Here is a 57,671-nt window from a genome sequence, read left to right on the forward strand (position 1 = left end):
ATGGTACTGCAGGGGGGACCCTGTGGGAGAGTAGGACGCCGCCGAACTCCTTTTACGGGAAAGCCCCGTGCCCTTGTGGCACGGGGCTTTTCTGCGTTCACCCCCGAGTGCGGCTGGCCGGCTCGGACGAGGAGGCCGGGTCACGCATCGTGGCGAGAGGAGCGGCTCGTGGCGAGAGGGGCGGCGGGAACGGTGATAGTCCGTCAGAATCTTGTGTGGCAAGTGGTTCTGAGCACCCCTGAGATCAGGGTATGCTTTACCTCGTTGCCACAGCGCAGCAGGCCCCAATAGCTCAGTCGGTAGAGCGTCTCCATGGTAAGGAGAAGGTCTGCGGTTCGATTCCGCATTGGGGCTCAGGCAAGACGAAAGGCCCCCGCCACTCGGCGGGGGCCTTTCGCATGTCCTGATGCTTCCGCGTTCGCTGCCCGTCGGCGTGTTCGTCCGTGCTCGCGTTGCAGGGGTCGAGGCCGTAGCGGTTCTTACGCACCCCACCAGGGCGATGGCCCAGGCCTCGGCGAATTGTTTGCCCTTGATTCCGGAGATGCCGAGGTGGCGGATGAGGCCGGCGTCGCGGAACTCGGACAGGGTGCCGAAGTGTTGCGGGTGAGCACCTGGTTGATCGGTTCGCCGGCGAACCGCAGCGATGAGAAGTGGAACGCGGCGGTGTCGATGTGGTTCAAGCCGAGCTCGATCGCGCGCCGGAGCGCGCTGATGGACTGTTCGTCTCTGAAGTCATGGGCCGGAGTGTTTCGGAGCCTTCGGCCCGATGAAGTGCGTCAGGTGGTGGGCGGTTCAGGGACGCGCATGGCGAGGATGGCCATGTCGTCGGAGGCCGGCTCGGCTGCGAAGCGTTCGACCGCCCGCAGGATGCGTGCTGCCACCGCGCCGGCCGTGAGACCGGTACAGGTGGCCAGGACGTCCGCCAGACCGTCGTCGCCGAGCATGCGGGTGCCTTCACGGCGTTCCGTGACGCCGTCGGTCACGCACAGCAGGACATCGCCCGGAGCGAGGGTCACCGTCTGCTCGTACAGTTCGAGGTCCTCGATGACGCCCAGCAGGGGCTGAGGTTCGGCCGCTGACTCCACCGAGCCGTCCTGGCGCAGGCGCAACGGCAGCGGGTGCCCGGCGCAGACCACCTTCAGGAGTGCGCTGCCGTCCTCCTGGGGCCACAGCTCCCCGTACAGGAGGGTCAGGAAGCGGCTGCGGGCGCCTTCGTCCAGGATGGCGGCGTTGAGGCGCTCCAGAACGGCCGGACCGCCGAAGCCTTCGCGGGCGAGGAGGCGCAGGGCGTGGCGGGCGAGACCCGTGACGGCCGCGGCTTCCGGGCCCGTACCGCAGACGTCACCGATGGCGAAGCCGTAGGCGCCGTCGCGGATGGGAAAGACGTCGTAGAAGTCGCCGCCGACCTCGTTGCCCTCGCCCGCCGCGCGGTAGATGACCTCGATTTCGACATTGGGGACCTCGGGCAGCCCCGGCGGCAGCAGGCTGCGCTGCAGGGACTGACTGATCGCCATACGCTCCGAGTAGAGGCGGGCGTTGTCGAGGGCGAGGGCGGCGCGACGGGAGAGGTCCTCGGCCAGTTCCAGGATCTCCTGACGGAAGTGGTCGTCGGAGGGCTTCCCGAGCGTGAGCATGCCGATGACGCGGTTTCGGGCGACGAGTGGCAGGACCACCGTCTCCCCGCCCACCGCGGCCGCGGTGGCGAGCGTCGTACGGATGCCGGAGCCGAGCCTGCCGGATTCGTCGAGGCCGAGCGTACGCATCGAGGTGCGCAGGGCTGCTTCGTGGGCGGCCTCCGACGGGGCCGCCCAGACACGGGCACCTGGGGTCGGCACGGGGTCCGGAGGAGCGATTTTGGAGAGCAGGGCCTTGAGGCCGTCGATGAGCTCCTCGTCCTCATGCAGCACATAGGAGAGATATGGCTCCGAGGACTGGTCCGCGATCGTGTAGACGGCGCACCATGTGGCCAGGGTGGGGACCGTCATCTGGGCCATCAGTGCCAGGGTCTGGTCCCGGTCGAGGGTGCCCGCGAGCAGGTCGGAGGCCTCGACGAGGAAGGAGAGGGAACCGCGGCGCAGGCGTTCCAGCTCGCCCAGGCGGGCTGATTCGACGGCCAGCGCGATGCGGTCCGCGGCGAACTGGAGGCGTAGAGCCTCCTCGTTGGAGTAGCGGCCTGCTGTTTCCGCGGCGACACCCAGCGAGCCCGTGAGGCGACCCTCGACCTTCAGCGGGACAGTGACGACGGAGCGCATTCCCGTGCCGCCGAGCAGGGGGACGGCGCCGGGCACGTTGTCGAGGTCTTCGTGGACGGCGGGCATCCGAGCGGAGCCGTAACGTCCGGTACCGGCCTCCACCGGAACCCGGGCGAAACGCTGGCGGGCGGAGGGCAGACCGGTGGTGGCCCGTACCTCCAGTTCCGTTTCGTCGTCCGTCGCCAGCAGCAGGAAGGCCGAATCGGCGTCGAGCATGTCGCGCGCCCGCTCGACCGTGCGCTGGAGCAGGCCGTCGAGGTCGTCGGGGGCGGGGGAGCCGATGAAGATCTCGAACGGGTCCGTCTTGTGGCTCTCGGCATTCGCGTCGGAGACCGGTGTGCGTACCGGGGACTGGAGCACAGCACGTTCGTAGTCGCGGACGAGCAGACAGACCGTGGACGGTTCGCCGTGGGTGTCGCGGACCCGGAGATGCGAGGCGTAGACGGGGATGGTGCGGCCGTCGGCACCCCGCATTCCGTAACTGCCCTCCCAGCGCGAGAGTTGCAGTGCGTCCACGATGCCGGTGTTGGTGCCGGGCGTCTGCGGCCAGGCGGTGAGGTCGGTGAGTTGCTTACCGGTGACCTGGTCCGCGGCGTATCCGAAGAGGAACGCGGCGTCCTCGTTCCAGGCGGCGATGGAACCGGTGCTGTCGATCTGGACGACGGCCACCCGCACGCGCTCATCGGCGACCGGGAGCAGGCCGACCGGGAGCAGGGGGCCGGCGGAGCGGATGCCCACAGGGCGCTCGGGAAGATCGAGCTGGAACCAGACATGTTTATGGGTGGGCGAATACTCGACGCCCCACCGGGAAGCGAGCGCCGCGCAGAGCAGCAGTCCGCGGCCGTTCTCACGGTCCGGGCTGCCGAAGTCCAGACCTGTGCTCTGGAGGGGGATCTCGCGTTCCGGGTAGTGGTCGGAGACCTCGATCCGGACGCCGTCCTCCGTGCGTAGGCACAGCACGTCCGCGGCGGTGCCTGCGTGCACCACCGCGTTGGTCACGAGCTCGCTGGTGAGGACGACTGCGTCGTCGACGACATCCGTGTATCCCCACCCCTGGAGAGTGTCACGGACAAAGGCGCGGGCGGTCGCGACGGAGCGCCCGGCCGGGTCGAAGGTGGCAGCCGCGCGCGCGGTGATCACAGCACTCCCCATATGGTGTCTCGTCGCTTCCCCGAGTCCTGTGCCCGTTTCTCGCCGCTTCGATTCGCCTGCCAGGCTAGACGCTCGGTCTCGGTGCTGGGTACACGAGGGCCGACTTCGGGCAGGAACGACCACGAACAGGCACGTGACCGGACAAGTGTGGGCTTCCCCGCGGGGTGATGTGGAACAACCGTTGGAGGCTGCACCCCGATTGGTTCGGGCCTGGTAAGTTTCAACGATTTGACGTCCGCATGGTCACCCGTCGACGGTGGGCTGTGGCGGTGAGCCAATGAGGAACTGGGCAAGCTCCCAGATAAGGCCCGAGCGATACGGTCAACCCCTGCGGGAGGGATCACGGTGGAGTCTGGCGTGGCGGCGCGGGGAACAGGCACGCGCACAAAAGGCGGACAGCCCGTGAAAAAGCAGCGCAATGGAACCATCGACGTCGACGCGGTAGCGCTCAACAGACTGTTGGCAGGTCTCGTGGCGATGCGCGACGGGAACTTCCGCAGGCGCCTGACCGTCTCGGGCGACGGCGTGATGGCGGAGATCGCGGCAGTCTTCAATGAAGTCGCCGACCGGAATCTCCATCTCACCGGCGAGCTGGCCCGGGTGCGAAGGGTGGTCGGACGTGAGGGGAAGCTCACCGAGCGGCTGGAGACGGGCGCCTGTGAAGGCTCCTGGGCCGCGGCGATCGACGCCTCCAACGAGCTGGTCGACGATCTGGCGCGCCCGGTCTCGGAGGTCGGGCGGGTGCTGTCGGCGGTGGCCGACGGTGATCTCGAACAGCGGATGGAGCTCCGGTCGCACACGGCCGACGAGACCGTGCGACCGCTGCGCGGCGAGTTCCTGAAGGTGGCCCGTACGGTCAACAACCTGGTCGACCAGCTGTCGGCATTCACCGAGCAGGTGACGCGGGTCGCGGTCGAGGTGGGTACCGAGGGCAAGCTGGGCGGACAGGCCCAGGTGCGAGGAATGTCCGGTTCCTGGAAGGACCTCACGGACTCCGTCAACACCATGGCGTACCGGCTGACCGCGCAGGTGCGGGACATTGCCCTGGTGACGACGGCGGTCGCCAAGGGCGATCTGTCGCGGAAGGTCACCGTCCATGTGGCCGGCGAGATGCTTCAGCTCAAGAACACCGTCAACACGATGGTCGACCAGCTGTCGTCGTTCTCCTCCGAGGTGACCCGGGTCGCCCGCGAGGTGGGCACGGAGGGCGAGCTGGGCGGGCAGGCGACCGTGCCCGGTGTGGCCGGGGTGTGGAAGGACCTCACCGACTCCGTCAACACGATGGCCGGGAACCTGACCTCCCAGGTGCGCGGGATTGCCGAGGTGACGACCGCGGTCGCCAATGGTGACCTGTCCCAGAAGGTCACTGTGAGCGCCCGCGGCGAGGTCGCGCAACTCGCCGAGACCATCAACCAGATGACCGAGACATTGCGGACCTTCGCCGACGAAGTGACCCGTGTGGCCAGCGAGGTCGGTGGCGAGGGGCTGCTCGGCGGGCAGGCGCAGGTGCCGGGTGCGGCGGGTACCTGGAAGGACCTCACCGACTCGGTGAACACGGTCTTCCGGAACCTGACGACCCAGGTGCGCGACATCGCGCAGGTGACCACGGCGGTGGCCAGCGGCGACATGACGCAGAAAGTCACCGTCGATGTGGCCGGCGAGATGCTGGAGCTGAAGAACACCGTCAACACGATGGTGGACCAGCTCCAGTCCTTCGGTTCGGAAGTGACCCGGGTGGCCCGGGAGGTGGGCGTCGAGGGCCGGCTGGGCGGTCAGGCCGAGGTGCCGGGTGCGGCGGGTACGTGGAAGGACCTCACGGACTCGGTGAACACGGCGTTCCGGAACCTGACGGGTCAGGTGCGCGACATCGCGCAGGTGACGACCGCGGTCGCCAACGGTGACCTGTCGCAGAAGGTCACCGTCGATGTCGCGGGTGAGATGCTGGAGCTGAAGAACACCGTCAACACGATGGTGGCGCAGCTGTCGTCCTTCGCTGACCAGGTCACACGGATGGCGCGTGACGTGGGCACGGAGGGTCGCCTCGGTGGCCAGGCGCGGGTCGACGGCGTTTCCGGTACGTGGAAGGAGCTCACCGACTCCGTCAACTTCATGGCGGGGAATCTGACCTCCCAGGTGCGGCAGATCGCGCAGGTGACCACGGCGGTCGCCCGGGGCGATCTGTCGCAGAAGATCGACGTGGACGCCCGCGGCGAGATCCTCGAACTGAAGAACACCATCAACACGATGGTGGACCAGCTCTCCGCCTTCGCCGAGCAGGTGACCCGGGTGGCCCGCGAGGTGGGCACCGACGGGCGGCTCGGCGGCCAGGCGCAGGTCCCCGGCGTGGCCGGGGTGTGGCGCGATCTGACCGACTCGGTGAACGGCATGGCGGGAAACCTCACTGCTCAGGTCCGTAACATCGCGCAGGTCGCCACCGCGGTGGCGCGCGGTGACCTGTCGCAGAAGATCGATGTGGACGCGCGCGGCGAGATCCTGGAGCTGAAGAACACCCTCAACACGATGGTGGACCAGCTCTCGAACTTCGCCGAGCAGGTGACGCGGGTCGCCCGTGAAGTGGGTACGGAAGGCATCCTCGGCGGCCAGGCCGAGGTGCAGGGGGTGTCCGGTACGTGGAAGGACCTCACCCAGTCCGTCAACGGCATGGCCAACAACCTGACCCTGCAGGTCCGTAACATCGCCGAGGTCACCACAGCGGTCGCCAAGGGCGATCTCTCCAAGAAGATCACGGTCGACGCCAAGGGCGAGATCCTCGAACTGGTCACGACCGTCAACACCATGGTCGACCAGCTGCTCAACTTCGCCGACGAGGTGACGCGGGTCGCCCGCGAGGTGGGTACCGAGGGCATCCTGGGCGGTCAGGCCCGGGTGCGCGGCGCGACCGGTATCTGGAAAAACCTCAGCGACAACGTCAACCTGATGGCCAACAACCTGACCAGTCAGGTGCGGAACATCTCCCGGGTCTCGTCCGCGGTCGCCAACGGCGATCTGACGAAAAAGGTCACCGTCGAGGCGCGCGGCGAGGTCGCCGAGCTCGCCGACACCGTCAATACGATGGTGACGACACTGTCCTCGTTCGCCGACGAGGTGACGCGAGTCGCCCGCGAGGTGGGCACGGAAGGTGAGCTGGGCGGCCAGGCACGCGTTCCGGGGGTCTCCGGTACGTGGAAGGACCTCACCGAATCGGTGAACTCGATGGCGTCCAATCTGACCGGGCAGGTGCGTCAGATCGCCACGGTCACCACGGCCATCGCCAAGGGCGACCTCACCAAGAAGATCGACATCGACGCCCGTGGTGAGATCCAGGAGCTGAAGAACACCATCAACACGATGGTCGACCAGCTGTCCTCGTTCGCCGAGCAGGTGACCCGGGTCGCTCGCGAGGTGGGCACGGAGGGGCAGTTGGGCGGCCAGGCCCGGGTCCGGGACGTCGACGGCACCTGGCGCGACCTCACCGAGTCCGTCAACGAGATGGCCGGGAACCTCACCCGTCAGGTGCGGGCCATCGCGGCCGTGGCCACCGCGGTGACCCGCGGCGATCTCAACCTCAAGATCGATGTGGACGCGGCCGGCGAGATCCAGGCCCTGCAGGACAACATCAATACGATGATCGCCAACCTGCGGGACACCACGGCCACCAACAAGGAGCAGGACTGGCTGAAGGGCAATCTCGCCCGGATCTCCGGTCTGATGCAGGGGCGGCGCGATCTCGACGACGTAGCCTCGCTGATCATGAGTGAGCTGACCCCGGTCGTCTCCGCGCAGCACGGTGCGTTCTTCCTGGCCATGCCGACCGGTGACACCGACACGGTGGGATCGGACAGTGACAAGGACAGCTCGTACGAACTCTGTATGAGGGGCAGCTACGGATACTCGGCGGGATCGATGCCGACATCCTTCCGGCCCGGTGAGACGCTCATCGGCACGGCCGCGGAGGAGAAGCGGACCATCCAGGTGGACAATGTTCCACCGGGTTATCTGAAGATTTCCTCCGGGCTCGGTGAGGCACCGCCCGCGCATGTGATCGTGCTGCCGGTGCTCTTCGAGGGGAAGGTTCTCGGTGTGATCGAGCTGGCCTCCTTCCAGCCGTTCACCCATATCCAGCGGGACTTCCTCAATCAGCTCGCCGAAATGATCGCGACGAGCGTCAATACCATCAGCGTCAATACCAAGACCGAGAAGCTCCTTGAGCAGTCGCAAGAACTGACAGAGCAATTGCGGGACCGTTCACAGGAGCTGGAGAACCGGCAGAAGGCACTTCAGGCCTCCAACGCCGAACTGGAGGAGAAGGCCGAGCTGCTGGCCCAGCAGAACCGCGACATCGAGGTCAAGAACACCGAGATCGAGGATGCCCGGCAGGTCCTGGAGGAGCGCGCCGAGCAGCTCGCGGTCTCGATGCGTTACAAGTCGGAGTTCCTGGCGAACATGTCGCACGAGTTGCGTACCCCGCTCAACTCGCTGCTCATTCTGGCCAAGTTGCTCGCGGACAACGCCGAGGGCAATCTCTCGCCGAAGCAGGTGGAGTTCGCCGAGACGATCCATGGAGCCGGTTCCGATCTGCTTCAGCTGATCAATGACATCCTCGATCTGACGAAGGTCGAGGCGGGCAAGATGGACGTCAGCCCGACGCGGATCGCACTTGTCCAGCTGGTCGATTATGTGGAGGCGACATTCCGGCCGCTCACCGCGGAGAAGGGGCTCGATTTCTCCGTACGGGTCTCGCCGGAGCTGCCCGCGACACTGCACACGGACGAGCAGCGGCTGCTCCAGGTGCTGCGTAATCTCCTTTCCAACGCGGTGAAGTTCACCGACAGCGGGGCGGTCGAGCTGGTGATCCGGCACGCCAACGAGGATGTGCCGAACGCCATCCGTGAGCAGCTCCTGGAGGCCGGCTCGCTGCGTGACGCCGATGCCGATCTGATCGCCTTCTCGGTCACCGACACCGGTATCGGGATCGCGTCCAGCAAGATGCTGGTGATCTTCGAGGCGTTCAAGCAAGCGGACGGTACGACCAGTCGCAAGTACGGCGGTACGGGGCTCGGCCTGTCCATCAGCCGGGAGATCGCCCGGCTGCTGGGTGGTGAGATCCACGCGGCGAGCGAGCCGGGCCGCGGCTCGACGTTCACGCTCTATCTGCCACTGCACCCGAGCGAGTTGCCGCCTCAGGGCTATCCGCAGATCGGTCCTGGGCCCATCGAGGCACACGGTGCCGCAGTCGAGGAAGGTCTGCTTCCGCAGGCCGGTCCGGGCGCCGACTCGACGGCCACCGTGCACGATTCGGCGGGTGCCGCCGGGCTGATGCGGCGTCGCCGCAAGACCCTGGGGAGCGCGGAGCGGCGTCCCGCGCCGGCGTCCCGCGCCGCTGCCCCGGCTGCTCCGCAGGAGCCGTGGACGCTTGCCGGGCAGGAGGAACCGGAGGTCCGCAGGACGTTCCGGTTCCATGGCGAGAAGGTGCTGATCGTCGACGACGACATCCGTAACGTCTTCGCGCTCACCAGCGTGCTGGAGCAGCACGGTCTTTCGGTCCTGTACGCGGAGAACGGACGTGTGGGCATCGAAGTCCTGGAACAGCACGACGATGTGACGGTCGTACTGATGGACATCATGATGCCGGAGATGGACGGCTATGCCACGACAGCGGCGATCCGCAGGATGCCGCAGTTCGCCGGGCTGCCGATCGTCGCGCTGACCGCGAAGGCCATGAAGGGTGACCGGGAGAAGGCGATCGAATCCGGCGCCTCCGACTATGTCACCAAGCCTGTCGATCCCGATCATCTTCTTTCTGTTATGGAGCAGTGGATGCGCGGAGAGTGATCATTAATGGAGAGAATCGCGATGAGTTGATGAGTGGCTGTGCTCGCAGGGTGTGAGAGGGCGTTGTACGGGGAACCTTCTGGTCCCCCACCCCGTTTCTGTTGTGTGCACAGTGACATCTCGGTGACAGGGTGTGGTGACGGGCGGGGTGCGGCTACCATGACCGGCACAAGGACGGACGGCGTAAGGGAGTCGTCCCCTGGGGCGGCGCCCGGTGCAATTCCGGGGCGAGGAGGACGGGCCATGGTGCAGAAGGCCAAGATCCTCCTGGTCGATGACCGGCCGGAGAATCTGCTGGCGCTGGAGGCCATCCTCTCTGCGCTCGATCAGACACTGGTACGGGCATCGTCAGGGGAGGAAGCGCTCAAAGCGCTGCTCACGGACGACTTTGCGGTCATTCTGCTGGACGTCCAGATGCCGGGTATGGACGGTTTCGAAACCGCCGCGCACATCAAGCGGCGGGAACGGACCCGGGACATCCCGATCATCTTCCTCACCGCGATCAATCACGGTCCGCATCACACCTTCAGGGGTTACGCGGCGGGCGCGGTGGACTACATCTCGAAGCCGTTCGATCCATGGGTGCTGCGGGCCAAGGTTTCGGTCTTCGTCGAGCTCTACATGAAGAACTGCAAGCTGCGCGAGCAGGCGGCGCTGCTGCGGCTCCAACTGGAGGGCGATGCCAACGGCAGCGCGGGCCACGAGAAGGAGCCCGCGGGGCTGCTGGCCGAGCTCTCTGCGCGGCTCGCGGCCGTCGAGGAGCAGGCCGAAGCGCTCTCCAAGCAGCTCGACGACGAGTCGGCGGACGCCGCGGCCGTGGCCACTGCCGCCCATCTGGAGCGCAAACTGACCGGCCTGCGCCGGGCACTCGACGCGCTGGAGCCCGGCACCGGCAGCGGCGCGGCAGCCCTTCCCTCGTAGCGTCGTACTGCCCCGCCACTCCATGGCGGGGAGCGGTCCGGCGGTACGACCTCAGGTCGAGGAACGGGCGGTTGTCAGGTCGCTCGGCCCAACTGCCCTGCCGTCTCGGCCGTTCGACGGTTCGGCGGAAGGGGCATCCAGCGGCGCGGCGGCGTGAGGACACGTCAGTTTCCTGCCTCTGTACAGCGACACGGTCGGGTGAAGCGGCAGGCACACGTGTTCACGGCCGTCGACACCGGTAACCTCGGCATCATGGCCTCACGTACGTCCGGCAAGGGTTCCCAGGGCACGGCGGGCACCGCGAAGCGCGTCGGCCGTACCGCGGGGCCGGCCAAGAAAGCCGCGCCCGCGAAGAAGACCGCCGCGAAGAAGACCGCGCCAGCGAAGAAGGCCCCCGCCAAGAAGGCGGTGGCCAAGAAGGCGGCCGCGCCCAAACCGGCACCGTCGCCCACCGGCGGTGTGTACCGCCTGGCGCGCGCCGTCTGGCTCGGTGCGGCCCACGCCGTCGGCGCGATGTTCCGTGGCATAGGGCGCGGCGCCAAGGGACTCGATCCCGCGCACCGCAAGGACGGCATCGCGCTGCTGCTGCTCGGTCTCGCTCTGGTCGTCGCCGCGGGAACCTGGTCGAATCTGCGCGGGCCCGTCGGCGACCTCGTCGAGATGCTCGTCACCGGAGCCTTCGGCCGGCTCGATCTGCTCGTACCGATACTGCTCGGCGCCATCGCCGTACGGCTGATCCTCTACCCGGAGAAGCCCGAGGCCAACGGCCGCATCGTCATCGGGCTCTCCGCCCTGGTCATCGGGGTGCTCGGACAGGTCCACATCGCGTGCGGATCGCCCGGCAGGGGAGACGGCACCACGGCGATGCAGGACGCGGGCGGACTCATCGGCTGGGCGGCCTCCAAACCGCTGGTCTACACGATGGGCGAGGTCCTCGCCGTACCGCTGCTGCTGCTGCTCACCGTCTTCGGACTGCTGGTCGTCACCGCCACCCCGGTGAACGCCATTCCGCAGCGGCTCCGGCTGCTCGGCACCAAGCTGGGCATCCTCGACCCGGTGTACGACCCCGACGCGGACGAGGAGAGCGACGACGAGCGCTACGACGAGCAGTGGCGCGAGGCGCTGCCCGCACGCTCCCGCCGCTCCTCCGCACGCCGCTCCGAAGCGCCCGCGGAGTACGGCCCCGACCAGGCGGAGGCCGACGCGCTCTCCAAGCGCCGCAGGCCGCGCAGGCCCTCCGTGCAGCCCACGATGAACCGCACCATGGACGCGGTGGATGTCGCGGCCGCCGCGGCCGCCGCGCTCGACGGGGCCGTACTCAACGGCATGCCGCCCTCGCCGATCGTCGCCGACCTCACCCAGGGCGTCTCCGTCGAACGCGAACGCCCGGGTACGCCGGTGCCGGGCGCCAGGGAGGGCGAACCCGTCGGCGGGGGAGGGAAACCGGAGAAGGGGACGGTGCCCTCGGGCGGCGTACCCGATCTGACGAAGCCCGCGCCCGACCGGTCGCAGTCCCAGCCGTTGCCCGCCCGCGCCGAACAGCTGCAGCTCTCCGGCGACATCACGTACTCACTGCCCTCGCTCGACCTGCTGGAACGCGGCGGGCCCGGCAAGACCCGCAGCGCCGCCAACGACGCGATCGTCGCGTCTCTGACAAACGTCTTCACCGAGTTCAAGGTCGACGCCGCCGTCACCGGCTTCACCCGCGGACCCACGGTCACGAGGTACGAGGTGGAGCTCGGCCCCGCGGTGAAGGTCGAGCGGATCACCGCGCTCGCCAAGAACATCGCGTACGCAGTCGCCAGCCCCGACGTCCGGATCATCTCTCCGATCCCGGGCAAGTCGGCGGTCGGCATCGAGATCCCCAACACCGACCGGGAGATGGTCAACCTCGGCGATGTGCTGCGCCTCGCGGACGCCGCCGAGGACGACCATCCGATGCTGGTCGCGCTCGGCAAGGACGTCGAGGGCGGATATGTGATGGCCAACCTGGCGAAGATGCCGCACGTGCTGGTGGCCGGTGCGACCGGTTCCGGCAAGTCGTCCTGCATCAACTGTCTGATCACCTCGGTCATGGTGCGGGCGACGCCGGACGACGTACGGATGGTGCTGGTCGACCCCAAGCGGGTCGAGCTGACCGCGTACGAGGGCATCCCGCACCTGATCACGCCGATCATCACCAATCCCAAGCGCGCCGCCGAGGCCCTCCAGTGGGTCGTGCGGGAGATGGACCTCCGGTACGACGATCTCGCCGCGTTCGGGTACCGGCACATCGACGACTTCAACCAGGCCGTACGCAACGGCAAGGTCAAGCCGCCGGAGGGCAGCGAGCGCGAGCTCTCGCCGTACCCGTATCTGCTGGTGATCGTCGACGAGCTGGCCGACCTGATGATGGTCGCTCCCCGTGATGTGGAGGACGCCATCGTCCGTATCACCCAACTGGCCCGCGCTGCCGGTATCCACCTGGTGCTTGCGACCCAGCGGCCCTCGGTCGACGTCGTCACCGGTCTGATCAAGGCGAATGTGCCCTCCCGGCTCGCCTTCGCCACGTCTTCGCTGGCCGACAGCCGCGTCATCCTCGACCAGCCCGGCGCCGAGAAGCTCATCGGAAAGGGTGACGGTCTGTTCCTGCCGATGGGGGCCAACAAGCCCACCCGTATGCAGGGTGCCTTCGTCACCGAGGACGAGGTCGCGGCCATCGTCCAGCACTGCAAGGATCAGATGGCGCCGGTCTTCCGCGAGGACGTGGTGGTCGACACCGCCAAGAAGAGGGAGATCGACGAGGACATCGGCGACGACCTGGATCTGCTCTGCCAGGCCGCCGAACTGGTCGTCTCCACCCAGTTCGGGTCCACCTCGATGCTTCAGCGCAAGCTGCGCGTCGGCTTCGCCAAGGCCGGTCGGCTGATGGACCTGATGGAGTCGAGGAACATCGTCGGGCCGAGCGAGGGATCCAAGGCGCGCGACGTCATGGTGAAACCGGACGAGCTGGACGGGGTGTTGGCACTGATCCGCGGGGAAACCGCTTCGTAGGAGAAGTACGGGCAACCGTTTCGTCGGGTCGTACGTCAAGTTGAAGGGAGGGGCGGCAAGATTGTCCTTCCAGGGGTGTCCCAGAGAATCGGACGGCGTTCGAGTCTGATGGCGTACAAAGTCCTTTCTCCCGGTTGCCCCACCCTTTCGTACCCCCCCTAGACTGAACACCCAGCAGGTGGCTCACGCTCGAAAGGCGCCCCCGTGTCCATCGGCAACTCCCCCGAAGACGACCGGCCTTCGATCGGTCGAGTGCTCCAGCAGGCTCGTATCGCCGCAGGTCTCACGGTCGAAGAGATCAGTTCGTCCACCCGGGTGCGCATCCCCATCGTGCACGCGATCGAAGAGGACGACTTCTCCCGCTGTGGCGGCGACGTGTATGCGCGCGGCCATATCCGTACCTTGGCGCGTGCCGTCGGGACCGATCCGGAACGGCTGGTTTCGCAGTACGACGCCGAGCACGGCGGCCGTCCCGCACCCACGCCCGCGGCGCCGCTGTTCGAGGCCGAGAGAATCCGTTCCGAACCCCGTCGGCCCAACTGGACGGCGGCCATGGTCGCCGCGATCGTCGCTGTCGTCGGTTTCGTCGGCTTCACCTTCTTCAAGGGCGGCGACGACAGCTCCACGACCACACAGGTCGCGGAGGGCTCGACGCCGAACACGAAGAGCCCCAAGCCGAAGACCGACAAGCCCGTCGACCCCAAGCCGCAGCCCTCCGACAGTGCCATCGCCGCGGCACCCAGGGACAAGGTGACGGTGAAGCTCAGCGCCAGCCAGGGCAAGAGCTGGATCTCCGCCAAGGACCACAACGGGCGGCTGCTCTTCGACGGGCTGCTGCTGCAGGGCCAGTCCAAGACCTTCCAGGACCAGGAGCGGGTCGACCTCGTCCTCGGTGACGCCGGGTCCATCGAGCTCTTCGTGAACGGCAAGAAGGTCGAGGACAAGTTCCAGCCGGGCCAGGTCGAGCGGCTCTCGTACACGAAGGGCGACCCGGCGGTCGGCTGACCCGTACACGCACAGTTTCCCAAGCGGCACCAGCAACACGGCGAGCGCCCGGCAATCCTTCCGGGCGCTCGCCTGCTTTGTCACTCGGTGTGACGGTGGAACCCTGCACGGCAGGGCGAGTGCCGGGACAAAGTAGTCTTGAGCCCATGCCCGAACGCCGTACCGTCGCCCTTGTCACTCTTGGCTGCGCCCGTAACGAGGTGGACTCGGAGGAGCTCGCAGGCCGCTTGGCAGCGGACGGCTGGGAGCTCGTCGAGGATGCCTCCGACGCGGATGTCGCCGTCGTCAACACCTGTGGATTCGTCGAGGCCGCCAAGAAGGACTCCGTCGATGCCCTGCTCGAAGCCAATGATCTGAAGGACCACGGCAGGACCCAGGCCGTGGTCGCCGTCGGCTGCATGGCCGAGCGCTACGGGAAGGACCTCGCCGAGGCCCTGCCCGAGGCGGATGGCGTCCTCGGATTCGACGACTACGCCGACATCTCCGACCGCCTTCAGACCATCCTCAACGGTGGCATCCACGCTTCGCACACGCCGCGCGACCGTCGCAAGCTCCTGCCGATCAGCCCGGCCGAGCGGCAGGACGCCGCCGTGGCCCTGCCGGGGCACGCACAGGAGGCCGCACCGGCCCCCGCCCCCGAGGACCTCCCGGACGGAGTCGCTCCGGTCTCCGGGCCGCGGGCGCCCCTGCGCCGCCGGCTGGGCACCAGCCCCGTCGCCTCGGTGAAGCTCGCCTCCGGCTGCGACCGCCGCTGCTCCTTCTGCGCCATCCCTTCCTTCCGCGGTTCCTTCATCTCGCGCCGTCCGTCGGACGTGCTGGGGGAGACCCGCTGGCTGGCCGAGCAGGGCGTGAAGGAGGTCATGCTGGTCTCCGAGAACAACACCTCGTACGGCAAGGACCTCGGCGACATCCGGCTGCTCGAGACGCTGCTGCCGGAGCTCGCCGACGTCGAGGGGATCGAGCGGATCCGGGTCAGCTATCTTCAGCCGGCGGAGATGCGGCCGGGCCTCATCGACGTACTGACCTCGACCCCGAAGGTCGCCCCGTATTTCGACCTGTCCTTCCAGCACTCGGCCCCCGGCGTGCTGCGGGCGATGCGCCGCTTCGGTGACACCGATCGCTTCCTGGAGCTCCTGGACACCATCCGTAGCAAGGCGCCACAGGCCGGTGCCCGCTCCAACTTCATCGTGGGCTTCCCCGGCGAGACCGAGGCCGACCTGGCGGAGCTGGAACGCTTCCTCACCGGCGCCAGGCTCGACGCCATCGGCGTCTTCGGTTACTCCGATGAAGAGGGCACCGAGGCGGTCGGTTACGAGAACAAGCTGGACGCCGACGTCATCGCGGAGCGGCTCGCGCACATCTCGCAGCTGGCCGAGGAACTGACCTCGCAGCGCGCCGAGGAGCGCCTGGGTGAGTCCCTGCAGGTGCTGGTCGAGTCCGTGGACGAAGAGGACGGTGCGGTGGGGCGCGCGGCACACCAGGCCCCCGAAACGGACGGCCAGGTGCTTTTCACCGCACGCGAGGGCCTCGTGCCCGGCCGTATGGTCGAGGCAAAGGTTGTCGGCACCGAAGGAGTGGACCTGGTGGCCGAGTGTTCCGAGCTCGTGGAGGCGGCCAGATGACGGGAGTCCCGGCATCCGCGGCAGGCGGCTCCGGCGCGAAGCCGGTCCGCGGCGGCAAGCTGGGTACTGCGGCCGTCAACCAGGCCAGCCTGTGGAACATCGCCAATCTGCTCACCATGCTGCGGCTGGTGCTGGTGCCCGGCTTCGTGATGCTGCTCCTGCACAACGGCGGCTACGACCCGGCCTGGCGGTCGTTCGCCTGGGCGGCGTTCGCCATTGCCATGATCACTGACCTGTTCGACGGTCATCTCGCGCGCACATACAACCTGGTCACCGACTTCGGGAAGATCGCAGACCCGATCGCGGACAAGGCGATCATGGGTGCGGCGCTGATCTGTCTGTCGTATCTGGGTGATCTGCCCTGGTGGGTCACGGGCGTGATCCTCTTCCGTGAGATCGGCATCACGCTGATGCGGTTCTGGGTGATACGGCATGCGGTGATCCCGGCCAGTCGCGGCGGGAAGATGAAGACTCTGGCGCAGGGGACGGCTGTCGGGATGTACGTCCTGGCGCTGACCGGTCCACTTGCCACCCTGCGCTTCTGGGTGATGGCGGTGGCTGTCGTGCTGACGGTCGTCACGGGGCTCGACTATGTGCGCCAGGCCGTCGTGCTGCGACGCCAGGGGCTCGCGGCCGAGCGGGCCGTCGCGGAGGAGGCTGCTGGGGCGTCCGGGGTATCTGTGGAGCCCGGGGTGTCCGGGGCCGCTGAGGGTGCAGGACCGGTCTCCGGGGCCTCGGGTGCCCGTGGTGTGGCGGAGGCCGAGCGGTGACTGCCGCGGCCCGGGTGCTGGAGCTGCTCGTGGAGCGCGGTGAGACTCTTGCCGTCGCCGAGTCGCTGACCGGCGGTCTGGTCGCGGCGGAGTTGACTTCCGTACCGGGTGCTTCGAACTCCTTCCGCGGGTCCGTGACGGCGTACGCAACGCCCTTGAAGCGGGATTTGCTGGGTGTCGACGGCGCCCTCCTGGCGGAGCACGGTGCGGTCGACCCGGAGGTGGCGCGGCAGATGGCGGCAGGTGTGCGCCGGGTTCTGGGGGCAGACTGGGGTATGGCCACCACCGGCGTTGCGGGCCCCGAGCCGCAGGACGGCAAACCCGTCGGCACGGTCTATGTTGCGGTGGCCGGGCCGGACGGCGCGGAGAAGGTGACCGCGCTGCGATTGAACGGCGGGCGTGCGGACATCCGTAGAGAGAGTGTGCGGAGCCTGCTGGCATTGCTCTCCGTCGAACTCGGCAAGAATGCAAGCGCACAGGATACGGAACAGAACGGGGGGAATTGATGTTTGCAGCCCTGAGTGAACACGACATCGCTCCCCGCACGGCCGCGGCGCAAGGCGGTACGGTGGGGCGTGAAGGATGCGGCTACGCGGTCCGAGGAGGGAGCCACCGATGATTCTGCTCCGTCGCCTGCTTGGTGACGTGCTGCGTCGGCAGCGCCAGCGCCAAGGCCGTACTCTGCGCGAAGTCTCCTCGTCCGCCCGAGTCTCGCTCGGCTATCTCTCCGAGGTGGAGCGGGGGCAGAAGGAGGCATCCTCCGAGCTGCTCTCCGCTATTTGCGACGCGCTTGACGTACGGATGTCCGAGCTCATGCGTGAAGTGAGCGATGAGCTGTCGCTGGCCGAACTGGCCGAGTCGGCAGCAGTCAGCGATCCGGTGCCTGTGCCGGTACGTCCAATGCTCAATTCCGTCTCCGTGACGTCGGTGGCAGGTGTGCCGACGGGACGGGTGACCATCAAGGCGCCCGCGGAAGCGGTGGATGTCGTCGCCGCCTGACCCGCGAGGTCCGGTGTGAAGCGGAGCCCCGGCCGGCCCCTCAGGGGGCGGCCGGGGCTTCTGCATGGTCCGGGGCGGGTGGGCGTGGTCCGTTCTGGATGCGGCTCGGGAGTGTCTGGGTGAGACTGCGAGTAAGAGGCATTGATCAGGAAGATCACGGTGGCCCGACGCGGTCTGACGTGGCCTGATGTGTCTCGATGCGGCCTGCGCCGGGGTGCCTGAGTGCCTCTGGCCCGGGTGGAGCCGCGATCCGGAGCAAGCCCGGATGTCCCGGGCGGAGAGCGCACAACGGTCTGCGGCAGCGCACTGCGCGCCGGGTGGTGCACCGGTGCGCCCTCCCGCCGGGCGAGCGGGCCGGACTAGGTTCGGCCGGAGGAGGCAGCCATGGTACGGCGATGGGTGCCGACGCTCGTTCTCGGCGGGGTGTGGTGGTGGGCCGTGCTGCGGCTCGTGCTGGAACCGGCCCATGCGGGGCTTGTCGAGGGTGTGGTGGCGGCGGGCGGATGGGGGCTGAGCCTCCTGCCCGTGCATGTGGCCGCGGCCGCTGGGCCGACGGGGGCGAGCGCGGGGTGGTGGTCTGCTCTTGGGACGCGGTGTGCGGGTTGGTGGTCCGACACCGGGACGCGGTGTCTGGGGCGGTGCTCCGCACTTGGGATGCGGTGCGTGAATCGATGGTTGGCTGTTGGGATGCGGTGCGGTGGCCGAGCCTGGCGGACTACCAGGGCATGGCTACGCCGCCGTTCGGGCGGAGGATCTGACCGGTCATGAAGGCCGACGCATCGGATGCCAGATAGACCAGGGTGTGGGCGACGTCCTCGGGCTCGCCGACCCGGCCGAGCGGAGAAATCCGTGCCATTGTGGCCTCCGCCCGTTGTTGTTGTTCCGCGTCGTGGCGGGCGGTCATGGGCGTACGGATCCAGCCCGGGGCGACGGCGTTGACACGGATGGAATGAGGCCCCAGCTCGGTTGCGAGCGTCTTTGTCAGCTGGACGACCGCCGCCTTGGCCGCGCTGTAGCAGAGCAGCCCGGGGCTCGCGGCGTCGACCGCTCCCGAGGCCATGGTGATCAGTGAGCCGGGTGCGCCGCGCGCGATCATGCTGCGGGCAACTTCCTGACAGGCGTACAGAACGCCTTTGAAATTGACCGAGAGGACGCGATCGAGGTCGTCGTCCGCGGTCTCCAGGACGCTGCTCGTATGCATGATTCCGGCTACGGCGGCCAGGATGTCGAGGTTGCCCGCTGCGGCCACCGCAGCCTTGATCCGGCCGGGGTCGGTGACATCGAGGGTGTGGATGTGGGAAGTGCCACCCGCTTCGGCGATCAGGTTCCGGGTCTCCAGCAGGCCCTTCTCGTCGCGGTCCGCGCAGTGCACGGTGGCGCCCGCCGCTGCGAGCAGGATGGCGCCTGCGCGGCCGATGCCGCCCGCCGCGCCGGTGATGAACGCGGAGCGGCCCGTGAGGTCGTACGCGGTGAGGGACATGACCGGACGGTACGGCTGGATCTGACGGATCGTCAACTAGCTTGTGGGGCCCGATTGGCAGCGAGGGCACCAGTAGGTGGGGCGGGCGTCCTGATCGGCTGTGCGGATGGGTGTGCCGCAGCGCAGGCAGGGGCGGTTGGTCCTGCCGTAGACCCAGAGCCGTTCGCTCGCGCCGTATCCGCGGGGCGCTGCGCTGGTGGTCGTGCGCATGGGACGGTCTCGGTTGGCTTCGAGGAGCTGTTTGGCCGTGGTGACAAGACGGGCGGCGGTGGGGGCGGCCAGCTCGCCGATGGGGAGCCAAGGGGTCGCGCGGGTGAGGAAGCAGAGCTCGGCCTTGTAGATGTTGCCGATTCCGGCCAGGTTGCGCTGGTCCAGGAGGGCCTCGCCCAGGGGGCGGGCGGGGTCGCTGAGCAGATTGTGCAGAGCGGTTTCGGCGTTCCAATCGGGGCCCAGCAGATCGGGGCCGAGATGACCGACCGCCTTCTCCTCCTCCCGGGTGCGGAGAAGCTCGAGGACGGGGAGCCGGTAGCCGACGGCGGTGTGTTCCGCGTTGGCGAGCACGGCGCGGATCTGGTGGGCAGGGCCGCCGCGCCAGCGCTCGCCCGGAGCGTAGATGCGCCAGGCGCCGTCCATCCGCAGATGGCTGTGGAGGGTCAGACCGCCCTCGATACGGGTGAGGAGATGCTTGCCGCGCGAGGTGACGTCCAGAACCGTCCGGCCGGTGAGGTCGGCGGTGGCGAACCGGGGGACGCGCAGGTCGGAGTGGGTGAGGACCCGGCCGGCGAGTGCGGTGTGCAGACGTTTGGCGGTCTGCAGGACGGTGTCTCCTTCGGGCATGCCTCCATGATGCGGGGTCGGGTGGGGAGTGCGGCGTGCTGGGCGGGGGCGGCGTGGGGTGGTGCGGGTGGTGTCGGGGTCGGGCGGAGTGGCGTACGAGGCGTGAGGTGTGCAGGTGGTTCAGGCACGCAGGCGGAGTCCCCTCGGGGTGGCCAGGAATCCGGCTGCCTCCAGCATGCGGCCGAGCGGGGAGGTCAGGGACGAGGCGCCGTTGGTGCGCTCCACCGTGACTGTGCCGAGCGCCCCCGCACGGGCGGCTGCCGCCAGTGCCCCGGCTGCCGCGAGAAGTGCGGAGTCCTCCGGGTCGGTGGACCAGGCCAGCAGCGTCTTGCCGCCACGCTCCATGTACATCGCCAGTTCGCCGTCGACCAGCACCACCAGGGCGCCCGCCTTGCGGCCGGGCTTGTGCCCGGCGCCGTCCGGTGGCTCGGGCCAGGGCAGGGCCGCGCCATAGGCATTGGCCGGGTCCGCCGCGGCGAGGACCAGGGCGTGGGGTGCGGCGACCGGTTCCGTACGGTCGCGGGCGGCGGACGTGGCACGCAGCCGGTCGACCGCGCCGTCCATCGCGAACTGGGCCGCTCCCAGGCCCTCGACGACATAGCCGCGCCGGGCCTGCCCGTTGTCCTCGAAGGCGGAGAGGATGCGGTACGTAGCGGAGAAGCCGCCCTCGACGCCTTCGGCCTGGACCGCGCCGCGGGTCACCACCCCATGGCGGTCGAGGAGCGTGCGGGCCAGGGCGTGCGCACGGTGCGTAGGGTCGGGTTCGGTGGCGGGCAGCAGGGACCAGCGGCCCGAGACAGTAGGCGGTCCGGTGCGGGACACAGGCCGGGCGGCGGCGGTGAGTGAGCCGTAACGCCCGCGCGGGACACTCCGTTTGGCGCGATGGGCGGTCGATCCTGCCGTGCGACCGGAACCGAGGAGCGAACGCAACGGGGCGAGCGTGTCATTGGTGAGCCGGCCCGACCAGGCCAGGTCCCAGACTGCATCGGCCAGTTGCGGATCGGTGCAGTCCGGGTGGGTGGTGGCGCGGACCTGGTCGGCGATCTGCCGGAAGAACAGTCCGTACCCGCCGGTCAGGGCCGTCAGGACGGATTCGTGCAATGCGCTCAGTTCGAGTGGGTGCGGGGGCGGGAGGAGCAGGGGCGCGCTGTCGGCGAGGTAGAGGGACAGCCAGCCGTCCTTGCCGGGAAGGGCGCCCGCACCGGCCCAGACGACCTCTCCGGTGGTGGTCAGCTCGTCCAGCAGCGCGGGGGAGTAGCCGGTGACCCGGCCCGGCAGGATCAGTTTCTCCAGGGCCGACGCCGGGACGGGCGCACCCTGCAACTGCTCGATGGCGCGGGCCAGTCCATCGATGCCGCGCAGGCTGTTGTTACCCAGGTGTTGCCACTGCGGAAGGAAGCCGGCAAGGGCGGCGGGTGGGACCGGCTCCAGCTCATGGCGGAGCGCGGCGAGCGAGCGGCGGCGCAGTCGGCGCAGCACGGTGGCGTCGCACCACTCCTGGCCGATGCCGGCGGGGTGGAACTCGCCCTGGACGATCCGGCCGGTCGCGGCGAGCCGCTGCAACGCGCCGTCCGTGACAGCGGGGCCGAGGCCGAAACGGGTGGCGGCCTCGTTGGAGGTGAACGGGCCGTGCGTACGCGCGTATCGGGCGAGGAGATCGCCGAGCGGGTCCTTCACCGGTTCGGTGAAAGCCTCGGGGACACCCACCGGGAGGGCGGTGCCCAGTGCGTCGCGCAGCCGTCCCGCGTCCTCGATCGCGGCCCAGTGGTCCGCTCCGCCGATCCGGACCCGGATGGCGCGGCGGGCAGCGGACAGCTCCGGAGCCCAGGGCGGCTGGGCGCCGCGCTCGGCCAACTCCGCCTCGGTGAGCGGACCGAGGACCCGAAGGAGATCGGCGACCCCTTCGATGTCCTTGATCCGGCGGTCCTCGGTCAGCCACTGGAGTTCCTGCTCCAGCTCGCTCAGGACGTCGGCGTCGAGCAGTTCGCGCAGCTCTGCCTGGCCGAGGAGCTCAGCCAGGAGATGGGAGTCGAGGGAGAGGGCGGCGGCCCGCCGCTCGGCGAGGGGCGAGTCGCCCTCGTACAGGAACTGGGCGACATAGCCGAACAGGAGCGAGCGGGCGAAGGGTGAGGGCTCCGGGGTGGTCACCTCGACCAGCCGGACACGGCGTGCTTCGAGGTCGCCCATGAGTTCCGTCAGCCCGGGGACGTCGAAGACGTCCTGGAGGCATTCGCGGACCGCTTCCAGAACGATCGGGAAGGAGCCGAACTCGGAGGCGACCTGGAGGAGTTGTGCGGCGCGTTGGCGCTGCTGCCAGAGCGGGGTGCGCTTGCCGGGGCTGCGCCGCGGCAGCAGCAGGGCGCGCGCCGCGCATTCGCGGAACCGCGAGGCGAACAGGGCTGATCCGCCTACCTGGTCGGTGACGATCTGGTTGATCTCGCCCTGGTCGAAGGTCACGTCCGCAGCGCCGACGGGCGGTTGTTCGCTGTCGTACGAGGGGCCCGGCAACGGTGCCGGATCCTGGGCCGGGTCCTGCGCCGGATCGAAGTCCAGGAGGTCCAGGCTCATCAGGTCTGCGTCGGGCAGCCGCAGCACTATGCCGTCGTCGGCATGCATCACCTGGGCGTCCATGCCGTACCGCTCGGCGAGGCGGGCATTCAGCGCCAGCGCCCACGGGGCATGTACCTGCGCGCCGAACGGGGAGTGGACGACGACCCGCCAGTCACCCAGCTCGTCACGGAAACGCTCGACGAGGATGGTCCGGTCGTCCGGTACGTGACCGCAGGCGCGGCGCTGTTCGTCGATGTACGACAGGGTGTTGTCGGCGGCCCAGGTGTCGAGACCGGCGGCGAGCAGACGCTGCCGGGCATCTTCCTGGGACAGTCCGCCGATCTCGCGGAGGAACGCGCCGAGCGCACGCCCCAGCTCCAGCGGGCGGCCCAGCTGATCGCCCTTCCAGAACGGCAGCCGGCCGGGAACCCCGGGGGCGGGCGACACCAGGACCCGGTCGCGGGTGATGTCCTCGATTCGCCAGGACGTGGTGCCCAGTGTGAAGACGTCGCCCACCCGGGACTCGTACACCATCTCCTCGTCCAGCTCGCCCACCCGGCCGCCGCCCTTCTTGGGGTCGGCGCCGGCGAGAAAGACCCCGAAGAGCCCGCGGTCGGGGATGGTCCCGCCGGAGGTGACGGCGAGTCGCTGGGCCCCGGGGCGGCCCGTGACCGTACCGGCCACCCGGTCCCAGACCACACGCGGGCGCAGCTCGGCAAAAGCATCGGACGGATAGCGTCCGGCGAGCATGTCCAGCACGGCCGTGAATGCCGACTCCGGCAGCGAGGCGAAGGGGGCCGCGCGACGCGTCACAGCCAGCAGATCATCCACCGGCCATGTGTCCAGGGCGACCATGGCGACGAGCTGCTGGGCCAGCACATCCAAGGGGTTGGACGGGATCCGGAGCGCCTCGATGGACCCCTCGCGCATCCGCTCGGTGACCACGGCAGCCTGCACCAGATCGCCCCGGTACTTCGGGAAGACCACTCCGGTGGAGACCGCACCGACCTGGTGCCCGGCCCGGCCGACCCGTTGCAGCCCGGAGGCGACCGACGGCGGCGACTCCACCTGGACGACCAGATCGACCGCCCCCATGTCGATGCCCAGCTCCAGACTGGAGGTGGCGACCACGGCCGGCAGCCGGCCCGCCTTGAGGTCCTCCTCGACCTGGGCGCGCTGTTCCTTGGAGACCGAACCGTGGTGTGCGCGGGCGAGGAGCGCGGGGGCGCCCTTCGCTGCGCCGGACTGGGCCATGATCTCGGCCGGGGAGTGTGCTTCCGGCAGCGTCGTGGCGGAGCCGTGTTCATCGAGCACAGTGCCGGTGGCCCGCTCGTACGCGATCTCGTTGAGCCGGTTGCAGAGCCGCTCCGCGAGGCGGCGGGAATTGGCGAAGACGATCGTGGAGCGATGCTCCTGGACGAGATCGACGATGCGTTCCTCGACATGGGGCCAGATCGACGGCTTGTCCGCCTGGCCCGCCTGGTCGGTGTCGGTGGCGGGGGAGCCGCCGAGCTCGCCCAGATCCTCGACCGGCACGACCACCGACAGGTCGAACCGCTTGGTGGACGGCGGCTGGACGATCTCCACCTTCCGCTGCGGTGAGAGGAAGCGCGCCACCTCGTCGACCGGACGGACCGTCGCCGACAGGCCGATCCGCCGTGCGGGCCGCGGCAGCAGCTCGTCGAGACGCTCCAGCGATACGGCGAGATGGGCGCCCCGCTTCGTACCCGCCACGGCATGCACTTCGTCGAGGATCACCGTCTCGATGCCGGACAGCGCCTCCCGGGCCGATGAGGTCAGCATCAGGAACAGCGATTCGGGCGTGGTGATCAGGATGTCCGGCGGCCGGGTCGCCAACGAGCGGCGCTCGGCGGGCGGGGTGTCGCCGGAGCGGATTCCCACCCGGACCTCGGGCTCGGGCAGCCCCAGACGCACCGACTCCTGGCGGATGCCGGTCAGCGGTGAGCGGAGATTGCGCTCGACATCGACCGCGAGGGCCTTGAGGGGCGACACGTACAGCACGCGGCAACGCTTCTTCGCCTCGGCGGGCGGTGGGACGGACGCAAGACCGTCCAGCGCGGCGAGGAACGCGGCCAGGGTCTTGCCGGAGCCGGTCGGCGCGACGACCAGCACGTCCGAGCCCTCGCCGATCGCGCGCCAGGCGCCTTCCTGTGCGGCGGTGGGCGCGCTGAAGGCACCCGCGAACCAGCTGCGGGTCGCAGGGGAGAACGAGTCGAGCGCAGAGCCGGCCATGTCCCCCATCGTGCACCCCGGCACTGACAACGGCTGTGACGGCCATCGGCGACCGGGCCAGGGAGCTGCGAGAATTCGTCCATGGTGGCAGGACCGGAGTCGGGGTCAGGGGAGTGGGCGAGGCACTGGCAGTACGCGGAGCTGCCCGACCTCGATCTGCTGCGTGCCCGGTACGTGCGCCACACCTTTCCGCGCCACAGCCACGAGGGCTATGTCTTCGGCACCATCACCCGAGGGGTGGAGGACGTCGGGCTGCCCGACGGCACCGTCGTGCACGCGGGCCCCGGCACCGTAGTCATGATCAATCCGGAGGTGCCGCACACCGCCCGCGCGGGTGTTCCGGAGGGCTGGGTGTACGCCACGCTGTACCCGTCCGCGCAGGTGATCAACGACATCGCGGCCGATACGACGAGTCTGCGCGGCACGGTCGGCTTCACCGAGACCAGCGTCATGGACCCTTACGCCGCCCGGCTGATCGGCGAGGTCCACCGGGCAGCCGAGGAGGGCAACGCACTTGCCGCGGACACCGTGCTGCGGGTGATGGTCGCGCGACTGCTGAGCCTGCACGGCCGCGCACTGCCCGCACGCGTGCCCCGCTCGGCGGGGGCCCGCGACGCGGCGCGGGCCCGCGCCGTGCTGGAGGGCAGGATGGCGGAGCCGCCCACCTTGGAGGCGCTGGCGGCGGAGCTCGGCACCAGCCCGTTCGCGCTGCTGAGGGCCTTCAAGAAGCAGTACGGGATGCCGCCGCACACCTGGCTCACCGATGCCCGGGTGCGGGCCGCGCGCCGGATGCTCGACGCGGGGACGGCACCTGCGGAGGCGGCCACCGAGGTCGGCTTCACCGATCAGCCGCATCTCAACCGTCACTTCACCCGGATCGTGGGGGTGCCGCCGGGCGCGTACCGGCGCGAACGCGCAAGAACGTACAAGACCGGTCGCGATCTGCCCACGTAGCGTTCCGTTCGTGGCAGAACAGACAACACTTCCAGAGGGTGTCGGCGAGGCAGTCGGCATACCCCACGGCAGCGCAACCGTCCTCGGGGCGAAGCCGGACTCGGCCGTCGTACGCGACGCGCTCGGTGTCGGCATTGCCGTCGGACTTTCCGGCTTCGCCTTCGGCGTGACCTCGGCCGGCTCCGGACTGAGCCTGCTGCAGACCTGCGCGCTCAGCCTCGCCGTCTTCACCGGCGCCTCACAGTTCGCCCTCGTGGGCGCTCTCGCGGCGGGCGGCAACCCGTACACCGCGGCTGCCGGGGCCTTCTTCCTCGGCGTACGCAACTCGTTCTACGGCCTGCGGCTGTCGCAGCTGCTCGCTCTTCCACGCGCGCTCCGTCCCTTCGCCGCCCAGTGGGTCATCGACGAGACGACCGCCGTGACACTGCCGCAGCCCACCCGGCGGGCCGCACGGATCGGTTTCGCCGTCACCGGACTCACCCTCTACGTGTTGTGGAACCTGACCACGCTGCTGGGGGCCCTCGGCGCCGAGGCGCTCGGCGACACCGACGCCTGGGGGCTGGACGCGGCATCGCCCGCGGTCTTCCTCGCCCTGCTCGCGCCGATGCTGAAAAGCACGACGGAACGAATCACCGCCGCGATCGCGGTTCTGCTCGCGCTCGGGCTGCTGCCCGTACTGCCCGCAGGCGTCCCCGTCCTGCTGTCCGCGCTCGCCGCACCCGCCGTCCTCTTCCTGAGCGGGCGCCGGAAAGGAACGAGCCGGGACACGGCCGCGGCGGAGGAGAACCGATGAACATCTGGATCGCCATCGCGCTGACCGCCGTCGGCTGCTACCTCGCCAAACTGCTCGGACTACTGGTGCCCGCCGGTGTGCTGGAACGTCCGCTCGCGCAGCGTCTCGCCGCGCTGCTGCCCGTGGCGCTCCTGGCCGCCCTCACCGCGCAGCAGACGTTCGGCGACGGGCAGCATCTGACGCTGGACGCCAGGGGCGCGGGGCTCGCCGCGGCGGCGCTCGCACTGGTTCTGCGCGCGCCCTTCCTCGTGGTCGTAGGGTCCGCCGTGGTCGTCACTGCAGGGGTACGTGCACTCGGACAGGCACCTTGGTGAGACACGCGTGTAAGGGGCTCGGTTCAGGGGACCGAGCCCCTTACACACGTACTTGTCGACCCGTTCAGTGCACTGCGAGGCCCGTCGGCGCGGTCTCCGCCACATCAAGCCGTGCCGCGTCTTCCTCCGGCCGGAGGAAGCAGACGGTCAATACTGTGGACGACCGGCTGGCCGAGCTCACCGAGCCGACCGGACTCGATCCGTCGTCGCCACGTGACGCAGCGCTGGCCATCGCGGCCCTGTTGCTGCGCGACTCCGCTGCCGGGGCCGACGGCGTGTCCGCAGCCGGATGATCGACGGACGGCACATGCGCGGAGACACGACTCGGGTGCACGTGCGCTGCGCACCGCACACAGCGCGCAGCGCACGGGGCCCGGCTACGAGACCGCTGCGCCGCCTTGCCCGCCCGGTCTCAGTCGAGGCTGCGCCCATGGGCCCGCAGTGTCAGGAGCGCCTTGAGCGTCACGATGGGCCGTCCCTCCAGGGCCGTCCCAGGCGCCCACTGCCGCCAGTTCACCGGCCAGCCGCCGTCCGCCTGCTGCTGGGCCGCAAGATGGTCGAGCGAGCGGACCAGCTCCTCGTCGGTGAACCAGTGGCGGGCGAGCGAATCGGGTGTACGGGCGTAGTCGTACGGGAAGTGCCGCTCGCCCGGTGCGTATCCGGCCGCCACCGGGTACTCCGCGCTCCGCTCCGGATGCAGCACGGCGAGCCGCTGTTCTCGCACCAGCCGCCCGAGCCGGTCGGCCGCCGCCTCCGCACGGGCCCGGTCCGGAGCGCCGTCCAGAAAGGCGAGCGCCGCCTCGATCTCGTACGGATGCGACTGGTCCAGAGCATCGACAGCCGCCCAGCAGAAATCGGTGGCCCGGAACAGCCAGGCATGCCACACCGCATTGCGGTGCAGGAGCCCGACGACGGGTCCGGTGGTCAACAGTGCTGCGGGCGGGTCGTCGACGATCGGGATGAACGGTGCCGCCGGATAGCCGCGCTGCGACGGCAGGAGAGCGGGCAGTGCCCCCTCCTTGGTGGACACGTCGGTCAGGAAGCGGCAGATCCGTTCCACTCGCAGCCCGCTGCAGCGGTCGATGGAGTCGAGGACATTGAGCGCGTGCGCGGTGTGCAGTGGCTGACTGACGGGGCCACGCAGATCGGGTTCGAGTGCGTGCCCGTATCCGCCGTCCTCATTCAGATAGGCGGCGAGTGCGGTCTCCACGGCCTCCGCACTTCCTTTCAGGAAGTGATGGGCGAACCGCCGCTGTTCTAGGACACGGGCCGTGAGCCAAATGAACTGCTCGGCACGGTTGAGGGGACTTGTTCCGGTTCCAGCCATGGACCGACCGTAGGGCGGTAAGCGCTCTCGGCAGGACGTAGCGGCCTGGCTGCACTCTCAGGAGCGGGATACTGAGGTCATGCGGTTGACGATTTTCTGGGAACGGATGGCGGACCACTTCGGCGCGGGATACGCCGATTCCTTCGCGCGCGATCATGTAATGGCCGAGCTCGGCGGGCAGACGGTGCACCAGGCACTGGCCGCGGGCTGGGAGACCAAGGACGTCTGGCGCGGTGTCTGTACCGCGGTCGGCATCCCCGCCGACAAGCGCTGATCGCCGGCTCGTCAATGGCCGGACCTGTGATGTTGTCCGGGGTGGGCGGCTGTTTGTCACAGCCGTAGGCGAGACTGGAGCCGTGTCACCGACAGACGAGACAGCCCAGACCCAGACGCCTCTCACTCAGCCCGCCCCGCCGGTCCCGCCGTCCGGCTACGGGTCGGCCCGTATGCCCGCGTGGCTGCCCCGTGCCATGGTGCTCGCCCTGGCGCTCTACGCCTGTTTCCAGCTCGGCAGCTGGGCGTTCGACCAGCTCATCGGGCTGCTGATCAATGTGCTGATCGCGTTCTTCCTGGCGCTCGCCATCGAGCCCGCGGTGAGCCGGATGTCGTCGCGCGGCATGCGTCGCGGCCTCGCCACTTTCCTGGTCTTCCTCGGCGTGCTGATAGCCGCGGCCGGTTTTGTCGTGCTGCTCGGCTCGATGCTCGCGGGCCAGATCGTCGACATGGTCGAGGACTTTCCGAAGTATCTGGACTCGGTGATCAACTGGGTCAACCAGAGCTTCCACACCGAGCTCTCCCGGGTCGAGGTCCAGGACAGTGTGCTGCACTCCGACTGGCTGCAGAAGTACGTCCAGAACAGCGCGACCGGAGTGCTCGACATCTCCACCACCGTGCTCGGCGGGCTGTTCCGTCTTCTGACGATCTTCCTGTTCTCGTTCTACTTCGCCGCCGACGGCCCCAGGCTGCGGCGCGCCTTGTGCTCCGTACTGCCACCCGCCAAGCAGGCCGAGGTCCTGCGGGCCTGGGAGATCGCGGTCGACAAGACCGGCGGCTACCTCTACTCGCGCGGCCTGATGGCACTCGTTTCCGGGATCGCGCACTACATCCTGCTGGTGATCCTCGGTGTTCCGTACGCGCCCGCGCTCGCCATCTGGGTCGGGCTGGTCTCCCAGTTCATCCCCACGATCGGTACGTATCTGGCAGGCGCCCTGCCCATGCTGATCGCGTTCACCGTCGACCCCTGGTACGCGCTGTGGGTGCTCGGATTCGTCGTGGTCTATCAACAGTTCGAGAACTACGCGCTGCAGCCCAAGCTCACCTCCAGGACCGTCGACATCCATCCGGCGGTCGCTTTCGGATCGGTCATCGTGGGTACGGCGTTGATGGGTGCCGTGGGTGCGTTGATCGCGATCCCGGCCGTCGCCACGCTCCAGGCGTTCCTCGGCGCCTATGTGAAGCGGTACGACGTGACGGACGACCTGCGGGTGCACGGCCGCCACCAGCAACGTGGTGAGCCGGCGCTCATGCGGCTGCGCCGGTCCTGGCGGACTGCCGGGAGCAATGAGGGCCGGGGCGGACAGGACGGGGCCGGGGAGCATCCGGAACGTGTTTGACCGGCTCGGTGGTGGGGGCTCGTCTCAGCGATAGCCCATTACGTCGGCCGGCCGGCCGGCCCGGGGCCTGGACCTCGGTGACATATCTCCAGGCATCGGGCCGACTGCCGTCGAGGCCGGTGAAGCCGTAGACCTTCGCCAACCGTCCGCTGGACAGCGACTTGCCGTTCCAGCGCGACATCCGGGGGTCCTGCGCGAGCGCGGCCACCGCCCGCCCGACGACGCCGGGCTCTCGGAGAAGGCGAAATGGGGCGAGTGTGCGATCGCGTCACGCCAGTTCGCCTCGGCGACGCCGTGGGCCTCCAGCATGGCTTCGGACGCAGCCGGCCGGGCGTGAGGGTCACGGCGGTCGCACCATGGGGCTCCAGCTCGTGCGCCGGCGCGAAACGCCATCCGGTTCACCGACGCCTCGGCCAGGTCGTAGAAGAAGGAGGCCCGGTAGTTGGCGGCGTTGTACTCATCGGTTCCGTCCGTCACCTCAGCGACCAGTCCTCCCGGCGTCTGGATGAGGAGCGGGAGCGCGTAATGACTGGTGATGGGGTGGGTGTCCACGGCCAGGCGCAGGGTGTGCGGCCCCGATTCCAGGGAGGACTCCCAGACCGACTTGTTCCACTCGATCTTCGCTCCCCAGATGTCGTTCACGAGAACATGTAGACAGCCCTGTTCCCTCCGGATACGGGCCACGAGCACGCGGACCTCCTCGGGTATCGGATGGTCCACCCGAACCGGGATTCCGTGGCCGCCGGCCTCGTCCACGAGAGCCGCTGTCTCGTCGACGGTCTCGGGGCGGTTCATCTCCGAGCGCTGCGACCCGCTCGTCCGCCCTGTGACGTAGACGGTCTGGTCGCACCCAGCTGAACAGCGATGCCGCGGGCCGCACTCCGCGTCGCCCCGGCCACCAGAGCCACTTTGTCTGTCGGTTCTGTCGCCATATGGGCGGAATTTAGCATGGTGTCGATCGTTGATCTTGACTCCTCAAAGGGTGGAGTGCTACGGCGCTACGCTGGGGGCAGTTCGGTCCGGCGCGGTGTGCTTGACACTAAAATCGAACATCCATTCTCATGGGATTCCGGCCGGGTTTTCCCGGGCCCGACCGTGGAGTTGTCCACAGGCCGGGAGGACGTCGAGGCCCATTGTCAGTGGCAGGGGTTAGCGTCTTTGACGTGAAGCGATCGACTCAAGCAAATCGGGTGGAACCCATGGCAGGAACCGACCGCGAGAAGGCGCTGGACGCCGCACTCGCACAGATTGAACGGCAATTCGGCAAGGGCGCGGTGATGCGCCTCGGTGAGCGGCCGAACGAGCCCATCGAGGTGATCCCCACCGGGTCGACTGCCCTCGACGTGGCCCTCGGCGTCGGCGGCCTGCCGCGCGGCCGTGTGGTGGAGGTGTACGGACCGGAGTCCTCCGGTAAGACGACGCTGACGCTGCACGCGGTGGCGAATGCGCAGAAGCTCGGTGGCTCGGTGGCCTTCATCGACGCGGAGCACGCCCTCGACCCCGAGTACGCGAAGAAGCTCGGCGTCGACATCGACAGCCTCATCCTGTCCCAGCCGGACAACGGTGAGCAGGCCCTCGAAATCGTGGACATGCTGGTCCGCTCCGGCGCCCTCGACCTGATCGTCATCGACTCCGTCGCGGCGCTCGTGCCGCGTGCGGAGATCGAGGGCGAGATGGGCGACTCGCACGTGGGTCTGCAGGCCCGCCTGATGAGCCAGGCACTCCGCAAGATCACCAGCGCGCTCAACCAGTCCAAGACGACCGCGATCTTCATCAACCAGCTCCGCGAGAAGATCGGTGTGATGTTCGGCTCGCCGGAGACCACGACCGGTGGCCGGGCGCTCAAGTTCTACGCCTCGGTGCGCCTCGACATCCGCCGGATCGAGACGCTGAAGGACGGTACCGACGCCGTCGGTAACCGCACCCGCGTCAAGGTCGTCAAGAACAAGGTCGCGCCGCCCTTCAAGCAGGCCGAGTTCGACATCCTCTACGGCCAGGGCATCAGCCGCGAGGGCGGACTGATCGACATGGGCGTGGAGCACGGCTTCGTCCGCAAGGCGGGTGCCTGGTACACGTACGAGGGCGACCAGCTCGGTCAGGGCAAGGAGAATGCCCGTAACTTCCTCAAGGACAACCCTGATCTCGCCAATGAGATCGAGAAGAAGATCCTTGAGAAGCTGGGCGTCGGCGTCAGGCCTGATGCCAATGCCGCCGAGCCCGGTGCGGATGCGGCGGGCGGCGCCGCGGCTTCGGCCGACAGCGCGAAGTCGGTGCCCGCTCCGGCCGGCAAGGCCAAGCCGGCCAAGACCGCGGCGGCCAAGAGCTAGACCGTGACGCGTCGTACGGAGTGGCCGGTCAGCGCCACTGACCATGGCGCCGGTCCCGGCCCCGAATTCGCCGCCGGACACACGGCCGAGTCCGAGGGCGCGTACGAGCCGGAGGCCGGTCACGGCACCGGCTCGGGCGCCGGATTCGGTGAGGGGGCGGATCGTCGTGCCCGCTCCCGCTCCAGGAGCAGCGGCTCCCCTTCCTCGTCGAGGGCCGAGAAGGGGGAGCCGCGAGACCCGGTCGAGCAGGCGCGCAACATCTGTCTGCGGCTGCTCACCGGGACCCCGCGCACCCGAAAGCAGCTTGCGGATGCCCTGCGCAAGCGGGAGATCCCGGATGAGGCGGCCGAAGAAGTGCTGTCGCGCTTCGAGGATGTCGGGCTGATCGACGATGCCGCGTTCGCGGACGCCTGGGTGGAGTCCCGGCACCACGGCCGAGGGCTGGCCCGCCGCGCACTCGTCCGTGAGCTGCGCACCAAGGGGGTGGATTCCGCCGTGATCGACGAGGCCGTCGGGCAGCTCGACTCCGAGCAGGAGGAGGCGACAGCCCGAGAGCTGGTCGCGCGCAAGCTGCGTTCCACCCGCGGCCTGGAACGTGACAAGCGGCTGCGCCGCCTTGCGGGCATGCTCGCCCGCAAGGGATACGGGGAAGGCATGGCCCTGCGCGTGGTGCGACAGGCGCTGGAAGAAGAGGGCGAGGACACGGAAGGCCTGGACGAGCCCTTCTGACCGGGCCCGTACCGGGCGGGGCGGTTGTGGTGATTACTGCCCGGCGCGAGCGGCGCGGCTGATGGTGGCGTCGATCAGGGCGAGCGCATCTGCGGCGGTGCGGCCGGGGTGCCGGTTCCAGGGTCCGATCAGCCCGGTCCAGCCCTGGGAGCGGAGCTCGGAGACGAGCCAGGCGCCGGCCCGGTCCACGGTGTCGCGAGAGCCGTAGCCCAGGCGATGCGCGGTGAGAAGGGCGCCGCAGATGCACCGCGCGCCGCGGGCGTTGCGCAACCGGTACGGGGTGTTCTGCCAGCCCCACTCGGTCAGGATCTGACGTGCGTAGGCGAGATGCGTGGAGGGACGCATCTCGGGCTGCCCGATGCGCCGCCAGGAGTGGAGTCGGTCGGGGAGGATCGCACCCAGGCGCCCGGGGAGAGGCCGTTCACGCGGCGCGGTCGCCGGCAGGGCACGGGCGGAGTCGGCGATGAGCTGGTCGACCGGTACGGACAACAGGTCGCGCCAGTCGGCCGGGGGGCTGACCGGCAGTCGTTCCGCGGTGCCGGGGGAGGAGGGGAGCAAGGGTCCGGGGGCGGTGAGGTCCCAGCCGGAGATGATCTGTTGCCACGCCTCGGTGTCATGGAAGCGAGCGGCCTGAACGTCGAGCTGGTCGGGGGTGAGGGTGGGGGTCGGCATGGGTGCGAGGCCTCCGTCACGTCGGTCCTTGGCGTTGAGGTGAATGTCTGTCGGGTACGGGGATTGCTCCACCGGAGCGTGGCGTTCGGGTGTGTCGGGGTGGATTCGGGGGACCGGCGAACGGCCTGCGGGGGGTAGCCCCAGCACGAAGACGCAGGCGCGCTCCAGTGCACGGACATCTGTGCACAGAGCACTGTGTGACGCATGGCAGAGAAGCCACCCATGGCAGCCGTGCACGACACGGACGCTGCGCACGCCACCAGCTACCACCCGCGTGGACTGGCCCCACGCACCGACCTCGCCCTCTTCGAGCAACTCCAACGCGGAAGCGACCCGGCCCCGGACCCGACCGGGATCCCGGACCCGGCCGTGACCCCAGCGGACGACAACAGAAAAGAGACGGACGCACCATGATGCTGCGCTATGCCCTGCAGACGATCCGGGACCGTAAGGGCGGATTCCTCGGTGCCTTCCTGGCACTCATGTGTGCCGCCGCCCTCATCACCGCCTGCGGCACGCTGTTGGAGACCGGCCTGCGCGGAAGGATCGCCACCGAACGCTATGCCGCCGCGCCGCTCGTGGTCTCCGCCGACCAGAACGTCCACCGCACCACCGTCAAGCACAAGGGCAACGCAAAAACCAAGGTCAAACACAAGGCGAAGCCGGTTGCCGAGCGCGCCTGGCTGCCTGCGGGCATCGCTGACCGGATCAGTAACCTGAAAGGCGTCCGGAAGGTCGTTCCCGAGCTGACCTTTCTGGCCCAGCCCGTGACTCGGTCCGCGACCCAGTCCGTGTCCCAGCTCGCCGCCCGCCCCTCGTACGGCCACTCCTGGGCCTCCGCCCCACTCACCCCCTTCGCTCTCGTCTCAGGCCGCGCCCCCGCCTCCGAGGACGACGTGGTGATCGACCGCGGCCTTGCCGAACAGAAGGGCCTGAAGCCCGGGGACCGGCTCGTCGTCCAGTCCACCAGCACCCCCCGCCCGTACCGCATCAGTGGCATTGCGGCCCCGGTCGGCCGGGGCGACCTCCGGCAGCAGTCCTCGCTCTTCTTCTCCACCGCCGAGGCCGAGCGCCTTGCCGCCCGCCCCGGCCGGATCAGCGCCCTCGGCGTGATGCCCGCGCCGGGCACCGACCCCAACCGGCTGAAGCAGCAGGTCGAACAGGCGCTCAGGGACACCACTGCGCAGGTCGCCACCGGTGACGACCGCGGGCCCGTCGAGTTCCTGGATGCCGCGGGAGCCCGTATCAAGCTGGTCTCCATGGGCGGCGCCATGGGGGGTACGTCCCTCCTTGTCGCGATCCTCGTCGTGGTCGGCACCTTCGCGCTCTCCATCCAGCAGCGCCACCGCGAACTGGCCCTCCTCCGTGCCATCGCTGCCACCCCGCGTCAGGTCCGCCGCCTCCTCGGCCGTGAGGCCCTGGCCGTCGGAGTCGTTTCCGGCCTCCTGGGCGCGCTCGCCGGACTGCCCCTCGCCGGCTGGCTGCACAGTCGATTCATCGACATGGGTGTGGTCCCGGCGACCCTGGAACGCACCGCAGGTATCTTCCCGGCCTGCGCAGCACTGGCCGTCACTCTCCTCGGCGCCTGGGCGGCGGCGAGGATCTCCGGCCGCCGTATCGCACGCATCCGTCCAGCCGAGGCCATGGCGGAGTCCACGGTCGAGCGCGGCCCGGCCCGCGGCCGGATCCTCGCGGGTCTCGTGCTGCTCGCGGGCGGCGCCGCTCTCGTCGCCGTACTGAGCGTCCTGCGTACCGAGGCCGCCGCGACCCCTGTCACGTTCCTGGCCGTCGTTGTGTCGGCCACGGCCGTGTCACTGCTGGGCCCGTTCCTCGTACGACTGGCTTCTGTACTGCTCGCGGGACCACTTCGACTGGCAGGTTCCGGGGGACCGCTCGCGACCGCGAACATCCGCGGGAACTCCACCCGGATGGCCTCCGTCGTCACCCCGCTCACCCTGCTCATCGGGATGACCTGCACGGTTCTCTTCGTTCAGCCGACGCTCGGCGACGCCGCCCGCGCCCAGGCCCACGACGGCGTCCGCGCCGCCTGGGTACTGGCCGCGCAGGGGCCAGGTGTCCCGTCCGCTGCCGCCCAGACCATCCGTAGGACGCCGGGTGTCACGGCCGCCACCGAGGTCGTACGGACCACCGTGCGCGTCGGCCTCGACAAGTACCCGGCCCAGGGTGTCACCCAGGCCGGACTCGGCCGCACCTGGGACCCTGACGTGACGAGCGGATCGCTCACCGAGTTCACCACCGGCCCCGGCGCCGCCGCGATCAGTGAACTCGCTGCCGACCGGCTCGGCCTCCACCCCGGCAGCAAGTTGAAAGTCCACCTCGGCGACGGCACCCCCGCCACCCTCACCGTTGTCGCCGTCTACAGCCGGGGCCTGGGCTTCGGCGACCTGACCCTGCCCCATGACCTGCTCGCCCGCCACATGGACAACCCTCTTGCCGCCACCGTCCTGGTCGCCGGGGACAGCGGCCGTGACGAACTCGCCGCCGCACTCAAGCAGTTCCCCGGCGTCTCCGTAATCGCCCCGGCGACCGCCGACCGGCTCCAGGCGGACCGACAGCAGGAGAATGCGGCGGTCAACCATCTCGCCATGGGCCTGGTCCTGGCGTTCACCGCCATCGCGGTCGTCAACACCCTTGCCATGTCCGTGTCCGAACGCATCAGGGAGTTCGCCATGCTCAGGCTGGCCGGCGCGACCCGGCGTCAGGTCCTGCGGATGCTCCGCATCGAGGCCCTGTCGGTCCTGCTGATCGCCGCTGCCCTCGGCAGCGGTATCGCAGTGGCTGTACTGACCGCCTTCAGCATCGGCATGACCGGTAGTGCGGCGCCCACCGTCCTGCCGCTGGTGTACGCGACGGTGGTGGGCGCCGCCGCACTGCTGGCACTGACCGCCACGGCGCTGCCCGGGCGACTGGCACTCAAGGTCCGCCCGGTGGAGGTAGCCACGTCCAGGCAGTGACCTCCGACGGGATCCGGCGTCGGCGTCCTGCGGCTGGGGCGCCCCGCTCGACTCCGCCCCGCCGCGACGCCGTCCTTTGGCTGGACGCCCCCGTGCCTCCCCCGTTCCAGCGCCGTCCATCAGACGTCGACCGGAAGCCCCGCCGCACGCCACGCCTGGAATCCCCCGATGAGATCGGTCGCCCGGTGCAGCCCCAGCTGCCGCAGGGACTCGACGGCGAGACTCGATGCGTAGCCCTCGTTGCAGACCACCACGATGTGGAGATCGTGGCTCACCGCCTGCGAGGCCCGATGGCTTCCCTGCGGGTCGAGCCGCCACTCCAGCTCGTTGCGCTCGACGACCAGCGCCCCCGGAATCAGCCCGTCCCGCTCCCGCAGCTCCGCATAGCGGATGTCCACGAGCAGCGCCCCGTCCGCAGTGGCGGCGACCGCCTCCTGCGGGCCGACCCGGACGAACCCGGCCCGGACCCGTTCCAGCAGTTCGTCGATCCCGACCGGCTCCTTACCACCCCGACGGCTGTCGCTCACTGCCAGTCCTTGGGCCGTTCGACCTGCTCAAGACGGAGCACCGCACCGGTACGGCTGTAGCGCCGGATCTGCGGCAGCGGCGGGTAGTACGCATGGACGGAGACGGCGTGCTCCGTGCCGGACTCGTTCAGCACCTCGTGGACGTGGTGGCGGCCGAACGCCCTGCCCTGGCCGGTGGCCAACTGCCTGGAACGGTCGATGCCCTCGGCGAGTTCGAGGGTCTTCCAGCCGTCGGTGGGCAACCGGGCGGCGAGCGACAGCTCCTTGAGGGTGCCGACTGCGGTGGTGAAGGCGCCGATCGAGTCGGCGTGGTCGTGCCAGCCGGTGCCGGTACCCGGCGGCCAGCCGATCAGCCAGGCCTCGCTGCCGCCCGGTCCTTCCAACTGGACCCAGGTGCGGCTCTCGGGATCGAGGGGGAGCGAAGCGAAGATCTCGGCGTCGGCGGCGACCCGACGGACGAAATCGAGCAGCTCTGCGGCCGTCGGACCGGTATCACCGTCGGCGGCGGAGGAGGGCATGCGTACAGAGGGTGACGCAGGGGCAGACACAGGGACCGTCCTGAGGGTTCGCGCGGATGCACGGCCGCACGACAGAGCGCACGGCGCGGCAGAAGGAGGCGATTCAGCAGGACGGGCGACACACGCAGCCCGCATAGCGGACGAGGTCCATATGGACCCTCCGCCACAGGCGCACGTCGGTGTCGGTCACGTTTCGGAGTACACCATCTACGTCCGCATCGGTCAATTGATGCCCGCAGTCTGGTCGGAACGTACGGCGGCGCGCACCGCTCCGCCACGTACCGCGTCCGCCGCCGCGAAGAGGTCCCGGGGCTGCACCCCGCCGAACGACGCCACGAGATGACCGTCCGGCCTGACCAGCAGCACGGTGTGCGCCGACGCCCCCGGATAGCTCTCGGTCACCAGCAGCTCGCCCTTCACCGGCAGCGCGTCGACAGCCGCGACGAGGCGGGGCATGACACCCGCGGACATCCAGTGGCGCCGGTCCCACACCCCGGTTCCGGGCGCCACCAGGACCACCAGAAGATGGCCCTGCCCCAGCCGCTCGCGCAGCCGCACGGTCGTGCCGTCGGGTGCCGTCACCCGTACATCGGTGACCGGCGCACCGGGGGGCGTATCCACAGATGTGTGCGCCTCGGCGCGTGCGGGCGCAAGGGGCGAGTGCGAGTACGAGGGGGGCGCACCGAGGGGGCCGCACCCCAGATGTCCATCGGTGAGCAGTGAATCGTGCCCCCGTGCGCTCCCCGGTACCAGGGTCCGCAGACCGCCGCCGCCGCGCAGTATCGGCAGCGACTGGTCCGCGGCGCGCAGCCGTGCGGCGACCGCGGCCCGGCGCTCCGCCTGGTAGCTGTCGAGCAGTATGTCGGAGGCGCCGTGGTGCCAGGCCTGGGCCAGTTTCCAGGCCAGGTTCTCGCAGTCCCGCAGCCCCTCGTCGAGCCCCTGAGTGCCCAGTGCGCCCAGCAGATGGGCGGCATCCCCGGCCAGGAAGGCCCGGTCGACCCGCCAGCGCAGGGCGAGCCGGTGGTGCAGCGTGTACACCCCCGTGTCCAGCAGCTCGTACGGCGGTGTCTCCCCGCACCAGCCCGCCAGGGTGTCCCGGACCCGGGTGATCAGGGCGTCCGGGGTGACGAGCTCGCCACGCGGCGGAAGCAGCCAGTCCAGCCGCCAGGCGCCGTCCGGCAGCGGCCGCGCGGTCACCTCGGCGCCGCCGGTGCGCCACGGCGGCAGCCGGTGCAGCATGGCCTGCCCGGGCCAGGGAAGTTCGGTGCGCAGCGCGGCGACGGCATGCCGCTCCACCGCTGTACGCCCGGGGAAACGGATGTCGAGGAGCTTGCGTACGGTGGACCTGGCGCCGTCGCAGCCCACCAGATAACTCCCGCGCCACCAGGTCGCGTTCGGCTCCCTGGTGTGCACCGTGACCCCGGCCGGGTCCTGCTCGAGTGTGTCGATCCGGCTGCGCGGAGCCACCTGCACCAGCTCCTGTGCGGCCACCGCGTCCCGCAGCCCGCGTGTCAGGACGTGCTGCGGCAGATGGATGGGGGCCGGCAACGGATCACTGTCGGGGGAGTCCTCGCCGAGCGGCATCTCACGCACCAGTTGCCTGCGCCGCATGGACCGCCAACCGGACCACCGCATGCCCTCGTGCCGGAGCGCCTTGCAACCGAGCCGCTCCACCAGGGCCGCTGTGTCCTCCCGCAGTACCACGGTGCGGGCGGGGCGGGTCTCCTCCTTGCCCGGGTCTTCGTCGAGCAGGACGGAGGGAACACCTTGCGCCGCCAGGGCGAGCGACAGCGTCAGACCGACGGGCCCGGCGCCGATGACGATCACCGGATCCACGGGGCGGCTCCTCGAATCCGTGCGGACGACGCCGAGGACGCGGACGGAACGAGCGCGCGGCTCGAAACGGGGGTAGGCGGCGGAGGAAGTGTGGCGGCGGGGGCAGGGGGCGCGATCACAGAACGTATGCAACCTACTGCCGGTGCTTGCGTCAAGCGACACCAGAGAGCGGTGAGGGGCGGTGGCTCATCTGCCACCGCCCCTCGGGAACTCCATGCGACGGTCCGTCAGACGGCGCGCCCGTCATCGACGACGAGCGACGGCGTACCGACCGTCTCCGGTGCGCCCCCGGGCGCGGTGCCCTTCCCCTTCTTGTTGCGCCGGAGCCAGCGCTCCAGCCAGCTCGCGAACGAGGTGAGCGCGAAGTTCACCAGGAGGTAGATCAGGGCGATGACGGTGAAGCACGCGATGGTGTTCGCGCCGTAGTTGGCCGCCATCGGGCGGACCGAGGCCAGCAGCTCGGGGAAGGTCATCACGGCGCCGCCCAGCGCGGTGTCCTTCACGATGACGACGAGCTGGCTGACGATCGCCGGCAGCATTGCCGTCACCGCCTGCGGCAGCAGCACGAACACCATGGTCTGGCCCTTGCGCATGCCGAGAGCCTTGGCAGCCTCGCCCTGGCCCTTCGGAAGGGTGTGGATACCGGCTCGCACGATCTCGGCGAGCACGGAGGCGTTGTACAGCACCAGACCGGTCACCACGGCGTACAGGGGACGGTCGTCGGTGTTGATGTTCGTGTACTCCGAGTACACGGCGTTGGCGATGATCATCAGGATCAGCACCGGGATGGCGCGGAAGAACTCCACGACCACGCCGGCCGGCACCCGTACCCAGCGGTGGTCGGAGAGCCGGCCGACACCGAAGAGCGCTCCGAGCGGCAGCGCGATGATCAGGGCGAAGAACGCCGCCTTGAGAGTGCTCTGGAGACCCGGCCAGATGTATGTCTCCCACGGCTGGGAGCTGGTGAAGAAGGGCTTCCACTTGATCCAGTCGAGCTGGTGCTTCTCGGCCAGACCGTCGTACACCCACCACACCACGGCCGCGGCGCACAGCACGAACAGCACCGTGTACAGGATGTTGCGCTGCTTGGCGCGGGGCCCCTGGGCGTCGTAGAGGACGGAACTCATCGCTTCACCGCCACCTTCTTGCTCACCCAGCCGAGGATCAGGCCGGTCGGGAGGGTCAGGACGATGAAGCCGAATGCGAAGACCGCGGAGATGAGGATCAGCTGGGCCTCCGCCTCGATCATGTCCTTCATCAGGTAGGAGGCCTCGACGACACCGATCGCGGAGGCGACCGTGGTGTTCTTCGTCAGCGCGATCAGCACGTTGGACAACGGGTTGACCACCGCACGGAACGCCTGAGGAAGGATGATCAGCCGCAGTACCTGCGTGAAGCTCAGCCCGAGTGCGCGCGCCGCCTCGGCCTGGCCGACCGGCACCGTGTTGATGCCGGAGCGCAGCGCCTCGCAGACGAAGGCGGCCGTGTAGGCGGCCAGGGCGAGTACGGCCAGACGGAAGTTGATGTCGTCGATGACATCGGCACCGAGCATGACGCCCAGCGTCTGGTACAGACCCAGCGACGAGAACACGATGATCACGGTCAGCGGAATGTTCCGGACCACGTTCACGTACGCGGTGGCGAAGCCGCGCATCAGGGGGACCGGGCTGACCTTCATGCCGGCCAGCAGCGTTCCCCATATGAGGGAGCCGAGGGCGGAGTAGACGGTGAGCTGCACCGTCACCCAGAAGGCCCCCAGCAGGTCGTAACCTTTAAGAAAGTCGAACACGATCTCCCGCGCTTCCGCGTGTAGGAGGGCACGGCGCGCCGCCGTTCACGGACGGCGCGCCCGGTCAGCCCTGCTTCACTTGACGATGTTGCCGATCTTCGGGGCGGGCTCGTTCTTGTAGTTCGCCGGGCCGAAGTTGGCCTTCACTGCCTTCTCCCAGGAACCGTCCGAGACCATCTTGGTGAGGGCGTCGTTGACCTTCTTCTTGAGGTCGGCGTCGCCCTTCTTCAGGCCGATGCCGTAGTTCTCGTTGGTCATCTTGAAGCCGGCCAGCTTGAACTTGCCCTGGAAGTTCGCCTGCGAGGCGTAACCCGCCAGGATGCTGTCATCGGTGGTCAGCGCGTCGATGACCTTGTTCTCCAGGCCGGTCAGGCACTCCGAGTAGCCGCCGTACGTCTGGAGCTGCGCCTTCGGGGCCAGCTTGTCCTTGACGTTCTTCGCCGAGGTCGAGCCGGTGACCGAACACAGCTTCTTGTTGTTCAGGTCCTCCGGCGACTTGATCGAGTCGTCGTCGGCGCGGACCAGGATGTCCTGGTGGGCGAGCAGGTACGGACCGGCGAAGTCGACCTTCTGCAGGCGCTCGTCGTTGATCGAGTAGGAGGCGGCGATGAACTTGACGTCACCGCGCTCGATCGCCGTCTCGCGGTCGGCGCTCTTGGTCTCCTTGAAGACGATGTCCTCGGCCTTGTAGCCGAGCTCCTTGGCGACGTATGTGGCGACATCGACGTCGAAGCCGGCGAACTTGCCGTCCGGGGTCTTCAGGCCGATGCCCGGCTGGTCGATCTTGATGCCGATCGTGATCTTCTTGCCGTCGCCCGAGCCGCTGTCCTTCTTGTCGGAACCGCAGGCGGTGGCGGTGAGGGCGAGGGCGAGCACGGCGGCCGAGGCGGCGGTGACCTTACGAAGCTGCATGGTGGTTTCCCTAGAGTTGACGCGATGTGAGTGATCGGCCGGTCCGGGGCCCGGCGGTGCAGGATCAATCAGTGGTGAAGGATCTTCGACAGGAAGTCCTTGGCCCGGTCGCTGCGCGGGTTGCTGAAGAACTGGTCGGGCGTGGCCTCTTCGACGATCTTTCCGTCCGCCATGAAGACGACGCGGTTCGCGGCCGAGCGCGCGAAGCCCATCTCATGGGTGACGACGACCATCGTCATGCCGTCCCGGGCGAGCTGCTGCATGACGTCCAGCACCTCGTTGATCATCTCCGGGTCGAGCGCGGAGGTCGGCTCGTCGAAGAGGATCACCTTGGGGTCCATCGCCAACGCCCGTGCGATGGCCACGCGTTGCTGCTGACCGCCGGAGAGCTGGGCGGGGTACTTGTCGGCCTGCGTCGCCACGCCCACCCGGTCCAGCAGCGAACGGGCCTTGTCCTCGGCGGCCTTCTTGTCCGTCTTGCGGACCTTGAGCTGGCCCAGCATCACGTTCTCGAGCACCGTCTTGTGCGCGAAGAGATTGAACGACTGGAAGACCATGCCGACATCGGCACGCAGCCTGGCCAGCTCCCTGCCCTCCTCGGGCAGCGGCTTGCCGTCGATCGATATGGCGCCCGAGTCGATCGTCTCCAAGCGGTTGATCGTGCGGCACAGCGTGGACTTCCCGGACCCTGAGGGCCCGATGACGACCACGACCTCGCCACGGGCGATGGTCAGGTCGATGTCCTGGAGCACATGCAGCGCGCCGAAGTGCTTGTTGACGTTGCTCAGTACGACAAGGTCGTTCGCCGCAGGCGCGGCGTCCTCGGCGCCCTTGGTCACTGAAACTCCGCTCATCGGCTTCTTGCTCCGTCCTCCTCGGTTGGGAAGGACCCTAGTGACGCAGTGCGACCAGCGTCATTACATCTGAGCGGAAATTGAGCATAACGATCCGGCGGCAACCGGACACTCCGTGTGAAGGGGACGGCGGGCGAGACCCCCGGGGCGTACCGGGTGGATAACAGATGGCTCGATGCGGTGGGCGGGCCCTTGACTGACGTACCGGTCATCGGAGTGGATGCCCTGGTACGCCATGACGTGAAACACCTCGGTACGGGGAAGTGACGAGAGGCGTACAAGAAACCGCACCGACACGCACCGGCACCGCACCGACGGCAGACCGGTACGCCACACCTTCGGAAAGGGAGGTCATGAGACTGCTGCTCGTCGAGGACGACAACCATGTCGCGGCCGCCCTCTCCGCGATCCTCGCCCGGCACGGCTTCCAGGTCGTGCACGCGCGCAGCGGCGAGGAGGCACTGCAGGCGCTGCTGCCCGCGGACACGGAGCCCTTCGGTGTCGTGCTCCTCGATCTCGGTCTGCCCGACCAGGACGGCTACGAGGTGTGCGGGAAGATCCGCAAACGCACCTCCACCCCGGTGATCATGGTGACTGCGCGCGCCGATGTCCGGTCGCGGATCCACGGCCTCAACCTCGGGGCGGACGACTATGTGGTCAAGCCGTACGACACCGGCGAGCTCCTCGCCCGTATCCACGCCGTCAGCAGGCGCAAATCGGCCGGCGAGGACACCGTTCCCACGCCCGTCGCCGCTCTGCGCCTCGGGCATGTCCACATCGAGCTGCCGACCCGTCGGGTCAGCGTCGACGGATCGGAAGTCCAGCTCACCCGCAAGGAGTTCGACCTGCTCGCGCTGCTCGCCCAGCGCCCCGGTGTGGTCTTCCGGCGGGAGCAGATCATCAGCGAGGTGTGGCGCACGAGCTGGGAGGGAACGGGGCGCACGCTCGAAGTGCATGTCGCGTCCCTGCGTTCCAAACTGCGGCTGCCGGCACTGATCGAGACGGTGCGCGGGGTCGGCTACCGCCTCGTCGCCCCGTCCGCGTAGAGGCGTACGTCCCAGGTGCGCACCCGGCTGCTTCCCCTGCTCATCATTCTCATGGCGAGCGTGTTGCTCGCCCTCGGCTTCCCGCTGGCCGTCAGCGTGGCCGGCGCCCAGCAGCAACGCGTCGTCATCGACCGCATCGACGACACGGCACGCTTCGCCGCGCTCGCCCAGTTCATCGCCGAGCGGACCCCCGGTTACGACGAGAGGCGCCGCACCCTGCGGAGCGAACTCGACACCTACGCATCGGTGTACGGCATCCGTGCCGGTGTCTTCTACCGCGACGACAGCGCCATGGCCAAGGCCCCGGTCACCTGGCAGCTCCCGATCGAGGGGGAGGGGAGAGAGGCCTTCAAGGAGGCGCTCCTGGGGCGTCGCAGCCACGATCCGCCGCAGGTCTGGCCCTGGCAGCGGGGCAGGGTCGTCGTCGCCTCACCTGTCGTACGGGACGGCGACGTCGTCGCCGTCGTGGTCATCGACTCGCCCACCTCCGAAATGCGCGCACGCACGCTGCGCGGCTGGTTGCTCATCGCGGCCGGCGAAGTCGTCGCGATGCTGGTGGCGGTCGGCGCAGCGATCCGGCTCACCGGCTGGGTACTGCTGCCCGTACGGACCCTGGACGCGGCCACCCACGACATCGCCAGCGGCCGGATGCGATCCCGGGTCGCGGCCTCCGGAGGGCCGCCGGAACTCAGGCGCCTGGCCCGCTCGTTCAATGAAATGGCCGACAACGTCGAGGACGTGCTGGAGCAGCAGCGCGCCTTCGTCGCCGACGCCTCGCACCAGTTGCGCAACCCCCTTGCCGCGCTGCTGCTGCGGATCGAGCTCCTCGCGCTCGAACTCCCGGAGGGCAACGAGGAGATTGCCTCCGTGCGCACGGAGGGCAAGCGCCTCGGACAGGTTCTCGACGACCTGCTCGACCTGGCGCTGGCCGAACACGCCGATGCCGATCTGCAGCTCACGGACATAGGCGCACTCACCGCGGAACGCGTCGCTTCCTGGCGGCCGGTCGCCGAGGAGAAGGGAGTGCGGCTCAGGGCGGACGGCTCATCCGCCGTGACCGCCTGGGCGGACCCCATCGCCCTGTCGAGCGCTCTCGACGCCATCATCGACAACGCCCTGAAATTCACCCCCGCCGACGAAGAGGTCCTCGTCACGGTCGCCTCCGGCCGCGATGACGTCACGGTCGTCGTCGCCGACCGCGGACCGGGCCTCACCGCACAGGAGATGGAGCGCGTCGGCGACCGCTTCTGGCGCAGCGCCCAGCATCAGAACGTGAAGGGTTCCGGCCTCGGGCTCTCCATCTCCCAGGCCCTCCTGGTGGCGGGCGGCGGCTCCATCGGCTATGCCGCCCATGAGCCGCACGGGCTGCGGGTGACGGTGTCGGTGCCACGCCAGGGCCCGCAGGGCTGAGCGCGGACGGGAGAGGGGCCGGCCCGGGGATCGGATGGAGCGGTGCTGGGGATCAGGGCTTGACCGAGCGGTAGTAGCGCTTGGCCCCTTCGTGCAGCGGCAGCGGATCGGTGTAGATCGCCGTACGCAGATCCACCAGCTGGGCCGCGTGCACCTCGCGCCCGATCCGGTCCCGGCTGTCGATCACGGTCCGGGTGAACGCCTCGGTCATCGCCGGATCCGTACGGTCCGTGGTCACCAGCACATTGGCGACCGCCACCGTCGGCACCGCCTGACCCTGCTGCGCATTGCGGTAGGCATCGGCGGGCATCACGGCCGACCGGTAGTAGCGGGCGGCCCCGCCCACGGCCTGAAGCTCCTTGATCAGCGGGGCCTCCAGCGGCACCAGCCGGATCGCGAACCGGTCCGACAGCTCCTGCACGGCGGAGGTGGGCAGTCCACCGGACCAGAAGAAGGCATCGATCCGGCCGTTCTCCAGCTCTTTCGGCATGGTGTCGATGCCATTGGGGACCGGCGTCACGTCGTCGGTGGGATCGAGTCCGGCGGCCGTCATCAGCCGGTCGGCGATCAGCCGTACGCCCGAACCCGGCTGCCCCACCCCGACGCGTTTGCCGATCAGGTCCGAGACCTTCCGCACCTCCGAGTCCCGGGGCACGACCAGCTGGATGTAGTCGTCGTACAGCCGCACACAGCCCCGCAGCCGGTCGGCGCCGGGCTTGCCGCTGCGCAGATAGGTGGCGAGGGCATCGGCGGTGGCGATGGTGAAGTCGGCCTTGCCGGTCGCCACCCGCGTGATGTTCTGCTGCGATCCCTCACTGGTCTGCAGCCGTATCGACACCTGGGGCAGATCCCTGGCCAGGTCCCCCTTGAGCCGCTCGCCGTAGCGCTGGTAGACGCCGCTGCGTACGCCGGTACTGAAGGTCAGCGCGCCGCTCGGCGCCGGTTCCCCGAGCGGGAGCAGCCACCACAGCAGCAGCCCGAGCACGACGACGAGGGCGGCGCACGCCTGAAGGGTGCGGCGCCGGCCGATACGGGACAGTGCCTGGAGCATGGCGGCGATCCTGCCAGCCCGCCGGGGCGATGACCAGGGCCGGGCCCCGGTGGCCCGGCGCCTCGGTGTCCGCACCCGGACACAGGGGCCGTGAGCCCGGCCGAAGAGGTATTCATCATCGCGGCCCGATCGGAGCCCTTACCCTGGACGGGTGAGCGGCAACGACGTGGCTGGTGGAGTAGTGGACGGTTTGAAGACGTACGAGGTGCGCACCTACGGGTGCCAGATGAACGTCCATGACTCCGAGCGGCTGTCGGGGCTGCTGGAGGACGCGGGTTACGTACGTGCCGCCGAGGGCTCCGACGGCGACGCCGACGTCGTCGTCTTCAACACCTGCGCGGTGCGGGAGAACGCCGACAACAAGCTCTACGGCAATCTCGGCCGGCTCGCACCGATGAAGACCAAGCGGCCCGGTATGCAGATCGCCGTCGGTGGCTGCCTGGCGCAGAAGGACCGCGACACCATCGTCGAGCGGGCCCCCTGGGTGGATGTCGTCTTCGGTACGCACAACATCGGCAAGCTGCCGGTACTGCTGGAGCGCGCCCGTATCCAGGAGGAGGCGCAGATCGAGATCGCCGAATCCCTGGAGGCGTTCCCCTCCACGCTCCCCACCCGCCGCGAGTCCGCCTACGCGGCGTGGGTCTCCATCTCCGTCGGCTGCAACAACACCTGCACCTTCTGCATCGTCCCGGCGTTGCGCGGCAAGGAGAAGGACCGCCGCACCGGCGACATCCTCGCCGAGATCGAGGCACTGGTCGCCGAGGGCGTCTCGGAGATCACCCTGCTCGGCCAGAACGTGAACGCGTACGGCTCCGACATCGGCGACCGCGAGGCCTTCTCCAAGCTGCTGCGTGCCTGCGGGAAGATCGAGGGCCTGGAGCGGGTCCGTTTCACCTCGCCGCACCCCCGCGACTTCACGGACGACGTGATCGCGGCGATGGCCGAGACGCCCAATGTGATGCCCCAGCTGCACATGCCGATGCAGTCGGGCTCGGACACGATCCTCAAGGCGATGCGGCGCTCGTACCGGCAGGAGCGCTTCCTCGGCATCATCGAGAAGGTGCGCGCCGCGATGCCGGACGCCGCCATCTCCACCGACATCATCGTGGGCTTCCCCGGCGAGACCGAGGAGGACTTCGAGCAGACCATGCACGCGGTCCGCGAGGCGCGCTTCGCCAACGCCTTCACTTTCCAGTACTCCAAGCGCCCCGGAACCCCGGCCGCCGAGATGGAGGGGCAGATCCCCAAGGAGGTCGTCCAGGAGCGGTACATGCGCCTGTCGGCCCTCCAGGAGGAGATCTCCTGGGAGGAGAACAAGAAGCAGGTCGGCCGAACGCTGGAGATCATGGTCGCGGAGGGCGAGGGCCGCAAGGACGGCGCCACCCACCGCCTCTCCGGCCGCGCCCCCGACAACCGCCTGGTCCACTTCACCAAGCCGGACGAGGAAGTGCGTCCGGGCGATGTGGTGACCGTCGAGATCACCTACGCGGCCCCGCACCACCTCCTCGCCGAGGGCGTTGCGGTGGGCGTACGGCGGACCCGGGCCGGGGACGCCTGGGAGAAGCGCACCGCCACCGAGGCCGCCAAGCCTGCCGGGGTGATGCTCGGGCTGCCCGGTATCGGCGCCCCGGCGCCGCTGCCGGCCGCTGCGGCCCCCGGCTGCGGCTGCGACTGACACCGGCCGGACGCAGACGGCGGCGGTGGCCGATGGACGCACCGCGCCCAAGCAGTACGCTGCCCACCATGCTTGTCGCCGCCGCTGTCTGCCCCTGCCCGCCCCTGCTGGTACCCGAGGTCGCCGCCGGTGCCGCGCCCGAGCTCGATGCGCTGCGGGACGCCTGCGCCGATGCCCTCGGCGTGCTCACCGCCGCCCGGCCGGATCTGCTGATCGTGATCGGGCCCGCGGACCGCGCGGGGCGTGGCCCGCATCCCGAGGGGGCCACCGGCACTTTCAAGGGCTTCGGCGTCGACCTCGATGTACGGCTGGGCCGCGAAAAGGGGCCGGTGGCCGACCGCCCGCTTCCGCCGTCCCTCGCCGTCGGTGCCTGGCTGCTCGCCCGCGCGAAATGGGCCGAGGCGCCGGTCGAAGGGCTCGGCGTGGGGGAGCCGCTCGAAACCGGTCGCTGCACCAGCACCGGACGGGACCTGGCCGCCAGGGCGGACCGGGTGGCCCTGCTGGTGATGGGCGACGGCAGCGCCTGCCGCACGCTCAAGGCCCCCGGCTATCTGGACGACCGAGCCGAGGCGTTCGATGCGGCGGCCGCCCATGCGCTGGGCGCGGCGGACCGCGATGCGCTGATCGCGCTGGACGAGTCGCTGGCATACGAACTGAAAGCGGCGGGCCGGGCGCCCTGGCAGGTGCTCGCGGGTGCGGCCGAGGGGGCGGGCCTGGGTGGACAGCTGCTGTACGAGGACGCCCCGTACGGCGTGGGCTACCTGGTCGCCACCTGGTCCTGAGCCCCGTCCGTACCCTCGCCCGAGCGGATACGGCCGACGGCCGTGCAGCGTCGTCGCTCCACGGCCGTCCGTCGGGCTTGATCAGTTGATGTTCAGGAAGCGGGCGGCGTACCCGGCGGCGTTTCGCCCGGCGTGCCCGGCGGCGTACCGCCTTCGTCGTGCTTGGTACCACCCTCGTCGTGCTTGTGGGACAGGCGCTCGACCGCTTCCTTGGCCTTCTTCGTGCCGGACTCGATCTTGTCGCTGTACTTGCCCTTGGTCTTTTGGTCGACCGTCCGTGCGGCCTTGTCGAGCCCTTGGTCGATCTTGTGCCCGTGCTGATGCGCGAGATCGCCGACCTTGTCCTTGGCGGGGCTCAATTTGGCCTTCAAATTGTCCAGGAAGCCCATCGGGCACCTTCCCTGCTGGGGGACTAGGGTCGGGCGTCCTCTCCGACCTTGCTGCCGCCGGCCTCATCAGGCGGTCCTGAGAGTGAACGGCAAACCGTGAAAAAACGCCCGTATTCACTTACGAATTCTACTGGTACGGGCGAAGATTCGCGCCGCTCGGAGCGACGCACCCGGCTGCTCGCCCTGCCCCGGGGCGGGCGCACGGGGGCTTGTGACCGGAACGGCGGACGACTCCCGTTCGGAGCCGGTCGCCCGACTCGTTCCGGAAGAGGGCCGGAGGTTTGCGAGACTGGGGCGGTGAGAAGTTCAGCTCCCGCACCGCGGGTCATCACCGTCGTCGGTCCCACTGCAGCCGGAAAGTCCGATCTGGGGGTATTCCTTGCTCAGCAGCTCGACGGCGAAGTGGTCAACGCCGACTCCATGCAGCTCTACCGGGGGATGGATATCGGCACTGCGAAGCTGACGCTCTCCGAACGTGGAGACGTTCCGCACCACCTGCTGGACATCTGGGACGTCACCGAGACCGCCAGCGTCGCCGAGTACCAGCGGCTGGCCCGCGCCGAGATCGACCGGCTGCTCGCCGCAGGCCGTACCCCCGTCCTGGTCGGCGGCTCCGGGCTCTATGTGAAAGGTGCCATCGACGCCCTGGAGTTCCCCGGCACGGATCCCGGCGTACGGGCCAGGCTGGAGGAGGAACTGGTCGAGCGCGGCTCCGGGGCACTGCACGCCCGGCTCGCGGCCGCCGATCCCGAAGCGGGCCGGGCCATCCTGGCGAGCAACGGCCGCCGAATCGTCAGGGCCCTCGAAGTCATCGAGATCACCGGCAAGCCCTTCACCGCCAATCTCCCCGGTAACGATGCGGTGTACGACACCGTCCAGATCGGCGTCGACGTGGCCCGCCCCGAGCTCGACGAACGCATCGCTCTGAGGGTCGACCGGATGTGGACGGCCGGACTCGTGGACGAGGTGCGCGCCCTGGAGGCACACGGTCTGCGCGAAGGACGGACCGCGTCCAGGGCGCTCGGCTACCAGCAGGTGCTCGCCGCGCTGGCCCAGGAGTGCACCGAGGACGAGGCGCGTGCCGAGACCGTACGCGCCACCAAACGATTCGCGCGCCGTCAGGACTCATGGTTCCGCCGCGACCCACGGGTCCACTGGCTGAATGGCGCCGTGGAGCACCGCGGGGAACTCCCGCACCAGGCGCTGGCGTTGGTCGAACGAGCGGTTACAGCCTGATCACGTGATGGCATCGGGAAGCCCTGCCCGTCATTTCGGTGACCGGGAGCGTGCCATCATCGAGCATCGATCGACCAGTGGAGTCCGAGTTGGGAGGGCGCGTGGCGATGGAGGCCGGCCCTCGCGACACAGAACAAGACGCACCGGACACGCTGCACGAGGCAGGACGCTTGAGCCCCGACGGGCCCGATGAGCTCGAAGTGACCCCCGAGGTCGAGGTCGAGCTGCGGCCCGCGCGGCGTCTGCGCATCTGGCAGCTCGCACCGATTGTCATGCTTGCCGCCGTGGGATCGCTGATGTTCGCGTTCCCGCTGGCCTTCGAGTTCGGCGACGGCGGCGCGGTCGTCGCCATGCTGGGTCTGCTGATCAGCTGTTGCGCCGCGGGCTGGGGCATGATGGCCGCCCGCCGCGTGGGTTACACCTGGCCCGGGCTGCCGCAGCGGGGCTCGGGCGAGCGATCCGACTGGCGCGTGATCGCGCTGTACGTCGCCGTGTGCGCCGCACTGGTCGCACTGGCCGTCTGGCGCGTGGCACGGCTCCGCTGACGGACGCGGCACCACCACCGGCGTGATGTCCGGCTTCCGCCCGGTGTGCTGCCCGTCTCCTGTCCTGTGCGCCCGGGCCGGTTTCGGCGGCTGTCGGTGCCACCTCGTACAGTTGCCCTGTGAGCACCTCGCAGATCGCCTTCCTCAAGGGCCACGGCACCGAGAACGACTTCGTGATCGTCCCCGACCCGGACAACGCCCTCGACCTGCCTGCCTCCGCCGTCGCCCGGCTGTGCGACCGCCGGGCCGGTATCGGAGGTGACGGGCTGCTGCACGTCGTGCGGTCCGCCGCGCACCCGGAGGCGCGGGCCATGGCGGGCGAGGCCGAGTGGTTCATGGACTATCGCAACGCCGACGGCTCGATCGCCGAGATGTGCGGCAACGGCGTACGGGTCTTCGCCGGCTATCTGCAGCGTGCCGGGCATGTCGAGGAGGGTGACCTCGCCGTCGCGACGCGGGGCGGTGTGAAGAAGGTGCACATCGCCAAGGGCGGTGACATCACGGTCTCCATGGGACGCGCGCTCCTCCCCGGGGAAGGCGTCACGGTCAGCCTGGACGGCCGCAGCTGGGACGCCCGCAATGTGAACATGGGCAATCCGCACGCGGTCGCCTTCGTCGACGACCTGGCGCACGCCGGCGATCTGCTCTCCGCGCCGCCGTTCAGCCCCGCGGCCGTCTACCCCGACGGTGTCAACATCGAATTCGTCGTGGACCGCGGACCGCGCCATGTCGCGATGCGGGTCCATGAGCGCGGTTCGGGCGAGACCCGCTCCTGCGGCACGGGCGCCTGCGCCGTGGCCGTCGCCGCGGCCCGCAGGGACGGCGCCGACCCCGCGGAGACCGGCACCCCGGTCACGTACACGGTGGATCTGCCCGGGGGCACCCTCGTGATCACCGAGCGGCCGGACGGCGAGATCGAGATGACCGGAGCCGCCGTGATCGTCGCCGAGGGCTTGGTCGACTCCGCCTGGCTCGAAACGGCGATCGGCTAGAGCTTCGCTCGAATGGGTGATCCGTTTCACGCTGGGCGAGAGCCGGACTCCGCCGCGTGGTGGGCTCGGTAGCATCAAGCACCGGCCCGGAGGCGCGTCCGCACCTCCCCACCGCCGGTCGACGTCGCCGGAGGTGCCCCATGAGTGCAGAGGCCACCAACCCAGGTGCTCCCATCCGCAGGCGGGGCCGTCCCCGGATCGATCTCCGCAGGCTCGGCCGCGTCGCGCTCGGCCCCGTCCCCCGCGACCGGCTGCCCGACGCGATCGGCCATGTCGCCGAGGCCCACCGCGCGCATCACCCGGATGCCGATCTCTCCATCCTGCACAGGGCCTACGTACTTGCGGAGTCCTCGCACCGCGGACAGATGCGCAAGAGCGGCGAGCCGTACATCACACACCCGCTCGCCGTCACGCTGATCCTCGCCGAGCTCGGCGCCGAGACCACGACACTCACGGCCTCACTGCTCCACGACACCGTCGAGGACACCGAAGTGACCCTCGATCAGGTGCGGGAGCAATTCGGAAAAGAGGTCTGCTACCTCGTCGACGGTGTCACCAAACTCGAAAAGGTCGACTACGGAGCGGCGGCCGAACCCGAGACCTTCCGCAAGATGCTGGTCGCCACCGGGGACGACGTCCGGGTGATGTCGATCAAGCTCGCCGACCGGCTGCACAACATGCGAACCCTGGGCGTGATGCGTCCCGAGAAACAGGTCAGGATCGCCAAGGTCACCCGCGACGTGCTGATCCCGCTGGCCGAGCGGCTCGGCGTACAGGCCCTCAAGACCGAGCTGGAGGACCTCGTTTTCGCGATCCTCCGCCCCGAGGAGTACGAACAAACCCGCGCACTGATCGCCGCCGCCTCGGCGCAACCGGACGCCTCCCGCGCCGCGGCCACCCAGGACCCGCTCGCCGCCGTCGCCGAGAACGTCGCAGCGGTGCTGCGGGAGGCCGGCATCCCCGCAGAAGTCCTCATCAGGCCGCGTCACTACGTCTCCGTACACCGCGTCAGGATCAAACGCGGCGAACTGCGCGGCACCGACTTCGGCCGGTTGCTGGTTCTCGTCGGCGAGGACGCCGACTGCTATGCCGTGCTCGGTGAACTGCACACCTGTTTCACCCCGGTGATCTCCGAGTTCAAGGACTTCATCGCCGCCCCCAAGTTCAACCTGTACCAGTCACTGCACACCGCGGTCGTGGGCCCCGACGGGGCGGTCGCCGAAGTCCTCATCCGTACGCACCGGATGCACAAGGTCGCCGAGGCGGGCGTCATCGCCCTCGGCAATCCGTACACCGCGGACAGCGGCTCCGCGCCGCAGTCCGCCGAACCCGCGGACGGAGAGCGCGCCGACCCGACCCGGCCCGGCTGGCTCTCCAGGCTCCTGGAATGGCAGCAGTCCGCCCCGGACCCCGACACCTTCTGGACCACCCTCCGCGCCGACCTCGCCCAGGACCGGGAGATCACGGTCTTCCGCACCGACGGCGGCACGCTCGGACTGCCCGCCGGAGCCAGCTGCGTCGACGCCGCCTACGCGCAGTACGGGGACGAGGCGCACAGTTGCATCGGCGCCCGGGTCAACGGCCGGCTGGCCACCCTCGGCACCGTACTGAGCGACGGCGACACCGTGCAGCTGCTGCTCGCCGAGGACGCTGCCTCCGGCCCCTCGCCCGACTGGCTCGACCACGCCCGAACCCCAGCCGCCCGTATCGCCATCACCGGCTGGCTGGACGCCCACCCCGAGGATGTCCAGGGCTCGCACAACAGCAGGCCCGCGGAGCCCAGGCCCGAACCACAGCCGCAGGAAAACACCGCCCACGGGCGCGCCAGGTCCGCGAGCCGCGCCGCGAGCGCCGTGGTGGACCGGCCGGATGCCACCGTACGACTCGCGGGCTGCTGCACCCCCGAACCACCCGACGCCGTCACCGGATTCGTCGTGCGCGGCGGCGCCGTCACCGTGCACCGGATGGAGTGCCCCGCGGTGGCCCGGATGCAGTCCGTCGGCCGGGCGCCGGTCTCGGTGAGCTGGGGCGACGCGGCAGGGTGCCGGGTCACCCTGGTCGCCGAGTCCTTCGGACGGCCCCGGCTGCTCGCCGATCTCACCGAGGCGATCGCGACGGCGGACGCGGCGATCATCTCCGCGACCGTCGAACCACCCAGCGAGCAGCGCGTCCGGCACACCTACACGTTGCAGCTCCCCGATGCCACCGGACTGCCCGCGCTGATGCGCGCGATGCGTGACGTACCCGGGGTGTACGACGTGAGCCGCGCCCAGCACCCCGCCGCCACCGTCTGACCCGCCGCGCAGCGCCATCTGCCACAGCGATCTCGTTCGAGTGGCGTGGCGCGCGCCGCACCTTCCCGGGTGGGAGTCGCTGGTAGCGGTAGTTCATGCCGATCATCTCCCGCCGTCTGCGGGCCGCTCTGCTGGCCACCGCATCGGCCGCCCTCGTTGCCGCCGCCCTTCCCTCACCCGTGCCGCTCGGAATCGGTGATCCGCTCTTCCCGCGCCTCGGCAATCCCGGGTACGACGTCCTCTCGTACGACATCGGACTGACCTACCACGGCAGCAACAGCAAGCCGCTGGACGCCGTCACCACGATCGAAGCGCGGACCACCGAGCCGCTGGACCGGATCAACCTCGACTTCGCCCAGGGCACCGTCCGTACGGTCGAAATCAACGGCCTGCGCGCCGACTTCGCCGCGGCGGACGAGGACCTGGTCATCCAGCCCCCCGGCCGGCTCCCGGCCGGAGCGCCGCTGCACATCACCGTCCGGCACACCAGCGACCCGAACGGCGGTCAGGACAGCGGCGGCTGGCTGCGCACCGCCGACGGTCTGGCCATGGCCAATCAGGCCGACGCCGCGCACCGGGTCTTCCCGAGCAACGACCACCCCGCCGACAAGGCGTACTTCACTTTCCGGATCACCGCACCCAAGGACCTCACGGTGGTCGCCAACGGCCTGCCCGCAGGCACGGCCCGCAACGGATCCGAGACCACCTGGACCTACCGGACCGAACACCCCATGGCCACCGAACTGGCCCAGGTCACCATCGGCCGTTCCACCGTCCTGAAACGGACCGGGCCGCACGGACTGCCGGTACGCGACGTGGTACCGAGCGCCGACCACAAGCGGCTGGAACCCTGGCTCAGCAAGACACCCGGTCAGCTGGAATGGATGGAACAGCAGGTCGGCCCCTACCCCTTCGAGACATACGGGCTGCTGGTCGCCGCCACCGACACCGGCTTCGAGCTGGAGACCCAGACACTCTCGCTCTTCGAACGGTCCCTGTTCACCCAGACCGCCTATCCCAAGTGGTATGTCGAATCGATCATGGTGCACGAGCTCGCCCACCAATGGTTCGGTGACAGCGTCTCCCCACGGGCATGGTCCGATCTGTGGCTCAACGAGGGACATGCCAGCTGGTACGAGGCCCGCTACGCCGAGGAGCACGCCGACAGGCCACTGGAAAGCCGGATGCACGACGCCTACATCAGGTCCGACGGCTGGCGCGCCACGGGCGGCCCCCCGGCCCGCCCCGACGTTCCGGCGCCCGGACAGAAGCTCAGCCTGTTCCGGCCGGTCGTGTACGACGGCAGCGCACTGATCCTCTACGCGCTGCGCCAGGAGATCGGCGAGAGCGCATTCGACCGGCTGGAGCGGAGCTGGGTGAAGAAGCACCGGGACTCCAACGCCGCCACCGCGGACTTCGTCCGGCTGGCGTCACAGACCGCGGGCCGCGACCTGACCTCGTTCTTCGACGGCTGGCTGTACGGCGAGAAGACCCCGCCGATGCCGGGGCACCCGGACTGGCACAGTGCCAAGCCCGACGGACAGCGATAAACCCGGGTGACGCGCCCGGCGGGCCATGCCACTATCGACGGGTCGCCGCGGCGGCCGGACCGGATTCCCGACAGCGGGAATCATCGGGAGAGGTCACGCGTTGTGACTGATGTAACGGACTTCTATCGACGTAAGGATCCAATGACCTCCTCTTCTTCCCTTCCCCAGGACGCGCAGGACGCGCAGAGTGCTACGGAGAATGTCACCGAGAGCCTCACCGAGAGCCTTCGGGCCGACGCCCTGATGGAAGAGGACGTCGCCTGGAGCCACGAGATCGACGGAGAGCGGGACGGCGAGCAGTTCGACCGCTCCGAGCGCGCCGCACTGCGGCGTGTGGCAGGACTCTCGACCGAGCTCGAGGACGTCACCGAGGTCGAGTACCGACAGCTGCGCCTCGAGCGTGTGGTGCTGGTCGGTGTCTGGACCTCGGGAACCGTGCAGGACGCGGAGAATTCCCTCGCGGAGCTGGCCGCACTTGCGGAGACGGCAGGCGCCATGGTGCTGGACGCCGTCTTCCAGCGCCGTGACAAGCCCGACCCGGCCACCTACATCGGCTCGGGCAAGGCGCTGGAGCTGCGCGACATCGTCCTCGAATCAGGGGCCGACACCGTCGTCTGTGACGGTGAGCTCAGCCCCGGCCAGCTGATCCATCTGGAAGACGTCGTCAAGGTCAAGGTGGTCGACAGGACCGCCCTGATCCTCGACATCTTCGCCCAGCACGCCAAGTCCCGAGAGGGCAAGGCGCAGGTCTCGCTGGCACAGATGCAGTACATGCTGCCGCGGCTTCGCGGCTGGGGTCAGTCGCTCTCCCGTCAGATGGGCGGCGGCGGTTCCAGCGGCGGTGGCGGCATGGCAACCCGCGGTCCGGGTGAGACCAAGATCGAGACGGACCGACGTCGGATCCGCGAAAAGATGGCGAAGATGCGCCGGGAAATCGCGGAGATGAAGACCGGCCGCGAGATCAAGCGCCAGGAGCGCAAACGCAACAAGGTGCCCTCGGTCGCCATCGCCGGCTACACCAATGCGGGCAAGTCCTCGTTGCTCAACCGGCTGACCGGTGCGGGCGTCCTGGTGGAGAACGCACTGTTCGCCACCCTGGACCCGACCGTGCGCCGGGCCGAGACGCCGAGCGGCAGAATCTACACGCTGGCCGACACCGTCGGGTTCGTACGGCATCTGCCGCACCACCTCGTCGAGGCGTTCCGCTCCACCATGGAGGAGGTCGGTGAATCCGATCTGATCCTGCATGTGGTGGACGGCTCCCACCCGGTGCCGGAGGAACAGCTTGCCGCGGTGCGCGAGGTGATCCGCGAAGTGGGCGCGGTGGACGTGCCCGAGGTCGTGGTGATCAACAAGGCGGATGCGGCCGATCCGCTGGTGCTGCAGCGGCTGCTGCGCATCGAGAAGCATGCCATCGCCGTCTCGGCGCGTACCGGCGCCGGTATCGACGAGCTGCTCGCACTCATCGACACCGAACTGCCTCGGCCCTCGGTCGAGATCGAGGCGCTCGTCCCGTACACCCAGGGCGGGCTCGTCTCCAGGGTGCACGCCGAGGGCGAGGTGATCTCCGAGGAGCACACGTCGGAGGGCACCCTGGTCAAGGCGCGGGTGCATGAGGAACTGGCAGCCGCCCTCTCCTCGTTCGTCCCCGTGGCGCACTGACCGCAGCGCGGTACGGCTCAGAACGGACCGAAGGCCCGCTCCCTCGTCGGGAGCGGGCCTTCGGGCGTACGCGCGGCTGCTACTGGCTGCCGAACTTCTCGCTCATCGCGGTGAAGACGTCCTGTGCGCCCTTGCCCAGGTGGGGGCCGGCGAGCCAGCCCGAAGTCACCGGGCCGATGGAGGTGTTGGAGAC

46 protein-coding genes, 1 tRNA gene and 1 pseudogene (1 of these 48 running past the window's edge) are annotated in these 57,671 nt (G+C 69.3%); 30 read left to right on the forward strand and 18 right to left on the reverse strand.

Annotation, left to right across the window (positions count from 1 at the left end):
* Nucleotides 1-281: 281 nt before the first annotated feature.
* A tRNA-Thr gene (locus IEZ15_RS26860) sits at nt 282-354 on the forward strand.
* Between the two features lie 422 nt (nt 355-776).
* Here IEZ15_RS26860 and IEZ15_RS26865 read toward each other — a convergent pair.
* Nucleotides 777-3,392 carry a SpoIIE family protein phosphatase gene (locus IEZ15_RS26865; RefSeq protein ID WP_189279729.1) on the reverse strand — a complete coding sequence of 872 codons (2,616 nt, stop codon included), beginning with the start codon at nt 3,390-3,392 and terminating at the stop codon, nt 777-779.
* A 414-nt stretch (nt 3,393-3,806) separates the two neighbouring features.
* On the opposite strand from IEZ15_RS26865, the gene IEZ15_RS26870 reads away from it, so the two are divergent.
* From IEZ15_RS26870 to IEZ15_RS47205, 9 genes are all read left to right on the forward strand, one after another.
* Nucleotides 3,807-9,236, forward strand: a complete 5,430-nt coding sequence (locus IEZ15_RS26870; protein WP_189279730.1) for a HAMP domain-containing protein — start codon at nt 3,807-3,809, stop codon at nt 9,234-9,236.
* 243 nt (nt 9,237-9,479) lie between these two features.
* The gene (locus IEZ15_RS26875) at nt 9,480-10,157 is read left to right on the forward strand and encodes a response regulator (protein ID WP_114247009.1); all 678 of its coding nucleotides are present in this window, start codon (nt 9,480-9,482) and stop codon (nt 10,155-10,157) included.
* A 252-nt stretch (nt 10,158-10,409) separates the two neighbouring features.
* The gene (locus IEZ15_RS26880; RefSeq protein ID WP_189279731.1) at nt 10,410-13,190 is read left to right on the forward strand and encodes a DNA translocase FtsK; all 2,781 of its coding nucleotides are present in this window, start codon (nt 10,410-10,412) and stop codon (nt 13,188-13,190) included.
* Nucleotides 13,191-13,394: 204 nt separating this feature from the next.
* A complete protein-coding gene (locus tag IEZ15_RS26885; protein ID WP_189279732.1) occupies nt 13,395-14,195 on the forward strand; it encodes a helix-turn-helix domain-containing protein in 801 nt (266 codons plus the stop codon).
* A 146-nt stretch (nt 14,196-14,341) separates the two neighbouring features.
* Nucleotides 14,342-15,817, forward strand: a complete 1,476-nt coding sequence (gene rimO, locus IEZ15_RS26890; RefSeq protein WP_114247011.1) for a 30S ribosomal protein S12 methylthiotransferase RimO — start codon at nt 14,342-14,344, stop codon at nt 15,815-15,817.
* On the forward strand, nt 15,814-16,587 hold the full coding sequence (gene pgsA, locus IEZ15_RS26895) for a CDP-diacylglycerol--glycerol-3-phosphate 3-phosphatidyltransferase (RefSeq protein ID WP_189279733.1): 774 nt from the start codon (nt 15,814-15,816) through the stop codon (nt 16,585-16,587). The genes rimO and pgsA overlap by 4 nt, the downstream gene beginning before the upstream one ends.
* Nucleotides 16,584-17,093 (forward strand): CinA family protein, encoded by a 510-nt coding sequence (locus IEZ15_RS26900; RefSeq protein ID WP_189279734.1) that lies wholly within the window; start codon nt 16,584-16,586, stop codon nt 17,091-17,093. Before pgsA ends, IEZ15_RS26900 begins: the two co-directional genes overlap by 4 nt.
* Nucleotides 17,094-17,202: 109 nt before the next feature.
* Entirely contained in the window at nt 17,203-17,586 is a 384-nt protein-coding gene (locus IEZ15_RS26905; protein ID WP_114247014.1) for a helix-turn-helix domain-containing protein, read from the forward strand.
* 384 nt (nt 17,587-17,970) lie between these two features.
* Nucleotides 17,971-18,354 carry a hypothetical protein gene (locus IEZ15_RS47205; protein ID WP_373302624.1) on the forward strand — a complete coding sequence of 128 codons (384 nt, stop codon included), beginning with the start codon at nt 17,971-17,973 and terminating at the stop codon, nt 18,352-18,354.
* Here the strand turns inward: IEZ15_RS47205 and IEZ15_RS26910 are convergent.
* The 3 genes from IEZ15_RS26910 to IEZ15_RS26920 form a co-directional block, all read right to left on the reverse strand.
* Nucleotides 18,302-19,066, reverse strand: coding sequence for an SDR family NAD(P)-dependent oxidoreductase (locus tag IEZ15_RS26910; RefSeq protein WP_114249332.1), 765 nt, complete (start codon nt 19,064-19,066; stop codon nt 18,302-18,304). The genes IEZ15_RS47205 and IEZ15_RS26910 overlap by 53 nt on opposite strands.
* A gap of 36 nt (nt 19,067-19,102) precedes the next feature.
* Nucleotides 19,103-19,903: a DNA-formamidopyrimidine glycosylase family protein gene (locus IEZ15_RS26915; protein WP_189279735.1), complete on the reverse strand. Its 801-nt coding sequence runs from the start codon at nt 19,901-19,903 to the stop codon at nt 19,103-19,105.
* Nucleotides 19,904-20,023: 120 nt separating this feature from the next.
* Nucleotides 20,024-24,706 carry an Lhr family helicase gene (locus tag IEZ15_RS26920; RefSeq protein ID WP_189279736.1) on the reverse strand — a complete coding sequence of 1,561 codons (4,683 nt, stop codon included), beginning with the start codon at nt 24,704-24,706 and terminating at the stop codon, nt 20,024-20,026.
* Between the two features lie 81 nt (nt 24,707-24,787).
* Between IEZ15_RS26920 and IEZ15_RS26925 the strand changes: the two genes are divergently transcribed.
* The 4 genes from IEZ15_RS26925 (at nt 24,788) to IEZ15_RS26940 (ending at nt 27,060) form a co-directional block, all read left to right on the forward strand.
* Nucleotides 24,788-25,660 (forward strand): helix-turn-helix transcriptional regulator, encoded by an 873-nt coding sequence (locus tag IEZ15_RS26925; protein WP_189279737.1) that lies wholly within the window; start codon nt 24,788-24,790, stop codon nt 25,658-25,660.
* Between the two features lie 10 nt (nt 25,661-25,670).
* A complete protein-coding gene (locus IEZ15_RS26930; RefSeq protein ID WP_373302625.1) occupies nt 25,671-26,453 on the forward strand; it encodes an AzlC family ABC transporter permease in 783 nt (260 codons plus the stop codon).
* A complete protein-coding gene (locus IEZ15_RS26935; protein ID WP_114247019.1) occupies nt 26,450-26,767 on the forward strand; it encodes an AzlD domain-containing protein in 318 nt (105 codons plus the stop codon). Before IEZ15_RS26930 ends, IEZ15_RS26935 begins: the two co-directional genes overlap by 4 nt.
* A gap of 155 nt (nt 26,768-26,922) precedes the next feature.
* The gene (locus IEZ15_RS26940) at nt 26,923-27,060 is read left to right on the forward strand and encodes a hypothetical protein (protein WP_189279738.1); all 138 of its coding nucleotides are present in this window, start codon (nt 26,923-26,925) and stop codon (nt 27,058-27,060) included.
* 119 nt (nt 27,061-27,179) lie between these two features.
* Here the strand turns inward: IEZ15_RS26940 and IEZ15_RS26945 are convergent, their stop codons facing one another.
* Nucleotides 27,180-28,094, reverse strand: coding sequence for a hypothetical protein (locus IEZ15_RS26945; RefSeq protein ID WP_189279739.1), 915 nt, complete (start codon nt 28,092-28,094; stop codon nt 27,180-27,182).
* Between the two features lie 79 nt (nt 28,095-28,173).
* On the opposite strand from IEZ15_RS26945, the gene IEZ15_RS26950 reads away from it, so the two are divergent.
* Nucleotides 28,174-28,368, forward strand: a complete 195-nt coding sequence (locus IEZ15_RS26950; protein WP_114247022.1) for a DUF3046 domain-containing protein — start codon at nt 28,174-28,176, stop codon at nt 28,366-28,368.
* A gap of 172 nt (nt 28,369-28,540) precedes the next feature.
* Nucleotides 28,541-29,707 carry an AI-2E family transporter gene (locus IEZ15_RS26955; protein ID WP_114247023.1) on the forward strand — a complete coding sequence of 389 codons (1,167 nt, stop codon included), beginning with the start codon at nt 28,541-28,543 and terminating at the stop codon, nt 29,705-29,707.
* A 24-nt stretch (nt 29,708-29,731) separates the two neighbouring features.
* Here IEZ15_RS26955 and IEZ15_RS26960 read toward each other — a convergent pair.
* A pseudogene (locus IEZ15_RS26960) lies at nt 29,732-30,615 on the reverse strand (SDR family oxidoreductase).
* Between the two features lie 291 nt (nt 30,616-30,906).
* On the opposite strand from IEZ15_RS26960, the gene recA reads away from it, so the two are divergent.
* On the forward strand, nt 30,907-32,034 hold the full coding sequence (gene recA, locus IEZ15_RS26965; protein WP_114247024.1) for a recombinase RecA: 1,128 nt from the start codon (nt 30,907-30,909) through the stop codon (nt 32,032-32,034).
* A gap of 3 nt (nt 32,035-32,037) precedes the next feature.
* A complete protein-coding gene (gene recX, locus IEZ15_RS26970) occupies nt 32,038-32,763 on the forward strand; it encodes a recombination regulator RecX (RefSeq protein WP_189279740.1) in 726 nt (241 codons plus the stop codon).
* Nucleotides 32,764-32,796: 33 nt separating this feature from the next.
* Here the strand turns inward: recX and IEZ15_RS26975 are convergent, their stop codons facing one another.
* Nucleotides 32,797-33,435, reverse strand: coding sequence for a DUF6197 family protein (locus tag IEZ15_RS26975; RefSeq protein ID WP_189279741.1), 639 nt, complete (start codon nt 33,433-33,435; stop codon nt 32,797-32,799).
* Nucleotides 33,436-33,639: 204 nt separating this feature from the next.
* Here IEZ15_RS26975 and IEZ15_RS26980 point away from each other — a divergent pair, with 204 nt between their 5' ends.
* On the forward strand, nt 33,640-33,849 hold the full coding sequence (locus IEZ15_RS26980) for a hypothetical protein (RefSeq protein ID WP_189279742.1): 210 nt from the start codon (nt 33,640-33,642) through the stop codon (nt 33,847-33,849).
* Nucleotides 33,846-36,410 (forward strand): FtsX-like permease family protein, encoded by a 2,565-nt coding sequence (locus tag IEZ15_RS26985; protein ID WP_189279743.1) that lies wholly within the window; start codon nt 33,846-33,848, stop codon nt 36,408-36,410. Before IEZ15_RS26980 ends, IEZ15_RS26985 begins: the two co-directional genes overlap by 4 nt.
* 119 nt (nt 36,411-36,529) lie before the next feature.
* Here IEZ15_RS26985 and IEZ15_RS26990 read toward each other — a convergent pair whose 3' ends face one another.
* The 8 genes from IEZ15_RS26990 to IEZ15_RS27020 all read right to left on the reverse strand — a co-directional run bounded on the left by IEZ15_RS26990 (nt 36,530) and on the right by IEZ15_RS27020 (nt 42,846).
* A complete protein-coding gene (locus IEZ15_RS26990; protein ID WP_114247029.1) occupies nt 36,530-36,937 on the reverse strand; it encodes a rhodanese-like domain-containing protein in 408 nt (135 codons plus the stop codon).
* Complete coding sequence (locus IEZ15_RS26995) at nt 36,934-37,455, reverse strand: cupin domain-containing protein (protein WP_229846133.1); 522 nt, start codon at nt 37,453-37,455, stop codon at nt 36,934-36,936. Before IEZ15_RS26995 ends, IEZ15_RS26990 begins: the two co-directional genes overlap by 4 nt.
* 103 nt (nt 37,456-37,558) lie before the next feature.
* Entirely contained in the window at nt 37,559-37,645 is an 87-nt protein-coding gene (locus IEZ15_RS47210) for a putative leader peptide (RefSeq protein WP_311605579.1), read from the reverse strand.
* A gap of 32 nt (nt 37,646-37,677) precedes the next feature.
* Nucleotides 37,678-39,291, reverse strand: a complete 1,614-nt coding sequence (locus IEZ15_RS27000) for an FAD-dependent monooxygenase (protein ID WP_189279745.1) — start codon at nt 39,289-39,291, stop codon at nt 37,678-37,680.
* Nucleotides 39,292-39,518: 227 nt separating this feature from the next.
* Nucleotides 39,519-40,418: an amino acid ABC transporter permease gene (locus IEZ15_RS27005; RefSeq protein WP_189279746.1), complete on the reverse strand. Its 900-nt coding sequence runs from the start codon at nt 40,416-40,418 to the stop codon at nt 39,519-39,521.
* Complete coding sequence (locus IEZ15_RS27010; RefSeq protein WP_189279747.1) at nt 40,415-41,080, reverse strand: amino acid ABC transporter permease; 666 nt, start codon at nt 41,078-41,080, stop codon at nt 40,415-40,417. The genes IEZ15_RS27005 and IEZ15_RS27010 overlap by 4 nt, the downstream gene beginning before the upstream one ends.
* A 75-nt stretch (nt 41,081-41,155) precedes the next feature.
* Nucleotides 41,156-41,992 (reverse strand): glutamate ABC transporter substrate-binding protein, encoded by an 837-nt coding sequence (locus tag IEZ15_RS27015; protein ID WP_189279748.1) that lies wholly within the window; start codon nt 41,990-41,992, stop codon nt 41,156-41,158.
* A 68-nt stretch (nt 41,993-42,060) separates the two neighbouring features.
* Complete coding sequence (locus IEZ15_RS27020; protein ID WP_114247035.1) at nt 42,061-42,846, reverse strand: amino acid ABC transporter ATP-binding protein; 786 nt, start codon at nt 42,844-42,846, stop codon at nt 42,061-42,063.
* Nucleotides 42,847-43,199: 353 nt separating this feature from the next.
* Between IEZ15_RS27020 and IEZ15_RS27025 the strand changes: the two genes are divergently transcribed.
* Nucleotides 43,200-43,892 (forward strand): response regulator transcription factor, encoded by a 693-nt coding sequence (locus tag IEZ15_RS27025; protein WP_189279749.1) that lies wholly within the window; start codon nt 43,200-43,202, stop codon nt 43,890-43,892.
* 15 nt (nt 43,893-43,907) lie between these two features.
* Nucleotides 43,908-45,302: a sensor histidine kinase gene (locus tag IEZ15_RS27030; RefSeq protein WP_189279750.1), complete on the forward strand. Its 1,395-nt coding sequence runs from the start codon at nt 43,908-43,910 to the stop codon at nt 45,300-45,302.
* Nucleotides 45,303-45,354: 52 nt separating this feature from the next.
* On the opposite strand, the gene IEZ15_RS27035 is transcribed toward IEZ15_RS27030, so the two are convergent.
* Nucleotides 45,355-46,353: a TAXI family TRAP transporter solute-binding subunit gene (locus IEZ15_RS27035; RefSeq protein ID WP_114247038.1), complete on the reverse strand. Its 999-nt coding sequence runs from the start codon at nt 46,351-46,353 to the stop codon at nt 45,355-45,357.
* A 181-nt stretch (nt 46,354-46,534) separates the two neighbouring features.
* Between IEZ15_RS27035 and miaB the strand changes: the two genes are divergently transcribed.
* Nucleotides 46,535-48,028, forward strand: a complete 1,494-nt coding sequence (miaB, locus tag IEZ15_RS27040; protein ID WP_189279789.1) for a tRNA (N6-isopentenyl adenosine(37)-C2)-methylthiotransferase MiaB — start codon at nt 46,535-46,537, stop codon at nt 48,026-48,028.
* Nucleotides 48,029-48,096: 68 nt separating this feature from the next.
* Complete coding sequence (locus IEZ15_RS27045; RefSeq protein WP_189279751.1) at nt 48,097-48,810, forward strand: class III extradiol dioxygenase subunit B-like domain-containing protein; 714 nt, start codon at nt 48,097-48,099, stop codon at nt 48,808-48,810.
* 92 nt (nt 48,811-48,902) lie between these two features.
* Here the strand turns inward: IEZ15_RS27045 and IEZ15_RS27050 are convergent, their stop codons facing one another.
* Entirely contained in the window at nt 48,903-49,199 is a 297-nt protein-coding gene (locus IEZ15_RS27050; RefSeq protein ID WP_189279752.1) for an antitoxin, read from the reverse strand.
* 297 nt (nt 49,200-49,496) lie between these two features.
* Between IEZ15_RS27050 and miaA the strand changes: the two genes are divergently transcribed.
* The 6 genes from miaA (at nt 49,497) to hflX (ending at nt 57,478) form a co-directional block, all read left to right on the forward strand.
* Nucleotides 49,497-50,435 carry a tRNA (adenosine(37)-N6)-dimethylallyltransferase MiaA gene (gene miaA, locus IEZ15_RS27055; RefSeq protein ID WP_114247042.1) on the forward strand — a complete coding sequence of 313 codons (939 nt, stop codon included), beginning with the start codon at nt 49,497-49,499 and terminating at the stop codon, nt 50,433-50,435.
* 107 nt (nt 50,436-50,542) lie between these two features.
* Entirely contained in the window at nt 50,543-50,980 is a 438-nt protein-coding gene (locus IEZ15_RS27060) for a hypothetical protein (protein WP_114249333.1), read from the forward strand.
* A 119-nt stretch (nt 50,981-51,099) separates the two neighbouring features.
* Nucleotides 51,100-51,972 carry a diaminopimelate epimerase gene (gene dapF, locus IEZ15_RS27065; protein ID WP_189279753.1) on the forward strand — a complete coding sequence of 291 codons (873 nt, stop codon included), beginning with the start codon at nt 51,100-51,102 and terminating at the stop codon, nt 51,970-51,972.
* A 140-nt stretch (nt 51,973-52,112) separates the two neighbouring features.
* Nucleotides 52,113-54,266, forward strand: a complete 2,154-nt coding sequence (locus tag IEZ15_RS27070; protein WP_189279754.1) for a RelA/SpoT family protein — start codon at nt 52,113-52,115, stop codon at nt 54,264-54,266.
* Nucleotides 54,267-54,361: 95 nt separating this feature from the next.
* Nucleotides 54,362-55,816, forward strand: coding sequence for a M1 family metallopeptidase (locus IEZ15_RS27075; RefSeq protein WP_114247045.1), 1,455 nt, complete (start codon nt 54,362-54,364; stop codon nt 55,814-55,816).
* A 141-nt stretch (nt 55,817-55,957) separates the two neighbouring features.
* Complete coding sequence (gene hflX, locus IEZ15_RS27080; RefSeq protein ID WP_189279755.1) at nt 55,958-57,478, forward strand: GTPase HflX; 1,521 nt, start codon at nt 55,958-55,960, stop codon at nt 57,476-57,478.
* A gap of 79 nt (nt 57,479-57,557) precedes the next feature.
* On the opposite strand, the gene IEZ15_RS27085 is transcribed toward hflX, so the two are convergent.
* Nucleotides 57,558-57,671, reverse strand: the 3' portion of a protein-coding gene (locus IEZ15_RS27085; RefSeq protein ID WP_189279756.1) for a trypsin-like serine peptidase. It continues 1,056 nt past the right edge of the window; 114 of the gene's 1,170 nt are visible here — the last part of the coding sequence; its start codon lies beyond the right edge, outside the window; its stop codon occupies nt 57,558-57,560.

Source organism: Streptomyces atratus (assembly GCF_014648655.1).
Taxonomy (GTDB): domain Bacteria; phylum Actinomycetota; class Actinomycetes; order Streptomycetales; family Streptomycetaceae; genus Streptomyces; species Streptomyces atratus.

Bases quoted from the DNA above. Each gene is read 5' to 3' on its own strand.
- IEZ15_RS26875 (WP_114247009.1), top strand. From the start codon at position 9,480: ATGGTGCAGAAGGCCAAGATCCTCCTGGTCGATGACCGGCCGGAGAAT.
- IEZ15_RS27070 (WP_189279754.1), top strand. From the start codon at position 52,113: ATGAGTGCAGAGGCCACCAACCCAGGTGCTCCCATCCGCAGGCGGGGC.
- IEZ15_RS27015 (WP_189279748.1), bottom strand. From the start codon at position 41,992: ATGCAGCTTCGTAAGGTCACCGCCGCCTCGGCCGCCGTGCTCGCCCTC.
- IEZ15_RS26975 (WP_189279741.1), bottom strand. From the start codon at position 33,435: ATGCCGACCCCCACCCTCACCCCCGACCAGCTCGACGTTCAGGCCGCT.
- IEZ15_RS26915 (WP_189279735.1), bottom strand. From the start codon at position 19,903: ATGCCCGAAGGAGACACCGTCCTGCAGACCGCCAAACGTCTGCACACC.
- IEZ15_RS27035 (WP_114247038.1), bottom strand. From the start codon at position 46,353: ATGCTCCAGGCACTGTCCCGTATCGGCCGGCGCCGCACCCTTCAGGCG.
- IEZ15_RS26880 (WP_189279731.1), top strand. From the start codon at position 10,410: ATGGCCTCACGTACGTCCGGCAAGGGTTCCCAGGGCACGGCGGGCACC.
- IEZ15_RS27005 (WP_189279746.1), bottom strand. From the start codon at position 40,418: ATGAGTTCCGTCCTCTACGACGCCCAGGGGCCCCGCGCCAAGCAGCGC.
- IEZ15_RS26980 (WP_189279742.1), top strand. From the start codon at position 33,640: ATGGCAGAGAAGCCACCCATGGCAGCCGTGCACGACACGGACGCTGCG.
- rimO (WP_114247011.1), top strand. From the start codon at position 14,342: ATGCCCGAACGCCGTACCGTCGCCCTTGTCACTCTTGGCTGCGCCCGT.
- IEZ15_RS27060 (WP_114249333.1), top strand. From the start codon at position 50,543: ATGGAGGCCGGCCCTCGCGACACAGAACAAGACGCACCGGACACGCTG.
- IEZ15_RS47205 (WP_373302624.1), top strand. From the start codon at position 17,971: ATGGTACGGCGATGGGTGCCGACGCTCGTTCTCGGCGGGGTGTGGTGG.
- IEZ15_RS26910 (WP_114249332.1), bottom strand. From the start codon at position 19,066: ATGTCCCTCACCGCGTACGACCTCACGGGCCGCTCCGCGTTCATCACC.
- pgsA (WP_189279733.1), top strand. From the start codon at position 15,814: ATGACGGGAGTCCCGGCATCCGCGGCAGGCGGCTCCGGCGCGAAGCCG.
- IEZ15_RS26985 (WP_189279743.1), top strand. From the start codon at position 33,846: ATGATGCTGCGCTATGCCCTGCAGACGATCCGGGACCGTAAGGGCGGA.
- IEZ15_RS26950 (WP_114247022.1), top strand. From the start codon at position 28,174: ATGCGGTTGACGATTTTCTGGGAACGGATGGCGGACCACTTCGGCGCG.
- recA (WP_114247024.1), top strand. From the start codon at position 30,907: ATGGCAGGAACCGACCGCGAGAAGGCGCTGGACGCCGCACTCGCACAG.
- IEZ15_RS26920 (WP_189279736.1), bottom strand. From the start codon at position 24,706: ATGGCCGGCTCTGCGCTCGACTCGTTCTCCCCTGCGACCCGCAGCTGG.
- IEZ15_RS26995 (WP_229846133.1), bottom strand. From the start codon at position 37,455: ATGCCCTCCTCCGCCGCCGACGGTGATACCGGTCCGACGGCCGCAGAG.
- IEZ15_RS27075 (WP_114247045.1), top strand. From the start codon at position 54,362: ATGCCGATCATCTCCCGCCGTCTGCGGGCCGCTCTGCTGGCCACCGCA.
- IEZ15_RS26955 (WP_114247023.1), top strand. From the start codon at position 28,541: ATGCCCGCGTGGCTGCCCCGTGCCATGGTGCTCGCCCTGGCGCTCTAC.
- hflX (WP_189279755.1), top strand. From the start codon at position 55,958: ATGACCTCCTCTTCTTCCCTTCCCCAGGACGCGCAGGACGCGCAGAGT.
- IEZ15_RS26935 (WP_114247019.1), top strand. From the start codon at position 26,450: ATGAACATCTGGATCGCCATCGCGCTGACCGCCGTCGGCTGCTACCTC.
- IEZ15_RS27020 (WP_114247035.1), bottom strand. From the start codon at position 42,846: ATGAGCGGAGTTTCAGTGACCAAGGGCGCCGAGGACGCCGCGCCTGCG.
- IEZ15_RS27045 (WP_189279751.1), top strand. From the start codon at position 48,097: ATGCTTGTCGCCGCCGCTGTCTGCCCCTGCCCGCCCCTGCTGGTACCC.
- IEZ15_RS26905 (WP_114247014.1), top strand. From the start codon at position 17,203: ATGATTCTGCTCCGTCGCCTGCTTGGTGACGTGCTGCGTCGGCAGCGC.
- IEZ15_RS26925 (WP_189279737.1), top strand. From the start codon at position 24,788: ATGGTGGCAGGACCGGAGTCGGGGTCAGGGGAGTGGGCGAGGCACTGG.
- IEZ15_RS27025 (WP_189279749.1), top strand. From the start codon at position 43,200: ATGAGACTGCTGCTCGTCGAGGACGACAACCATGTCGCGGCCGCCCTC.
- IEZ15_RS27050 (WP_189279752.1), bottom strand. From the start codon at position 49,199: ATGGGCTTCCTGGACAATTTGAAGGCCAAATTGAGCCCCGCCAAGGAC.
- IEZ15_RS26945 (WP_189279739.1), bottom strand. From the start codon at position 28,094: ATGGCTGGAACCGGAACAAGTCCCCTCAACCGTGCCGAGCAGTTCATT.